The 57370-nt window shown below is 66.7% G+C and carries 51 protein-coding genes and 3 pseudogenes (1 of these 54 cut by a window edge); 25 read left to right on the top strand and 29 right to left on the bottom strand.

What is annotated here, in order from left to right; translation table 11 throughout:
- The 4 genes from R3F42_06100 to R3F42_06085 form a co-directional block, all read right to left on the bottom strand.
- Positions 1-943, bottom strand: the 5' portion of a protein-coding gene (locus R3F42_06100) for a peptidylprolyl isomerase (GenBank protein MEZ5541598.1). Its footprint begins 560 nt before the window's first position; only the first 943 of its 1503 coding nucleotides appear in the window; its start codon is at positions 941-943; the stop codon falls past the left edge of the window.
- Positions 944-1130: 187 nt separating this feature from the next.
- Positions 1131-2393, bottom strand: coding sequence for a hypothetical protein (locus R3F42_06095; GenBank protein MEZ5541597.1), 1263 nt, complete (start codon positions 2391-2393; stop codon positions 1131-1133).
- Positions 2374-5031 carry an Ig-like domain-containing protein gene (locus R3F42_06090; protein MEZ5541596.1) on the bottom strand — a complete coding sequence of 886 codons (2658 nt, stop codon included), beginning with the start codon at positions 5029-5031 and terminating at the stop codon, positions 2374-2376. The genes R3F42_06095 and R3F42_06090 overlap by 20 nt, the downstream gene beginning before the upstream one ends.
- Before the next feature lie 532 nt (positions 5032-5563).
- The gene (locus R3F42_06085) at positions 5564-5872 is read right to left on the bottom strand and encodes a c-type cytochrome (protein MEZ5541595.1); all 309 of its coding nucleotides are present in this window, start codon (positions 5870-5872) and stop codon (positions 5564-5566) included.
- Between the two features lie 373 nt (positions 5873-6245).
- Here R3F42_06085 and R3F42_06080 point away from each other — a divergent pair, with 373 nt between their 5' ends.
- Positions 6246-6698, top strand: a complete 453-nt coding sequence (locus R3F42_06080) for a DUF2059 domain-containing protein (GenBank protein ID MEZ5541594.1) — start codon at positions 6246-6248, stop codon at positions 6696-6698.
- Between the two features lie 39 nt (positions 6699-6737).
- Here R3F42_06080 and R3F42_06075 read toward each other — a convergent pair whose 3' ends face one another.
- Positions 6738-8117, bottom strand: a complete 1380-nt coding sequence (locus R3F42_06075) for a sigma 54-interacting transcriptional regulator (GenBank protein MEZ5541593.1) — start codon at positions 8115-8117, stop codon at positions 6738-6740.
- Positions 8118-8616: 499 nt separating this feature from the next.
- Here R3F42_06075 and ccmA point away from each other — a divergent pair, with 499 nt between their 5' ends.
- The 3 genes and pseudogenes from ccmA to R3F42_06060 all read left to right on the top strand — a co-directional run bounded on the left by ccmA (position 8617) and on the right by R3F42_06060 (position 10683).
- Entirely contained in the window at positions 8617-9246 is a 630-nt protein-coding gene (gene ccmA, locus R3F42_06070; protein MEZ5541592.1) for a cytochrome c biogenesis heme-transporting ATPase CcmA, read from the top strand.
- On the top strand, positions 9243-9926 hold the full coding sequence (ccmB, locus tag R3F42_06065) for a heme exporter protein CcmB (GenBank protein MEZ5541591.1): 684 nt from the start codon (positions 9243-9245) through the stop codon (positions 9924-9926). The genes ccmA and ccmB overlap by 4 nt, the downstream gene beginning before the upstream one ends.
- 1 nt (position 9927) lies before the next feature.
- Positions 9928-10683 (top strand): annotated as a pseudogene (locus R3F42_06060) (heme ABC transporter permease).
- Between the two features lie 142 nt (positions 10684-10825).
- Here R3F42_06060 and R3F42_06055 read toward each other — a convergent pair.
- Complete coding sequence (locus tag R3F42_06055) at positions 10826-11098, bottom strand: hypothetical protein (protein ID MEZ5541590.1); 273 nt, start codon at positions 11096-11098, stop codon at positions 10826-10828.
- Between R3F42_06055 and R3F42_06050 the strand changes: the two are divergent.
- The 5 genes and pseudogenes from R3F42_06050 to ccmI all read left to right on the top strand — a co-directional run bounded on the left by R3F42_06050 (position 11064) and on the right by ccmI (position 15580).
- Positions 11064-11153: pseudogene (locus tag R3F42_06050) on the top strand (cytochrome c maturation protein CcmE). The gene R3F42_06055 and the pseudogene R3F42_06050 sit on opposite strands and share 35 nt — an antisense overlap.
- A 154-nt stretch (positions 11154-11307) precedes the next feature.
- Positions 11308-13282, top strand: a pseudogene (locus R3F42_06045) (heme lyase CcmF/NrfE family subunit).
- On the top strand, positions 13282-13821 hold the full coding sequence (locus R3F42_06040; protein MEZ5541589.1) for a DsbE family thiol:disulfide interchange protein: 540 nt from the start codon (positions 13282-13284) through the stop codon (positions 13819-13821). The pseudogene R3F42_06045 and the gene R3F42_06040 overlap by 1 nt, the downstream one beginning before the upstream one ends.
- The gene (locus tag R3F42_06035; GenBank protein ID MEZ5541588.1) at positions 13821-14309 is read left to right on the top strand and encodes a cytochrome c-type biogenesis protein; all 489 of its coding nucleotides are present in this window, start codon (positions 13821-13823) and stop codon (positions 14307-14309) included. Before R3F42_06040 ends, R3F42_06035 begins: the two co-directional genes overlap by 1 nt.
- Positions 14306-15580, top strand: coding sequence for a c-type cytochrome biogenesis protein CcmI (gene ccmI / locus R3F42_06030; protein MEZ5541587.1), 1275 nt, complete (start codon positions 14306-14308; stop codon positions 15578-15580). The genes R3F42_06035 and ccmI overlap by 4 nt, the downstream gene beginning before the upstream one ends.
- 101 nt (positions 15581-15681) lie before the next feature.
- On the opposite strand, the gene R3F42_06025 is transcribed toward ccmI, so the two are convergent.
- The 9 genes from R3F42_06025 to R3F42_05985 form a co-directional block, all read right to left on the bottom strand.
- Positions 15682-15870, bottom strand: coding sequence for a DUF2892 domain-containing protein (locus R3F42_06025; protein ID MEZ5541586.1), 189 nt, complete (start codon positions 15868-15870; stop codon positions 15682-15684).
- Between the two features lie 427 nt (positions 15871-16297).
- Positions 16298-17677, bottom strand: a complete 1380-nt coding sequence (locus tag R3F42_06020) for an efflux transporter outer membrane subunit (protein MEZ5541585.1) — start codon at positions 17675-17677, stop codon at positions 16298-16300.
- Entirely contained in the window at positions 17674-20910 is a 3237-nt protein-coding gene (locus R3F42_06015; GenBank protein ID MEZ5541584.1) for an efflux RND transporter permease subunit, read from the bottom strand. The genes R3F42_06020 and R3F42_06015 overlap by 4 nt, the downstream gene beginning before the upstream one ends.
- On the bottom strand, positions 20903-21952 hold the full coding sequence (locus R3F42_06010; GenBank protein MEZ5541583.1) for an efflux RND transporter periplasmic adaptor subunit: 1050 nt from the start codon (positions 21950-21952) through the stop codon (positions 20903-20905). The genes R3F42_06015 and R3F42_06010 overlap by 8 nt, the downstream gene beginning before the upstream one ends.
- 45 nt (positions 21953-21997) lie before the next feature.
- Positions 21998-22156: a hypothetical protein gene (locus R3F42_06005; GenBank protein ID MEZ5541582.1), complete on the bottom strand. Its 159-nt coding sequence runs from the start codon at positions 22154-22156 to the stop codon at positions 21998-22000.
- A gap of 184 nt (positions 22157-22340) precedes the next feature.
- Entirely contained in the window at positions 22341-22826 is a 486-nt protein-coding gene (locus tag R3F42_06000; GenBank protein MEZ5541581.1) for an EF-hand domain-containing protein, read from the bottom strand.
- Between the two features lie 282 nt (positions 22827-23108).
- Positions 23109-24437 carry a sensor histidine kinase gene (locus R3F42_05995; GenBank protein MEZ5541580.1) on the bottom strand — a complete coding sequence of 443 codons (1329 nt, stop codon included), beginning with the start codon at positions 24435-24437 and terminating at the stop codon, positions 23109-23111.
- Positions 24434-25102 carry a response regulator transcription factor gene (locus R3F42_05990; GenBank protein MEZ5541579.1) on the bottom strand — a complete coding sequence of 223 codons (669 nt, stop codon included), beginning with the start codon at positions 25100-25102 and terminating at the stop codon, positions 24434-24436. Before R3F42_05990 ends, R3F42_05995 begins: the two co-directional genes overlap by 4 nt.
- 150 nt (positions 25103-25252) lie before the next feature.
- Positions 25253-25513, bottom strand: a complete 261-nt coding sequence (locus R3F42_05985; GenBank protein ID MEZ5541578.1) for a DUF5062 family protein — start codon at positions 25511-25513, stop codon at positions 25253-25255.
- A 117-nt stretch (positions 25514-25630) separates the two neighbouring features.
- On the opposite strand from R3F42_05985, the gene R3F42_05980 reads away from it, so the two are divergent.
- Together R3F42_05980 and R3F42_05975 are read left to right on the top strand one after the other, a co-directional pair.
- The gene (locus tag R3F42_05980) at positions 25631-26998 is read left to right on the top strand and encodes a nodulation protein NfeD (protein MEZ5541577.1); all 1368 of its coding nucleotides are present in this window, start codon (positions 25631-25633) and stop codon (positions 26996-26998) included.
- 3 nt (positions 26999-27001) lie between these two features.
- Positions 27002-27760, top strand: a complete 759-nt coding sequence (locus R3F42_05975) for a slipin family protein (protein MEZ5541576.1) — start codon at positions 27002-27004, stop codon at positions 27758-27760.
- Positions 27761-27765: 5 nt separating this feature from the next.
- On the opposite strand, the gene R3F42_05970 is transcribed toward R3F42_05975, so the two are convergent.
- Positions 27766-28422, bottom strand: coding sequence for a TetR/AcrR family transcriptional regulator (locus tag R3F42_05970; GenBank protein MEZ5541575.1), 657 nt, complete (start codon positions 28420-28422; stop codon positions 27766-27768).
- Positions 28423-28427: 5 nt separating this feature from the next.
- Positions 28428-28922: a hypothetical protein gene (locus R3F42_05965; GenBank protein MEZ5541574.1), complete on the bottom strand. Its 495-nt coding sequence runs from the start codon at positions 28920-28922 to the stop codon at positions 28428-28430.
- Positions 28923-29239: 317 nt separating this feature from the next.
- Here R3F42_05965 and R3F42_05960 point away from each other — a divergent pair, with 317 nt between their 5' ends.
- On the top strand, positions 29240-33289 hold the full coding sequence (locus R3F42_05960) for a hypothetical protein (GenBank protein MEZ5541573.1): 4050 nt from the start codon (positions 29240-29242) through the stop codon (positions 33287-33289).
- 318 nt (positions 33290-33607) lie between these two features.
- On the opposite strand, the gene R3F42_05955 is transcribed toward R3F42_05960, so the two are convergent.
- Positions 33608-34735, bottom strand: a complete 1128-nt coding sequence (locus R3F42_05955; protein ID MEZ5541572.1) for a hypothetical protein — start codon at positions 34733-34735, stop codon at positions 33608-33610.
- A gap of 137 nt (positions 34736-34872) precedes the next feature.
- Positions 34873-35310, bottom strand: coding sequence for a hypothetical protein (locus R3F42_05950; protein ID MEZ5541571.1), 438 nt, complete (start codon positions 35308-35310; stop codon positions 34873-34875).
- Positions 35311-35567: 257 nt separating this feature from the next.
- On the opposite strand from R3F42_05950, the gene R3F42_05945 reads away from it, so the two are divergent.
- The 3 genes from R3F42_05945 (at position 35568) to R3F42_05935 (ending at position 37586) form a co-directional block, all read left to right on the top strand.
- Positions 35568-36722 (top strand): hypothetical protein, encoded by a 1155-nt coding sequence (locus R3F42_05945; GenBank protein ID MEZ5541570.1) that lies wholly within the window; start codon positions 35568-35570, stop codon positions 36720-36722.
- A gap of 117 nt (positions 36723-36839) precedes the next feature.
- Complete coding sequence (locus R3F42_05940; protein MEZ5541569.1) at positions 36840-36977, top strand: hypothetical protein; 138 nt, start codon at positions 36840-36842, stop codon at positions 36975-36977.
- Positions 36978-36986: 9 nt separating this feature from the next.
- Entirely contained in the window at positions 36987-37586 is a 600-nt protein-coding gene (locus tag R3F42_05935; protein ID MEZ5541568.1) for a hypothetical protein, read from the top strand.
- 125 nt (positions 37587-37711) lie between these two features.
- Here R3F42_05935 and R3F42_05930 read toward each other — a convergent pair whose 3' ends face one another.
- The 4 genes from R3F42_05930 to R3F42_05915 form a co-directional block, all read right to left on the bottom strand.
- Positions 37712-39388: an AarF/UbiB family protein gene (locus R3F42_05930; GenBank protein ID MEZ5541567.1), complete on the bottom strand. Its 1677-nt coding sequence runs from the start codon at positions 39386-39388 to the stop codon at positions 37712-37714.
- A complete protein-coding gene (locus tag R3F42_05925; GenBank protein ID MEZ5541566.1) occupies positions 39388-40074 on the bottom strand; it encodes a DUF6781 family protein in 687 nt (228 codons plus the stop codon). Before R3F42_05925 ends, R3F42_05930 begins: the two co-directional genes overlap by 1 nt.
- Positions 40075-40240: 166 nt before the next feature.
- A complete protein-coding gene (locus R3F42_05920) occupies positions 40241-41998 on the bottom strand; it encodes a CRTAC1 family protein (GenBank protein ID MEZ5541565.1) in 1758 nt (585 codons plus the stop codon).
- A complete protein-coding gene (locus R3F42_05915) occupies positions 41995-43422 on the bottom strand; it encodes a tetratricopeptide repeat protein (GenBank protein ID MEZ5541564.1) in 1428 nt (475 codons plus the stop codon). The genes R3F42_05920 and R3F42_05915 overlap by 4 nt, the downstream gene beginning before the upstream one ends.
- Before the next feature lie 209 nt (positions 43423-43631).
- On the opposite strand from R3F42_05915, the gene R3F42_05910 reads away from it, so the two are divergent.
- Positions 43632-44564 (top strand): cytochrome c, encoded by a 933-nt coding sequence (locus R3F42_05910; protein MEZ5541563.1) that lies wholly within the window; start codon positions 43632-43634, stop codon positions 44562-44564.
- A 118-nt stretch (positions 44565-44682) separates the two neighbouring features.
- Here R3F42_05910 and R3F42_05905 read toward each other — a convergent pair whose 3' ends face one another.
- Positions 44683-44955: a hypothetical protein gene (locus tag R3F42_05905; protein ID MEZ5541562.1), complete on the bottom strand. Its 273-nt coding sequence runs from the start codon at positions 44953-44955 to the stop codon at positions 44683-44685.
- A gap of 181 nt (positions 44956-45136) precedes the next feature.
- Here R3F42_05905 and R3F42_05900 point away from each other — a divergent pair, with 181 nt between their 5' ends.
- From R3F42_05900 to R3F42_05890, 3 genes are read left to right on the top strand one after another with little or no spacing between them, the layout of a single operon-like run.
- Positions 45137-45385 carry a hypothetical protein gene (locus R3F42_05900; protein MEZ5541561.1) on the top strand — a complete coding sequence of 83 codons (249 nt, stop codon included), beginning with the start codon at positions 45137-45139 and terminating at the stop codon, positions 45383-45385.
- A 39-nt stretch (positions 45386-45424) separates the two neighbouring features.
- Complete coding sequence (locus R3F42_05895; protein MEZ5541560.1) at positions 45425-45679, top strand: DUF504 domain-containing protein; 255 nt, start codon at positions 45425-45427, stop codon at positions 45677-45679.
- A 40-nt stretch (positions 45680-45719) separates the two neighbouring features.
- The gene (locus R3F42_05890) at positions 45720-46289 is read left to right on the top strand and encodes an HPF/RaiA family ribosome-associated protein (protein ID MEZ5541559.1); all 570 of its coding nucleotides are present in this window, start codon (positions 45720-45722) and stop codon (positions 46287-46289) included.
- Positions 46290-46314: 25 nt separating this feature from the next.
- Here R3F42_05890 and R3F42_05885 read toward each other — a convergent pair whose 3' ends face one another.
- Complete coding sequence (locus R3F42_05885; GenBank protein MEZ5541558.1) at positions 46315-46848, bottom strand: hypothetical protein; 534 nt, start codon at positions 46846-46848, stop codon at positions 46315-46317.
- 229 nt (positions 46849-47077) lie between these two features.
- On the opposite strand from R3F42_05885, the gene R3F42_05880 reads away from it, so the two are divergent.
- The 3 genes from R3F42_05880 (at position 47078) to R3F42_05870 (ending at position 48851) form a co-directional block, all read left to right on the top strand.
- On the top strand, positions 47078-47485 hold the full coding sequence (locus tag R3F42_05880) for a hypothetical protein (GenBank protein ID MEZ5541557.1): 408 nt from the start codon (positions 47078-47080) through the stop codon (positions 47483-47485).
- A 252-nt stretch (positions 47486-47737) separates the two neighbouring features.
- Positions 47738-48040, top strand: coding sequence for a hypothetical protein (locus R3F42_05875; protein MEZ5541556.1), 303 nt, complete (start codon positions 47738-47740; stop codon positions 48038-48040).
- A 298-nt stretch (positions 48041-48338) separates the two neighbouring features.
- On the top strand, positions 48339-48851 hold the full coding sequence (locus R3F42_05870) for a hypothetical protein (GenBank protein MEZ5541555.1): 513 nt from the start codon (positions 48339-48341) through the stop codon (positions 48849-48851).
- Here R3F42_05870 and R3F42_05865 read toward each other — a convergent pair.
- The 3 genes from R3F42_05865 to R3F42_05855 all read right to left on the bottom strand — a co-directional run bounded on the left by R3F42_05865 (position 48841) and on the right by R3F42_05855 (position 53657).
- Positions 48841-50268, bottom strand: coding sequence for a heme peroxidase family protein (locus tag R3F42_05865; GenBank protein ID MEZ5541554.1), 1428 nt, complete (start codon positions 50266-50268; stop codon positions 48841-48843). The two genes, R3F42_05870 and R3F42_05865, sit on opposite strands and share 11 nt — an antisense overlap.
- A 231-nt stretch (positions 50269-50499) precedes the next feature.
- A complete protein-coding gene (locus tag R3F42_05860; GenBank protein MEZ5541553.1) occupies positions 50500-51777 on the bottom strand; it encodes a GTP-binding protein in 1278 nt (425 codons plus the stop codon).
- A 380-nt stretch (positions 51778-52157) separates the two neighbouring features.
- Positions 52158-53657, bottom strand: a complete 1500-nt coding sequence (locus tag R3F42_05855; protein ID MEZ5541552.1) for a GTPase — start codon at positions 53655-53657, stop codon at positions 52158-52160.
- A gap of 134 nt (positions 53658-53791) precedes the next feature.
- On the opposite strand from R3F42_05855, the gene R3F42_05850 reads away from it, so the two are divergent.
- Together R3F42_05850 and R3F42_05845 are read left to right on the top strand one after the other, a co-directional pair.
- Positions 53792-54388: a hypothetical protein gene (locus R3F42_05850; protein MEZ5541551.1), complete on the top strand. Its 597-nt coding sequence runs from the start codon at positions 53792-53794 to the stop codon at positions 54386-54388.
- A gap of 171 nt (positions 54389-54559) precedes the next feature.
- Complete coding sequence (locus R3F42_05845; GenBank protein ID MEZ5541550.1) at positions 54560-55717, top strand: GGDEF domain-containing protein; 1158 nt, start codon at positions 54560-54562, stop codon at positions 55715-55717.
- 172 nt (positions 55718-55889) lie between these two features.
- Here R3F42_05845 and R3F42_05840 read toward each other — a convergent pair whose 3' ends face one another.
- Positions 55890-56480 carry a hypothetical protein gene (locus tag R3F42_05840; protein MEZ5541549.1) on the bottom strand — a complete coding sequence of 197 codons (591 nt, stop codon included), beginning with the start codon at positions 56478-56480 and terminating at the stop codon, positions 55890-55892.
- Positions 56481-56916: 436 nt separating this feature from the next.
- Here R3F42_05840 and R3F42_05835 point away from each other — a divergent pair.
- The coding region (locus R3F42_05835; GenBank protein MEZ5541548.1) for a hypothetical protein at positions 56917-57370 on the top strand (454 nt) is incomplete at its 3' end.

Here is a 57370-nt window from a genome sequence, read left to right as displayed (position 1 = left end):
CGCGATTGGCCTCGTAATAGGCCTTGAGTTCCACCTCCGTGGGCTCCATCTGCTGTGCCAGCCGTTCACGGTACTGGTTGATCAGCAGTGTCTTGCGGTATTCGCCAAGCCGCTGCTGGTAGAGCGGATCGGCCTCGAGGCCGGCCGCCTTGGCCTTCTGCGCCAGGATGCGCAGATCGATTTCGCGCTCCAGGGCATCCCGGCGCGCCGGGTCCTCGAAGGCAAGCGGATCCGCAATGACCGCACCCTTGCCGGCGGCGATGATCTTGTCATCGACCTCGCCCCAGGTGATCGTCTCCGCACCGACTTCGGCCAACGGGGCATCGGCGGCACGCTGCCCATCCCCCTTGCTGTCGAGATTCTCCTCGTGCACCACGATCTTGATCCCGTCACGCAAGGACTTGTCCGCGCTCGCCATCTGTGCGTGCAGTTTCTGCCGCCGCAACGCCGCCTCGATCTGGGTCCTGGCATTATCGTCCAGTGTCGTACCCGGCATCACGTTGTCCTTGAAGTAGGCCTGGATCTCATCCTCGGTGACCTGGATGTCCCCCGCCATGTAGTGCTGGCGATAGAGACCGGCCAGGACGGCATTGGAGAAACGGCCGACAGCCTTGGCGTATTGCGCTTCCTTGTCAATCCCGTGCTTGAGCGCATCCAGATACAGCAGATTGATACTGACGAACTTGTCCAGCAGCGTGATCCGCACGGTGTCACGTTCCGGCGTACCCAGGGCGGGTATGGAAATGCCGACTACTGCCGAACTGTTCAGCGCGGTATTGACCTCGCTGAAGGTGATGGTCTGATCGCCGACCTTGGCGATCACGTCATTGGCCGGAGCGGCCTGGTCCTGCGCGTCGGCGGCACGGGCCACGGTTGCGGTCGCAGTGACCGGAAGCATGAGTAATGCACTCACCACAACGAACAACAGCTTCACTAGCTTCATTATTATTACCCTCTTCGCTCGAAATTCCTGTTCCCGGAGCAGATCCGGCGCCGGTGCATGGCACCCGAGTCAGCAGCCGGAAATCATCGTTGCCCTAGCGTGAAGAATGGAGGGGAACGGAATTCCCCTCCATTCGGTTTGACGCACTCCCGCTGCCCGCACCGGCGCAGCGGGAGAGTCCTGGTGGTTACCAGCCGCAGCGTGAACCCGCCACCGTCAGGGAGACATGCTCCCAGACAGACTCGGAGACTCGACCCTGGGTCAGATGCTGCCTCCACCCATTGGTGCAGTTCAGGGTGGTGCCGCCGCCGGTGAAGTCGACATGACAGCCCAGACAGACGCCATCGGAGCCGTTGGTCGAGCCAGTGACATCACCATTCACCAGGGTTTCGGCCTTGTCCAGCATCTGCCGCGACGTGAATCCGTTCATCGCGTGCTGCAGGAACGGCGTGGTGTGGTTCGCCACGTTGACCCAGTCAGCCGGATTGCTGGCGGAGTTCAACGGACCACCGAACCCATTCACACCGTGGCAGTTCTGGCAGGTCGAGTTGAGCACATTGGCCTCATCCGTATAGGTATGCGCCCAGGTCACTGCCGCGTCGAATGTCGGCACCTGCGAGGCAAGCGAGCCCCCGCCACCGAAGCTTCCGATCCAGGTCGGGATACCGTTCGCATCCACCGCATGGCAGGTGCCGCACTTCAGCGGACCGTGTGAACCATCGTGGTTGAGTGCCGCCGCCTGCGCGTAGCTCGTGTTGTCGATCGCCGGGGTCACCGGATAGAGACCATGGATCGACTCGTGGCAACCCTGACAGCTGATGTCCTGGTGACCACGCGAGTAACGCATCAGGCTCGCCTTGCGCGGATAGTTGAACGGTGCAAAGGCGTTGATGTTGCCGCTCTGCTCCACGTACGGGGCCGCATGGCAGTCCGCGCAGTGGGGTTCACCCGCTGCCAGCCAGTGGTCGCGACCGTCGGTGGCTGCAGAGAACGGTACCGGCACCGCTGCCGAGTTGGCCAGCGTACCCTGGGCGGCTGCAACGCAGTCGTCGGTGGTGCAGAAATCCAGCGCATGCACGCTGAAGTCACCGTCGGCGTCGAAGGTACCGCAGATGTTGAACACCGGACCGCCCACACCGGAGCAGTCGACCGGGCCGACCTGATCGGGCGTCGAGCAGGTATGGCCCGCGGCCGGGATCGCGACCTCGATGGTCGCCACCTTGCCGTCGTGCGCCGGGTTGGCCGGATTGACCAGGTACTGGCAGATGCCGGGATCGGCATCCCAGATGGCATGGGTAAAGTCACCCAGGCCGGTACCGTGCAGGTCGGCGCTGTTCGGATCCAGCCAGGCGATGGCCTGCGCTTCGCTCACACCCACGGCCGCAGCCATGTCGGCCAGGGTCGCGGCACCGCGCGGGTTGTCGATGCAGTCACCGTTGACCAGATCCACACAGTTCTCGGTCTTCCACAGCTCCTGCCCCAGTTGGCTGTGGCAGTTGGTGCACCAGATACCGCGGGTGTCGGCATCGCTGCCGGCGAGGCCTCGCCTGGTTGTGGAACACGTTGTCCGCCAGCCACTGGCCGGCCGCGTTCAGGTGGGCCGGTGTCTCGGCACCGTCCGCGTCCTTGAGCGGGTTGGAATGCACGTCGCGGCCGACGAAGCAACCACCTGCGGCCAGGCGGTTATCCGAATTGGCCTGGGCGTTGTCGCCATCCAGGGTGATCGGGTAGCCGTCCATCGTGCCGTCGGAACGGTGCGCCGGATGGCAGCCCTGGCAGCCGCCGGAGCGACCCAGCGCGTCGTCGAAGGCAATCACGCCACCTTCGCTGGTCTCACGGTGGGTGCGGTGGATAGCCTCCGAGATCGGCGGTACCAGGAAGTTACCGGCGCCGGCCGACTTGACCACCGCGATGACGTTGTCGGCATGGCACTTCTGGCAGATCACGGACTCGTGACCCAGACGGGTGTTCTGGGGCAGGGCCGCCATCGCCGGCGGCAGACCCAGCGGGTTGCCCGCAGACGGGTAGTTGGCCGTGAAGCTGGTGCCGACATCGAAGTCATGCATCACCATCATGTTGATGGCCGCACCCTTGAGGCGTGCATACCAGTCGGTATCGCCCGTCGCGGGATCGAGCCCGTAGAGGGCCTTCCAGTAGTTGATTTCCAGGTTGGTAATCGCCTCGAGCGACTCGCCGGCAGGACCGAAGAACGGATCGGGTCCGCCCTGGCGACGGATGTAGCTCGGGCTGTTGACATTCGGCGTGACGCCATCGGCCTTGTAGGCCGGGGCCGAATGGCAGCGTTCGCAGTTCGGGATGTCGATCGGCGCAGTACCGAAGCCGATGACGGGCTGGCCGTTGCTGCCGATCACCGCCGCACCCTTGGTGCATGCGCCGGTGGCTTCGTTGCAGGTCGCCTCATGCAGGCGCGCCTTCATCGCGACGTAGGGACGCAGCGAGTCTTCGTCAACGAGGCCGGGATCGGCGAAGAAGTTGATCGAGTCCTCGAACGGCGTCAGCGGCATGCCCAGGGCCTCCCAGATACGCGGCGAGGTCAGCGTGATGGGCAGATTCTCCAGCACCTTCATTTGGGTATACACGACAGTGCCGGTATCCCCCGAGAAGGTCAGCACGTTGCTGAAGGGGGTGCCGTTGCCGGTCGGACCCATCGGCTGCAGTGCAGCACCGGAGTCGGCCGGGTATTCGACCATGCCTGAGACACCCAGACGGATCTTGTCGGCCTCCAGGGTGGAACCGGCGGGATTGCTGCCTTCCAGGTCGGCGTAGATGTAGAGGTGGTTCAGCCAGCCGTTGGCGAAGTTGTCGGTCGCATCCGTGTAATCGCCGTCACCCTGCACCACGTTCGGTACGCCGTTGTAGGTACCGGTGACGATCTTGCCGGGCACACCCGTGATCGCGCCGGTCGTGTCCACCAGTGCCGAGTCGTAGGGGGTGTTCGCATACAGCAGCGAGTTGCCCTCGACCGCGCTGATCAGGGTCGAGGTCTGGTCGTTGAAGGTACCGGGCATATTGCCTTCGCGACGCGGCTGCGCGTCGTGGTAGTACTCGAGATAGTACTTGTGGATGTTGCCGGCACCGTCATAGTCGCGCAGCACCGTCTCGCGACCCAGGCCGTCGAGTCCGTTGTTGGGGTCGCCTTCAAGCAGGCGCGGGAAATCCGCGTTGCTTGCCGGGGTCGCCGCGCCCTGCGGTTTGACCACCTGCGCCAGTATCGAGTTGTAGGGCGGCAGTACGCAGCAGTATGAGAACTCGAAGCCGGTGCAGTGCATGCCCAGCTCGTAGTTCATCATGATCTTGAAGTCCGTCTGGTTGGACGTCGTGAGGATATTGACCGTCGTCACCGCGGAGGCGTTGCTGTCACCATCTACCGAGTGATAGGTGAAGCTATCGTTGTCGTTGTCACCCTGGGTGCCGTCGGGAACGTAGGTAAACGAGCCATCGGCGTTCAGGGTCAGGGTGCCGTGGAGCGGGTCGCTGTCCTTGACCGCCGTCAGCCCCGCGTTACCAAGCAGTTCACCCGTGGCGGAATCGGTATCGTGGTCGTTGTACAGCACGCCGGACACGCGCGAAGCCGTCACCGTGAGGGTCCTGCCGACCGGTGTCGCGTAGGTGTCGCCGCGTGCAACCACTGCCTGACAGGCATTCGGCAGGGTGATACAGGAGGGTCCAACGTCCTTACGGTAGAGCGAGCGGAACAGCGCCAGATCGACGGCATCCACCAGGCCACTGCCGTTGAGGTCAGCATCGGGATCGGTGGTGCGGTACTTGGACCTGAACAGCGCGAGGTCAACAGCGTCGACAAAACCCGATTGGTCTAGGTCGGCGTCACAGGCATTGCCGTATCCATCCCCGTTACTGTCGAGCTGGTTGATGGACGGAGTCGCGGCACCGTTGGGTGTATTTATGCAGTTATCTTGTGCGTCAGGAACGCCGTCGTTATCGGCATCCCCCGGTACGGCCTGCGCCAGTGGACATGACAACATGAGCACCAGCGCGGTGACTGCCAGCGGATTCTTCGGCGCATCCGACCGGCAACTGCTGTGGTGAGAAAATAGGCTTGGTATCATTATAACCCCCTCCAGAAAACGCCTGCCTGCGGCGTTCCACGCTGTTTGTTTTGATGTATGCACTTTTTACTTTTTCCATTGCCGACACGCGCCCTGACGCGCCGGAATGGATCAAGCTGTTTTATAACGGTGCAATACCCATGCCATAAAAGCCGGAATTTTTACGGCCTGACAATGCCCGCCAAATCAGACAATTGAGCGACGTGACTTTGACTAGCCTCCGTCGCAAGCGAGATAACTGCCACGCCATGACTGCCACAAATGGCAGTATGTCATGACAAAGGCGTCAGTTAGGGGTGATATCGGGATATCCAGTCGGCAAGCTGCGGCGGGAATCACGCATTTGGCGTAACACGGTGCCGGTAGGCCTCTATAGCGCCCGCATCCCGGGCCGGTTGCGTGCGCCGCGTTGACATTGTTGCTGCGGCGACGTGCTGCTTGCGCCGGGCAGGCGGCAAGCGACTGTACAGCGTTGACGGTAGCCGGGTGATCCGCCGCCCTGCGGGACGGACCACCCGACCGCCTGCAGTGCTTACTTGCTCTGGGAGGTCATGTACTCGATGACGCCCTTGAGGTCGTCCGCGGTGCAATCCATGCAGGTGCCCTTCGGCGGCATGGCATTCTTGCCATTGGTGGCGCTGGCCAGCAGGGCGTCCATTCCGGTGGCGATACGCGGCGCCCAGGCCTCCTTGTCACCGACCTTCGGCGCACCCGCGGCACCCGTGGCATGGCAGGCCATGCACTTGGTGTTGTAAATGGTTTCCGCATCGGCCGCCTGCACGGCAGTGTTCGCTACGAGCAGGGTTGTGCCGAGGACGGCAAGCTTGATCATGTTCTTCATCACCTGTCACTCCGTATTCCAAACAAGTTGTTGTGAATAGACACCGGGACGGGCAGCCATAAGCAGACCCTCAGCCGAACCTACCGGCGACCCAGCATCATTATATAAGCAAATCATCATGTACGCGGTGATTTTGTCACAAAGGCGTTCCGGGCGCATCCCGATCTCCCATAATCATTAGAAACATAATTAAATTTATATTTTAAAATTTTGTTTATTAATATTTTAATGGCCCGTCTCGCGCGCCACACCACATTCATTACCCTCGCGCAGCGCCGATAGCAGGCGTCGTGATGCGCGCCGCGCCAGCAACGACAGACCATCGTGCTAGGATGTCCGCTGCGGAGAAAAACCACACCCTGGAGACTGCGCGATGACGACACGCCTCACCCTGCTGCTGGCAGCCACCCTGATCTGGCCTGGGACAACACCGGCAAGCCCGGAGAGCCACCGCCAGGCGGTCGAGACGCTGTTTCGCCTGACACAGATGGAACAGAAGATCAACGAAGGCGTGCAGTCGGTCGCGCAGCTGCAGCTGCGGCAGGATCCCGCGCTGGCAGGCAAGCAGGATGTGCTGACCGCCTTTCTGGAAAAGTACATCGGCTGGAACGCCATCAGGGACGAACTCACGGACATGTACATGCAGACCTTCAGCGAGGACGAACTGCAGGCAATGAACGATTTCTACGCGACGCCGACCGGGCAGAAAGTCATCACCATCGTCCCGCAGCTGGTGGCACAGCGCAATCAGCTGGCGATGCAGCGCCTGCAGACGAACATAGGCGAACTGCGCGCCGCCATCGGACAGGACCAGAGCGGGAAGTGACCGGGCGCTGCTGCACGCCGCCGGCAGTCGCGGCGCTGCTCAGTTCAGGGCGTAGCGCTTGAGCTTGCGGTAGAGCGTGCGCTCGCTGACGCCGAGGGCCGCGGCAACCTGCTTGCGGTTCTGCTGATGCTTCTGTAACAGCTCCGCGATGTGACGCGCTTCGACATCCTTCAGGGTCGGCGTCCCGTCCTGCACAACGGCAGTATCTTCGGCAACCCGCGCCTGCTGCCCGCTGTCGGCGGATTTGTGCATCCGGGTCTTGGCATGTTCGTCGAAGGCACCACCGGGACCGAGATCGGCATCGATCACGACGCCCTGGCAGCGGGATGCCGCAACGAACAGGACGTTGCGCAGTTCGCGCACGTTGCCCGGATACTCGTACTGTCTGAGGCAACGGATTGCATCGGCTCCGAGCATGAACTGCTGTTTCATGATCTGATTGATCCGTTCCAGCAGGTTCTCCGCCAGCACATCGATATCCTCGAGGCGCTCGCGCAAGGGCGGCATGCGAATCGCCAGGCAGGCGATACGGTAATACAGGTCTTCACGGAAATGGCCGGCCTTCACGCCGTCCCATAAATGCCGGTTGGTCGCGCAGATGATGCGCACATCGCTATGCCGCATGCGCCGGCCACCGACCCGGCGGAACTGGCCCGTCTCCAGCGCACGCAGCAGCTTGGCCTGTTGCGACAGCGGCAACTCGCCCACTTCGTCGAGGAACAGCGTACCGCCGTTGGCCTGCTCGAACAGGCCGATGCGCTCACCCACGCTGCCGGTAAACGCGCCGCGCGCATGGCCAAACACCTCGGCCTCGAACAGGGTGTCGGTCAGCACGGTGCAATCGACGGTCAGGAACGGCTGCTCCCTGCGCGCCGAATGCAGATGGATGTGCCGTGCCGCCAGCTCCTTGCCGGTTCCGGTCTCGCCCTGAACCAGCACCGGGGCGTCGGTCGCCGCGGCGACCTTGAGCTGATCGAGACAACCGAGGAACGGACGGCTCTTGCCGACCATGCGCCGGCCGTTCTTGCGCCGTTCAGCGGGCGCGCCGATCTCCTCGATCATCTCGCCCATGTAGAGCTTGCCGTCACTGCCGCTGATCGGATAGGCAGAAACCCTGACCTGGTACATGCGACCCTGCTGATCGTAGTGATCATGCACGCACCGGCTCGGCTTGTTGCTGGCGTACAGGCTCTTGTGCGGACAGTCCTCGCCGGCTTCGCCGCATGGCATCTGGCTCTTGTGACTGACCTCGAAACAGCGCTTCCCCACCGTTTCCACCGCGGTCACCCCGAAGGTCTGTTCGTAGGCACTGTTCACGGCGACAATCCGGTAGTCGCTGTCGATGACGACGAACGGTTTGTCGTGCGTTTCAAGCAGCGAATTGAGTTCGATAGGCAGTGAAGCGACAGGCTCGTCCATTATTTTTCTCCGCCTTGATCAGATTGCCCCCGCAATAACTGATACCAAGCGCCATTATTGACATGCTGATTGTTGCAGATAGTCTAGCACCTGACACAAATGGCGCAACTTGATCTGGATCATGCCGCGCGTGGGCACCGCCGCCCGGCGGCAGCGTCAGGCCACTTTTTATTTAATTTACAATAGCCTGTGATATTCTGCCGCGGCGGCAGCGGTGCCGGCACCGGATCGCGGCACCGTCAGCATCGCACCTACCCGGTGCCGCCGCGGACTCGAGCCGGGCGGAGGGCTGCCGCTATCCAACAGCGGATACCGGTTCACGCCCCATCCCGGAGCGGGCGACAAGGGATGCCGGGTGTGACGGCGCAGCAGGACCGGCCAGCCACAGGCACGATAAAGTATGGTGCAATGTTCACTGACGATAGTATGATTTCGCCCCAACAACCTGAAAAATACCGACAAGACATTCATCGTGACTGAAGCCGGCAGCAACCCTACAGTGCTCGCAGCCCGGGAACTGGAGTGCATACGGGATGACCGCACCCTGTTTCGCGACCTGGATTTCCGACTCGAAGCCGGCGAAGCGCTGCTGCTGGAGGGGCGCAACGGCAGCGGCAAGACCTCGCTGCTGCGCATCCTCTGCGGCATCCGCCTGCCGGACGCCGGCATGATCACCTGGTGCGGCACGGACATCGCGCGGCTCGGCGCGGACTACCACCAGCACACGGCCTACGTGGGTCACCGCGATGGCATCAAGCTCGACCTGACCCCGCTCGAGAACCTCGCCATGGCCCGTGCGCTCGGTCGGCCCAGCGACATGACCCTCTCTGCCGCCCTCGCCCGCGTCGACCTCTACGGCTTCGAGGACGTGCCGACCCGCAATCTCTCGGCCGGGCAGCAGCGCCGCCTCGCCCTGGCGCGCCTGTTGGTCACCGACGCCACGCTCTGGATCCTGGATGAGCCCTTCACCTCGCTGGACGTACACGGTATCCAGGTGATCGAGGAGCTGCTGGATGCACACACCCAGGCTGGCGGCATGATCGCCGTCACCTCGCATCATGCCGTCAACCTGCAACGGGCCAGGGTGCACCGCATCAACCTGTCCGACCGCGCCCGGCAGGCCGCATGAAACGCCACTCCCTGCCCCGCGCCATCGCCCTGCTGGTACGGCGCGACCTGATCCTGGCCATGCGCCACCGCGCGGAGATGTTCAATCCGCTGCTGTTCTTCATTCTCGTGACCAGCCTGTTCCCGCTCGGCATCGGGGCGAACCCGAACCTGCTGCAGGCCGTGGGCCCTGGTGTCATCTGGGTGGCAGCCCTGCTCGCAGCGCTGCTGTCGCTGGACGGCATCTTCCGCTCCGATTTCGAGGACGGGACACTGGAGCAGTACCTGCTCAGTTCCCATCCGGTCTCGCTGCTGGTGCTGGCGAAGGTGCTTGCGCACTGGCTGATCACCGGCCTGCCGTTGCTGCTCATATCCCCACTGCTGGCAATGTTTCTGGGGCTGCCGGCGGCAGGAACACGGATCCTGTTCCTCACCCTGCTGCTGGGTACGCCGGTGCTGAGCCTGATCGGCGCGGTCGGGGTGGCGCTGACCGTCGGCCTGCGCAGGGGTGGGATGATCCTGTCCCTACTCGTGCTACCCTTGTACATACCGCTGCTGATCTTCGCGTCCAGCGCCGTGGATACCGCGGCGGCCGGCCTCTCGGTCACAGCCCACCTGTCGCTGATCGCGGCACTACTGGTACTGGCGCTGAGCCTGTCGCCGTTCGCCACGGCGGCGGCCCTGCGCGTCAGCCTGAGTTGATATGTTTAACAACTTCTTTCACAAACTGGCCTCGCCCAAGCATTTCTACCGCATCGCCGGCGCCTGGATACCCTGGCGCGGCGGCGGCTGCGCTCTGCACTGGCGTTGGCAGGGCTGTATTACGGCCTGATCAAGGCCCCGCCCGATACCAGCAGGGCGAGAGCTACCACATCATGTTCGTGCGCGTCCCAGCCGCGGATGTCGATGTTCATCTACGTCGTCATGGCCGTCACCGGCGCCATCGGCCTCGTGTGGCGCATGAAGCTGGCCGAGGTGATCGCCATCAGCAGCGCGCCGGTACTGGGCGCCCTCGTTCACCTTCCAGCCTGCTGGTCACCGGCTCGTTCTGGGGCAAGCCGATGTGGGGCACCTGGGCGATGGGTATGGGACGCCCGCCTGACCTCGGAGCTGATCCTGCTGTTCCTGTACCTCGGCGTGATCGCGCTGTATTCCGCCATCGAGGACCGGCGCACCGCAGCGCGTGCGGTGGCCATCCTGGCGCTGGTCGGTGTGATCAACATCCCGATCATTCACTACTCGGTGGAGTGGTGGAACACCTGCTGGGCGCGCCACCGTGACCAGTTCGACCGACCGTCACGTCCCCATCGGCATGCTCATCCCGCTGCTGCTGATGGCACTGTCCTTCAAGCTCTATTACGCCTGCGTGGTCCTGATGCGTGCCCGCTGCGAGGTGCTGGAGCGGAGCGCCATGCCGGCTGGGTCAGGGAACTTGTGGAGACGAAATGAATCTGACTGAATTCCTGCACATGGGCGGTTACGCCTTCCGTGTGGTCATCCTACGGCATCGCGCTGCTGATCCTGCTGGTCAACATCGCCCTGCCCTGCGCCAGCGCGAGCTGCTGGCCGACATTGCACCGCGCCTGCGGCGCACGCGGAGGTCATGACATAGCGCAAACAACGCCTCCATGCTCGTCGGCCTGATGGTGGTCGGTGTCGGCGTCGCCGCCGGCTTCGCTGAGGCCTTCAACAGAACCTGATGTTCTTCTACACCCCGACCAAGGTGGTCGCGGGTAGAAGCTGACCAGGCCATCATCTGGGTGGGTCGGCGGCCTGGTCACCACAGGCAGCGTGAGCGCCAGTCCGACGGGCTGACCGTCAATTTCGATATCACCGACAATGCCGAAGTTGATCACGGTCCAGTACACCGGCATCCTGCCCGACCTGTTCCGCGAGGGCCAGGGCATCGTAGCGCATGGCCCGCCCCGGCGGCGCAGGCTGTTCGTCGCGGACGAGGTGCTGGCCAACACGACGAACTACATGCCGCCGGAGGTAGCCGATGCGAAGACCGCACGAGGAAGGCAGCGGCAAGATGGCCGCGGAGACGGCGACGCCATGATCCCGGGCTCGATCGACTGCGCTCATCCTGGCGCTGTGCCTGTCCGTGGTGCTCGCCATCACCATGGCCGGCAGCCTCACCAACACCCCGCGCTGGGTAGCCATGACGCAGAAACCCATTGGCATGGGGCCAGTTCACCTTTACGGCCGTCGCCTTCGCCTGCCCTGGTCAACGCCTTCCTGAACGGCGATTTCTCCGTCCTCTACGTCGCCCAGAACGGCAACACCCTGCTGCCCGCGTCATGCAAGATTCCGCCGTGTGGGGGCGCACACGAGGGCTTCCTTTGCTACTGTGGGCGCTACCTATTCGTGCAGCCTGGACTGGTGGCGTGGCGACCTTCACCCGCAATCTGCCGGCCGAGGTGCTGGCGCACAGGTGCATCGGTCATGGGCATGGTCGCCGCTATCGGCTTCCTGGCCTTCCTGCTGTTCACCATCGAATCCGTTCGCGCGCGTGTTCCCGGTCCCCTGGAAGGCGGCGACCTCGGCCGTTGCTGCAGGATCGAGCTGGCCGTGCATCCGCCATGCTCTACATGGGTTACGTCGGCATGTCGGTCGCCTTCAGTTTCGCGATCGCTGCCGCTGATCGGCAGCAAGCCTCGACGCCGTAGGCGCGCTGATCGCGACCCTGGACCCTGGTCGCCTGGACGTTCCTGACCATAGGCATCACGCTCGGCAGCTGGTGGGCCTACGGACTGGGCTGGGGTGGCTGGTGGTTCTGGGACCCGGTCGAGAATGCCTCGTTCATGCCGTGGCTGGCTGCCACCGCGTTGATCCATTCGCTGGCGGTGACGGAAAAACGCGGCGCCTTCAAGCGCTGGACCGTATTGCTGTCGCTGCTCGCCTTCTCGCTCAGCCTGCTCGGCACCTTCCTGGTCCGTTCCGGCGTGCTCACCTCGGTGCACTCCTTCGCGGCCGATCCTGCCCGCGGCCTGTTCATCCTCGTGTTCCTGTGCCTCGTCATCGGCGGCTCGCTCACCCTGTACGCATGGCGGGCGCCGGATATCACCAGCGGCGGCCGGTTCTCCTCGCTGTCCCGGGAAACCCTGCTGCTCGGCAACAACCTGCTGCTGGTGGTCATCACCGCCTTCATCCTGCTGGGTACACTGGCGCCGCTGATCTACGATGCGATGGGCTGGGGCAAGATTTCGGTCGGTTTTCCCTGGTTCACCACCATGTTCGTGATCTTCACGCCGTTCATGGTGGTGCTGATGGGTTTCGGACCGATGACCCGCTGGAAGCACCACAACCCGGCCGACCTGCTGCGTACCTACCGCAACGCACTGCTTGCGAGCCTCGCCGCCGGCATCCTGGTGGCGCTGCCCATCCTGCACGATTTCTCGCCCTGGGCCGGACTGGCCGTCGCGCTCGCGGTGTGGCTGCTGTCCTCGCTGGTACTGAGCCTGCGCCAGCGCTACCGCAACACGGCCAGCCTGCGCACATTGCTGCGCAACCCTGCAGCCCGCGGCAACGGCAGTTACTTCGGCATGATCCTCGCACACCTGGGTGTGGCCGTCTTCATTATCGGCATCACCTTCGTCACGCAGTTCGAGGCTGAAGAGGACGTGCGCATGTCACCCGGCCAGACCTACGAGATGGCGGGATACAGCTTCCGCTTCGACGGCGTGCAGAGCGTGCAGGGTCCGAACTACCATGCCGATCGCGGCAGCATCGTGGTCAGCCGCGACGGCACCGAAGTCGCGCAGCTCAACCCCGAGAAGCGTACCTACACGGTTCAGCGCAAACCAATGACCGAGGCCGGCATCAATGCCGGACTGATGCGTGACATCTACGTCTCGCTGGGCGAGGGTCTGGGCGGCGGCGACTGGAGCCTGCGACTCTACTACAAACCCTACGTACGCTGGATCTGGCTCGGCGGCCTGCTCATCGCATGCGGCGGCCTACTCGCCGCGCTCGACCGGCGTTATCGCCTGCCGGTCGCGCGCACGGCCGTAGCGCCAGCAGTCCGCAGCGACCGGACCCGGGAAGCACACGGCTGATGACACGCTACCTGCGCTACCTCGTACCGCTGCTGGTATTCGTACTGCTCGCCGGCCTGCTTTATGTCGGCCTCGGGCTCGACCCGAAGATCGTGCCGTCGCCGCTGATCGGCAAGCCGATGCCGACCTTCGCGCTGCCGCGGCTCGACGATCCCGCGGTCACCATCACCGACGCCGACCTCAAGGGCAAACCCAGCATCCTCAATGTCTGGGCGACCTGGTGCACCTCCTGCCGTGCCGAACACGAGACGCTGGTGGCATTCGCGCGCACCGGCAAGGTCGCCATCTACGGACTGAACTACAAGGACAATCGCGCGGACGCGCAGCGCTGGCTGCGGCAGCTGGGCAATCCCTACGTGGCCAATGCCTTCGACGAGCACGGGCGCACGGGCATCGACTGGGGCGTCTACGGTGCGCCGGAAACCTTCATCATGGACAAGGATGGCATCATCCGCCACAAGCACATCGGTCCGCTCACAGACGCGGTACTCGCCAACGAGATCCTGCCGCTGCTCGACAAACTGGAAGCCACGCAATAATGAACAGGATAATCGCCGCGGCGGCACTCGGCCTGCTGCTGTGCTGCGGCACGGCACCAGCCACCACCACGCTGGAATCGTTCAAATTCTCGACTCCCGAACAGGAGCATCATTTCAAGGCGCTGATCGAGGAACTGCGCTGCCTGGTGTGCCAGAACCAGTCGCTCGCCGATTCCGACGCCGAGCTCGCCCACGACCTGCGCGCCGAGGTCTACGGCATGATGCAGGATGGCAAGACCGACGCGCAGATCGTCGAGTTCCTGGTCGCGCGCTACGGTGACTTCGTGCTCTACAAGCCGCCGCTGAAACCCTCGACCTGGCTGATCTGGTTCGGTCCCTTCGTGCTGCTGATGATCGCGGGCGTGCTGCTGCTGCGCTCGCTGCGGCGTCAGCAGCAGGTACCGCAGCAGGAACTGAGCACGGACGAGCGCCGGCGCCTCGAAGCGGCATTGCGGCGCGAGGGCTCCGGGGAGGAGCGTCCGTCATGACCGCGTTCTGGAGTATGGCAGCGGTCATGGCGCTGCTGGCCCTGCTGTTCGTGGTCACGCCGCTGCTGCGTTACCGTGCCGGCCACGCGGTCGACCGGGATGCGCTCAACACCGAGGTCGCCCGCGCCCGGCTCGCCGAACTCGATACCGACCTGGAGGCGGGACGCATCGAACAGGCACAGTACGAGGCCGCCCGCGCGGACCTGGAGCGCGAGCTGCTCTACGACCTCGACGGCGGCGGCGCGGCCAAGCCGGTGCGCAACGGCAGCTGGCTGGCCCTGCTGGTCGCCATCGCGGTGCCGGTCGGCGCCACCCTGCTCTACCGCACCATCGGGACCGAGCGGATCATCACCCTGCTGCAGACAAACCCGCCTGCAGCGCAGCAGGCAGCGCGCCAGCAAGGCGCGCCGCAAATGTCGGTCGAGGAGATGGTCAACAAGCTGGCCACACGCCTGCAAAACGAGCCGGACGATCTCAAGGGCTGGCTGATGCTGGCGAAGAGCTACAGCGTGCTGAACCGCTTTGATCAGGCGGTACCGGCCTATCGCAATATCATGCGCCTGGGCGGCGGCGAGAACGCGGGTGTGCTGGCGGACTTCGCCGATGCGCTGGCGGCGACCAACGACGGCCGCTTCACCGACGAAGCCGGTGTCATGCTCGCACGTGCGCTGGCCCTGGAACCGACCAATCTGAAGGCACTCTGGCTGGCCGGTCACTGGAAGAACCAGTCCGGCGATCCCGCTGCGGCGATCGGCTACTGGGAACAGGCGGCCGCCCAGATGCAGCCGCAGGGCGAGGACTGGAACATCATTACCGCCCAGATCGCACAGGTCCGGCAGCAGGCCGGGCTGCCGGCCGCCAGTCTGCCGGCGGCACCGGCCACGGCGTCGTCCGGCGGCACCAAGCCCGCAACCGCAACCGGCAACACGGTACTCACCGTCACGGTATCACTGGACCCGGCACTCCAGCAGCGCACACGGCCCGACGACACCGTCTTCATCTTCGCCCGCGCGGTGAACGGACCGCGCATGCCGCTGGCTATCGTGCGCAAGCAGGCGAAGGACCTGCCGGTCACCGTGACGCTGGATGATTCCATGGCCATGTCGCCGGCCATGGTGCTGTCCGGGTTCGATCCGGTCACGGTCGGCGCACGCATATCGCATTCGGGCAACGCCATGCCCCAGAGCGGCGATCTGCAGGGCGAGCGGACCCCGGTCAGCACCGCCGCTTCCGCCAGCGTGGACGTCCTGATCGACAGCGCCGTGCCTTGAACCGACGGCGCCACGCCCGCGACCGGGCGTGGGATCCGGGCAGATCGAACGACAAGGGGCCGGACCCCGGCTGGGATCCGGCCCCTGGTGACATCAAGGAACTACTGCTTGGTCGGGCAGGTGCTGATACCGAACAGCTTGTAGGCCGGACAGAACTTGAACACGCCGGTCAACAGCGGCACAACGCCGATCCATCCCCACACCACCTTCGGACCCACGAACACCAGGCTGATCAGCGCCAGGCCGACGATGATACGCAGGATCCGGTCGATTCCACCAACATTGCACATGGTTGCTACCTCTTCGTTTGGTACTACAGATGGATTATAGGTTAGGCACGGACCGAGCGACTGTCTGTGACATTATCACGCTGGCCGGAAAATCGGCTCGCGCACGGCGACGGGGATACGGGAGGTCGCGCAATCCAGTGAGCAGCGCCCGCGAGACAGGCACAGCGCAGGGCAAACCGGATTCACGCTACGGCAGCAATGGACCCGATTCAGGAGGGGAGCACACGGCCTGCTGTAGTCACGTCCTGCGCGAGCCGGATCTCGAGTCTCGGTGTGACTGCCAGCAGGATCCTGCATTAGCGTCTGGCCACGTCCGCATCCCGCTTGCCCGGGAATGACATGATTCAACGCGGTACCCGCAGTGACCCGTACGGCATCTATCATGTCATTGGCGGCTTTGCATCTTGGCGCGGGACATTATTTTCCGCTATTCCTGCACCGCGAAATCCCCGCCCAGCGCCAGGTGCAGATTGATGCGCTCGCTCAGTTGTTGCAGCTCGACGCGGGCCAGGGACTGCTCGATCTCCAGCACGCGCTGGTGCAGCTGCAGCACATCGAGCAGATCCGATTCCCCGGCCTGGTAACGCAGCTGTGCCAGGCGGTGCGCAGCGGCCGCCTGCGCGGCGGCTGCGCGCAGGTTTGCGGCTCGCTGCTGCAGGCTGGCCCCGGCATCCAGACTGTGCTCGACCTCGCCGAAGGCCTGCAACACCCTGCCGGCGTATGCTGCGACCGCGGCGCGCTGGCGGGCATCGGCGATCTCGACATCGGCCTGCATCCGGCCGCCGTCGATCAGTGGCTGGAACAGGTTGACCCCCAGATACCAGAACGAATCCCCCGGCATGAGCAGCGCCAGCAACGCATTGCTCGCCGACCCGCCCGCCCCGGTCAGGCTGATACGCGGCAGGCGCGCGGCGCGTGCCTCGCGTGCCAGGGCATAGGCCTCGATCACGCGTGCCTCGGCGGCACGCAGGTCGGGGCGCCGCTCCAGCAACTGCGCCGGCAGGCCGGCCGGCACCGGCGCCGGCAGCGCCGGCAGCGCAGCGCGCACCGCCAGCTCCGCCGCGGGATAACGCCCGAGCAGGAGTTCCAGGCTGCGCACCGCGTCCCGGCGCGCGGCCGCGGTTTCCTGTTCCCGGGCGCCGGCTACTTCCAGGTCGGTTTGCAGCAGGTGGGTATCGAGCCCCGAGGCCAACCCTTCGCGCTGCCGCGCGCTGACGATGCGCTGCATCTCGGCGAGGTTGTCCAGCGCCTGCCGAGCCAGCGCCTGTTGCTGCTGCGCCTCGATGGCCTGCAGCCAGGCCTTCGCGGTCTGCGCGGCCAGCGACACGCGCGCCCAGTCATAGTCCTGCGTCGCGGCATCCGCCCGCGCCGCGCCGGCAGTCGCACCGGCGCGGACCCGTCCCCACACGTCCAGCTCCCAGGCAATCGTGAGCGCGGCGCCGGTCTTGGACTCGGCGGTCGATTCCATGTCGCCGGCGCGCAGGGTGGTCCCCTCCAGCCCGACCTGCGGAACCAGCGCCGCGGCAGCCTGCCCTGCGGCGGCCTGCGCCTCGTCGAGGCGCGCGGCCGCCGCACGCAGGTCGTGATTGTGCGCGACGGCCTCGTCCACCAGGCGCAGCAACTCGGCATCGCCGAACGCGGCAAGCCAGCCGGCCTGCACCGGCCCGGTCGCGGCCGTGGCCGACCACTGCGCCGGCGCCGCGGGTGCGAGGGCGGCGCGCTCCGGCACCGGCGTGCCCGCGCAGCCGGCAAGCAGCAGCCCCGCGCCCAGCAGCGCGGCGGCGGCGCCAGTCAGCGGCGCGCTCATTGCGCACCGCCCGGCGCCGCAACGGGCGCGACCTTGCCGATACGGCGGTACATGAAGGCGTAATACATCACCGGGATCACCACCAGCGTGAGCAAGGTCGACACCAGCAGGCCGAAGATGAGCGCGATCGCCAGCCCGTTGAAGATCGGATCGTCGAGGATGAAAAACCCGCCGAGGATGGCGGCCAGCGCGGTGAGCACGATGGGCTTGGTGCGCGCCACGCCGGCACGGATCACCGCCTTATCGAACGCCGTGCCGGCGCGCAGTTCCTCGTTGATGAAATCCACCAGCAGGATCGAATTGCGCACGATGATGCCGGCCAGCGCGATCATGCCGATCATCGAGGTCGCGGTGAACTGCGCCCCCAGCAGCGCATGACCCGGCATGACGCCGATCACCGTCAGCGGGATCGGGATCATGATGATCAGCGGCACCAGGTAGGAACGGAACTGCGCCACCACCAACAGGTAGATCAGCACCAGGCCGACCGTGTAGGCGATGCCCATGTCGCGGAAGGTCTCGTAGGTGGTCTGCCACTCGCCGTCCCACTTGAGGGCGTAGCGGTAGGGATTGTCGGGTGGATTCACCAGGAACTGGCCGAGCGCGGCAGCGGAGGCGACGCCCTCCGCCGCGAGCGTCGTCGCAATGCGCTGCATCCCGTACAGCGGACTGTCCAGCGGCCCGGCCATATCGCCGGTGACATAGGCCACCGGCAGCAGGTCCTTGTGATGGATGGCCTGTTCGCGGGTGGACTGTTCCACCGTGACCAGTTCGGACAGCGGCACCAGCGTGCCGTCGGTCGCGCGCATCCGCAGCGCCAGGGCCGGACCCGGTCCGGCACGCTCACTCGCCGGCAGCTGCAGCCGCAGGGGGATCGCGTACTTGGCATCCTCCCGATGCAGGTATCCGGCATCGCTGCCGCCCAGTGCGGTGGCCACGGCCGTCGTGATCGCCCGCTGGCTGATGCCGTGCAGCGCGGACCGCGCGCGATCGACCCGCACGATCCACTGCGGTGCCGGCGCCTCGACGCTGTCGTCCACGTCCACGATGTCGGGTGTCGCCTCGAACACCGCGCGCACCTCGCGCGCGACCTCCAGCTGTCCGGCGTGGTCCGGACCGTAGATCTCCGCCACCAGCGGCGACAGTACCGGCGGTCCCGGCGGCACCTCGACGACCTTGACGCTCGCGCCGAAGGGTTCGGCCAACGCCTGCAGCGGCGGGCGCAGGGCGCGCGCGATATCGTGGCTTTTGCGTGAACGGTCGTGCTTGTCGACGAGGTTGACCTGGATGTCGCCGACATTCGCGGCGCGGCGCAGGTCATACTGGCGCACGAGGCCGTTGAAGCTGATCGGCCCGGCGGTGCCGGCATAGACCTGGTAATCGGTCACCTCGGGCACGGTCGCGATAGTTTCGCCCAACTGCGCCAGCAGGCGCGTGGTCTGCTCCAGGGCAACTCCTTCCGGCATGTCGACCACCACCTGCAGCTCCGACTTGTTGTCGAAGGGCAGCATCTTCAGCACGACCAGCTTGGCCGCGGCCAGGCCCAGCGAGGCGACGATCAGGAATACCAGTCCAGCGGCCAGCAGCCACCGCGCCGGCCGGCCGGCCCGTGCCCGCAGGAACGGGGTCATGACCGCCTCCAGCACACGCTGCAGGCGTCCGCCCTCCGCCGCTGCAGGGTGCGTGCTGTGGCGCAGCAGCTTCGCGGCCAGCCAGGGCGTGATCACCAGGGCGACCAGCAGCGAGATGAGCATGCCGAGGCTCGCGTTGATCGGTATCGGGCTCATGTACGGCCCCATCAGCCCGGTGACGAAGGCCATCGGCAGCAGTGCCGCGATCACGGTCAGCGTGGCGAGTATGGTCGGGCCGCCCACCTCGTCGACGGCCAGCGGGATCGACTCGATGAATCCGCGACCGCCCAGCTGCATATGGCGGTGGATGTTCTCCACCACCACGATGGCATCGTCGACCAGGATGCCGATGGAGAAGATCAACGCAAACAGCGACACGCGATTGAGGGTGAAACCCCAGGCCCAGGAAGCGAACAGCGTGATCGCGAGCGTGACCACGACGGCGGTGCCGACCACGATCGCCTCGCGCCAGCCCAGCGCGAACAGCACCAGTGCGACCACCGAGGCCGTGGCGAAGATGAGCTTCTTGATCAGCGTCTTGGCCTTCGCGTCGGCGGTGGCGCCGTAATTCCGCGTGACCGTTGCCTGCACACCCTCCGGCACGAAGGTCCCTTCCAGCTCCGCAAACCGTTCGATGACCTGTTCCGCGATGCGCACCGCATTGGTGCCGGGCTTTTTCGCGACCGCGAGCGTGACGGCGGGAAACACGCCCTGGGTCGCGTAGGCCTGCGGCCCGGCCGCCCCGGTGCCGAGCCAGACGTACTGATCGGGGGTGTCGGCACCATAACTCACCTGCGCGACATCGCGCAGATAGACCGGCCGGCCGGCGCTGACGCCGACCACGAGCTCGCCCACCTCCGCCGGCTCGATCAGGAAGGTGCCGGCCTGCACCGGGATCTCGCTGTTGTCGCGCACCAGTGCGCCCGCGTCGGCGGAGCTGTTGGCGCTGCCGAGCGCGGCCTGCAGGCTGTCCAGCGCGATACCGTAGGCGGCCAGCCGGGCCGGGTCGAGCTGCACCCGCACGACGCGCGGCACGCCACCGATGGTATAGACGTCGCGGGTACCGGCCACGCGCTTGAGTTCCGCCTCCAGCGCATGCGCCACCTGGGTGAGTTCGTAGCCGCCGCGTCCGGGATCGTCGGTCCATAGCGTCAGCGTCACGATCGGGACGTCGTCGATACCCTTGGGCTTGACGATCGGCTGGCCGATGCCGGCGTCGGGCGGCAGCCAGTCCTGGTTGGAATAGATGGCGTTGTAGAGCCTTACGATGGCATCGGTACGTGGTTCGCCGACCTGGAATTCCACCGTCAGCGCCGCCATGCCACGCCGCGACACGGAATAGATGTGCTTGACGCCCTGGATCTCGGACAGCACCTGCTCCGCCGAGCTGGTCACCAGGTGCTCGACCTCGCGCGCGCTGGCGCCGGGAAACGGAATGAACACGTTCGCGAACGTGACGTTGATCTGCGGCTCCTCCTCGCGCGGCGTCACCGCGAGCGCGAAGGCGCCCAGCAGCAGCCCGACCAGCGCCAGCAGCGGCGTGATCTCGCTCTGCAGAAAGCGGCGCGCTAGCGCGCCGGAAAAGCCGAGGCGTTCAGTCATGGCCGCGGCCGGTGCGTGCGTTCTTCAGTTCGACCGCTGCGCGCACCGGATCGAGCGCGACGCGCTCGCCGGCCGCCAGTCCGGCCAGGATCTCGCGGCTGCCCACGCCGTAGCGGCGACCCGGCCGCACCTGGCGGAAGTGGATGCCCCGATCATCGACCACGTAGACGCCGCTCACCTCGCTGCGGGTGACGAGCGCGGATTCAGGCGCAAGCAGGCGTTCCGCTTCGCCGGTGGTCAGCGCCACCTTGACCGACATGCCGGGATAGAGCGGCTGCTCCAGTGCCGGCAGTTGCAGACGCACCTCGAAGCTGTGCGTGGCGGTGTCGGCCCGCGGCGAGATGGTGATGGCCGTCGCCGCCACGCGCCCGTCGACCGCCTCCGGCAGGATCACGCTGGCCTGCTCGAACCGGCGCAGCATTCCGATCAGGCTCTCCGGCACCTGCGTGGTCACGCGCAGGGCATCCAGCGACAGGCCGGTCATCAGCAGCGTGCCGGGCTGTACCAGCTCACCCGGCTCGATATGACGCTCGACCACGATGCCGCTGTAGGGCGCGCGGATCAGGGTGTGCTCGAGCTGCTCGCTGGCCTCGGTGACCTGTGCGCGTGCCGCTTCCAGCGACGCCTGCGCCGCCTTGAACTCGGCAACCGCGTCGTCGAGCGCAGACTTGCTGACGGCCTGTTGCTGATACAGGGTCTGCTTGCGCTGCCGGTCGTCCGCGGCCTTGTCGAGCCGGGCCTGTGCCTCCTGCAGCCCGCTCTGCGCCTTGGTTAGGCGCGCCTTCTGCTCGGTATCGTGCAGGCGCACGATGACCTCTCCCTTGGGGACGTAGTCGTCGATGTCGAAACTGATCGCGGTGACGCGCCCGGAGGTCTGTGCCGCCACCGTGGCCTGGTTGACTGCCTCGACCACGCCGTCGAGACGGATCTCGTCCGGCACGGTCACAGACTCCACCGTCGCCGTCTCGAGCACCCCCTCCGCCGCGGCTGCCAGCGACTGCAGCAGCAGCACGGCCAGACCCAGCGTCCGTCGTATGCTCATGCCCATATCAGACTCCTTGTGATTGCAGCGTACTGGCGGTGCGAATCAGGACCGCAGGCGCCGGGCAAGTTCCCGTGCGTCTGCATCCGTGTTCCGGGAACGGTCGTTGCAGGTAATGCCGGTGCGGTTGCAGAGGTACAGCAGGAGTACCAGCAACAGCACCAGCAGAAACATACCAGCCAGCGTGAGTGCGTCAAATGACATGATCGTCTCCCGGCGAGTTAATCAGTATATAAACAATTTCTAATGTATGTCCTGGCACGGCCGGTTTCAACCACCGCCCGGAAGATAGTCCTGCCAGGAAAGCCGCGGCTGGCCGGCCGGCGCACACCCCGCGCCAAAAAAAAGCCGGGACGAATCCCGGCTTTTTCCTGCCCAGGGCGACGGATCAGCGTTTGCCGCCACCCATGCCGCCACCCGGGTACATCCCGCCAGCCGGCTGTTCGAGGCGATGCTGCTGCATTTCCTCGACGCGTTCCTGGTGCCGTTCCATCATCTCCTGCCGGTGTTCCTCGCGCTGCTGCTGGCGTTCGGTGCGTTCCTGCGACCGCTCCTGCATGCGATTCTGCTGGTGCGCCTGGAATTCCTCGCGGCTTACCCGGCCATCATGGTCGGTATCGAGATCCGCATAGTGGGGTGCCTCGTCCATATTGCGGTACTGGTACTGGTGCTGCTCTTCCTGGCGTTGCTGCAGCCGCTCGCTGTGCGCATGCCGGTACTCCTCCTGGCTCACGTAACCGTCATGGTCCGTGTCCATCCCGTCGAAGGGCAGCGGCCCCTGCGACGGCATCTCCGGATCGGCAGCCATGCCGGGGACAGCAGCAGCGGCCAGCATCAATGCGGCCGCCGTCTTGATAAACACTCTGGATTTCATACACATGCTCCTGATTAATTTGACTTAATTACCACTTCTGTGGCGTCATCGAACGCAGCGGATCGTTTACTTGACGCTGACCACAGCCAGCACGACCAGCATCACCAGGCTCGAAACCATACCTGCCAGTGTCGCCATATCGAATATCATGGTTAACCTCCATGCGTCATTGATCATGGCATCACTGTAGGACTGGGACCTGAAACAAAGCTGAAAATCCGCGCCGGGGTGCGCGGCTATTTGTCGCAGCGAGACCGCGGGAGCGGCGCTACGCGCGCGGCCTCATGCCGTAGCGGGCAGGAATATCCTGACCTCGAGCCCGCCGAGACGGTCGGAGCGCCCGAGCTCCAGCGTGCCGCCATACTGGTCCACGATCTCGCGGACGATGGCGAGGCCGAGACCGTGGCCACTGGTCGATTCGTCGAGGCGCACGCCGCGTTCAAGCAGGCGCTGCCGCTGCTGCGCATCGATCCCGGGCCCGTCATCCGCCACCGCTAGCGTCAGCCCCGCATCCCAGGCCGCCGTCACCTCGATCCGGTGCCCTGCCCATTTGGCGGCGTTGTCCAGCAGGTTGCCCAGCAGTTCCAGCATGTCCTCGCGGTCGCCGTAGCGCAGCTCCCGCCCGCCCAGTTCCAGCACGAACTCCAGCCGCCTGTCGGCATGGACCTTCTGCAGCAGGCCCACGATATCCGGCAGCTCCCGGTTCAGGTGGCACAGGCGGCCGCCGGAGGCCGGGCCGGCCAGCCGTGCGCGCTTGAGCTCGCGGTCGATGATGGACTGGATCAGGGCGAGTGCTGCACGCGTCTCCTGCAGGCATTCGGCATCCAGCCGCTGGCTGTTCTGTTCGAGATACTGGCGCAGCACTGCCAGCGGCGTCTTCAGCGCATGGGCGAGGTTGCCCAGCGCATGGCGGGAACGGACCAGGCGCTGCTGCATCAGCACCACCAGGCGGTTGATCTCGCTCACCAGCGGCCGGACCTCGGCCGGCACCCGTTCCGAGAGGCGCTCGATGGCGCCCTCCTCCAGCAGGCGGGTCTCGTGCCGCACCGTCTCCAGCGGCGCCAGGCTCAGGCGCACGATGGTGCGCTGCACCAGCACCAGTATCGCTACCAGCAGCAGCGCCACCAGTCCGAAGCGGAGCCGGAAGCGGTTGATATGCTTGTTCAGCTCGGTCAGTTCCTCGCCGATGGCGAGACTGAACGGATGGCCGGCGCGTTCGTAGTGCGCGACCCATACCAGCAGCGGCTGGTCCTCCGGCCCGCGGATGCGGAGCAGGGTCTTCTGCGGCTGCGCCTCGAGTGCGAAGCCGAAGTTGCCGCTGCCGAGCGATCCGGACTTGAGACTGTAGCCATTTGAGTTGATCTGGAAATAGTGACCGGAACCGGCGCGCAGGTAGATCGGGGCGACGTAGTCCGGATCCAGTTCGGGGATGCCCGCGGAGTCGAAACGCAATCCCGACACCAGCGCCTCGGCATCGTGCGCGAGCCGCGTCGCGATGTAGTCCTCGGTGAATCCGGCGGCGAACCGGCTGGTCACCAGCCAGTGCAGGCCGAACAGCAGGACCACGCTGGCCAGCAGCCACAGCAGCAGCCGGCGCTGGATGGACGTCACGGGCAGGGATCCCCGAACACGTAACCCTGGCCGCGCCGGGTCGTGATCAGTTCCTTGCCGATCTTACCGCGCAGGCGCGTGACATAGACCTCGATGACATTGCTGTCGCGCTCGTCATCGAACTCGTAGATGTGTTCTGCCAGGCGCGACTTGGACAGCACCTTGCCCGGATGCAGCATGAAGTAGCGCAGCAGACGGAACTCCGTGGCGGTCAGCTCGATCATGCTGCCATCGGCACGGCTGCAGGACTTGCGCTCCTCGTCCAGCGTGAGCCCGCAGGCCGTCAGCGTCCCCGTCGACTGCGTGACACTGCGGCGCACGACAGCACCGAGACGCGCCAGCAGTTCCTCGACGTGAAACGGCTTGGCGAGGTAATCGTCGGCCCCCGCCTTGAAGCCGTCGACCTTTTCATGCCAGGCATCGCGGGCGGTGAGGATGATCACCGGCGTGGCGATGGCATCCGCACGCCAGTGCGCGAGCACCTCGAGCCCAGGACGTCCCGGCAACCCGAGATCGAGAATGACCGCGTCGTAGGCCTCCTCGCGTCCGAGGTGTTCGGCGTCGACACCGTTGTCCGCCACGTCCACGGCGAATCCCTCCTGGCGCAGCCTGGCCTGCAGGGTGCGTGCCAACGCCGCATCGTCTTCAACCAGGAGGATTCGCACCGTCTCGCACTCCGTTCCATTCACCTGCCCGGCACATGGACCGGGATCGCCGCGGGAAGTTTCCCGCGGCAGCGCCGCGAAAGCCAGCGCGGGCGGCGCCGGGTGGCGACCCCGTCGTTGCGCGCCCGTCGCAACCGCACCGGGCGGAGGTCATTTCAGGAGCGGATGGTCCTGCGGCAGCTGGCGCGCCATCCACATGGCGAGGCGGTGACGCATCGACTGCTGCGACACCTGCTCCTCCGGCATGGGCGCGATGACCTTGTCATGCACCAGCAGGCGGTAGATGTACTCGATGCGTTCATTGAGCGAATCGGTCGGTTCGAATTTCACCACCCCGCGCTGTTCGCCGTATTGCATCCCGGCCTGCACGGCCGCCTTGACCAGTTCCGCCTCGTGCTTGAGTTTTTTCATGTATCGGCTCCCGGTAGCAACGGGGCCGGACACTGTTTCCAAGCCGTTGCTGCCGGAACGGATCCGACATCCCGGGAAATTGTATCCGACCTCTTTTCATACTAATGTCAGGTTACCATGAGATACGGTCAGCATAGCCGCCTGTGGCCCGCCCTGTTGCTTGCCTTGATGCTGGCGCTTGCGTGGTATCCGGCCGCGAACGAGCGCAACGCCATTGTGCTCGATATCGACGGCGCCATCGGCCCGGCTACCGCGGACTATTTCGCTCGCGGCCTGCAGACCGCACGCGAACACGCCGCCGCCATGGTGATCCTGCGCCTGGACACCCCGGGCGGACTCGACAGCGCCATGCGCGACATCGTCCAGGACATCCTGGTCTCCGCGCTGCCCGTGGTCGGTTACGTCACACCCGGCGGCGCCCGTGCCGCCAGCGCGGGGACCTATATCCTCTACGCCTGTCACGTCGCGGCAATGACGCCCGGCACCAATCTGGGTGCGGCCACGCCGGTCGAACTCGGGGCGCTACCGGATGCCGGGGATACGCCGCGCAAACAGGCGGCGGATGCGGAGCAGGCAGCGGAGGAACCGGCGGATGCCCTGCACCGCAAGCAGGTGAACGATGCGGTCGCCTACCTCCGCAGCCTGGCCCAGCTGCGCGGCCGCAACGCCGAGTGGGCCGAGCGCGCGGTGCGCGCTGCGGCCAGCCTCCCGGCGGCAGAGGCCCACGCACAGCAGGTCATCGATATCATTGCCACGGACCTGCCCGACCTGCTGCGGCAACTGCAGGGCCGCAGCGTGAACGTCTCGGGCAGCGCGCGCACCCTGGACACCCGGGGCCTAGTCACCGTGGTCATCGCACCGGACTGGCGCAGCCGCCTGCTCGGCGTCGTCACCGACCCGAACGTCGCCTACATCCTGATGTTGGTCGGTATCTACGGTCTGTTCTTCGAATTCGCCAACCCGGGCTATATCCTGCCCGGCGTCGCCGGCGCGATCAGCCTGCTGCTGGCCCTGTATGCCTTCCAGATCCTGCCGGTCAATTACGCGGGACTCGCGCTGCTCGGCCTCGGTCTGGTCTTCATGCTGGCCGAGGCGTTCGTGCCGAGCTTCGGCGCGCTCGGCATCGGCGGGATGATCGCTTTCGTCGCCGGTTCGGTGATCCTGTTCGACCGGGACAGTGCCGGCTATGCCATCTCCCTGCCGCTGATCCTGAGTCTGGCTATCGCCAGCGCGGGTTTCTTCCTGTTCGTCGTCGGCGCCGCCATCAAGTCACGCCGGCGTCCCGTGGTCAGCGGCCGCGAGGAAATGCTGCAGGCCACGGCCGAGGCGCTGGAAGATTTTCATGCCGGCCAGGGCCGCGTCCTGGTCCACGGCGAGCACTGGCGTGCGCGCTGCGCCGGGCCGGTGGCACGCGGCGAGCGCCTGCGCGTCGTCGCGATCGACGGACTGGAACTCGAGGTCCGCCCTGTCAACGAGGAGGTCTGAACCATGGGAATCCCCGGAATCTTCGCCGCACTGATCATCATCATTGCGGTGCTGCTGTACACCTTTCGAATCCTGCGCGAGTACGAGCGCGGCGTGATCTTCACGCTGGGCCGGTTCTGGAAGGTCAAGGGGCCCGGTCTGATCATCGTCATCCCGGTCGTCCAGCAGATGGTGAAGGTCGACCTGCGCACGGTGGTGATGGATGTGCCGAGCCAGGACGTGATCTCGCGCGACAACGTCTCCGTCAAGGTCAACGCGGTCATCTACTTCCGCGTGATCGATCCGCAGAAGTCCATCATCCAGGTCGAGGACTTCCTGGCCGCCACCAGCCAGCTGGCGCAGACTACGCTGCGTTCGGTCCTGGGACAGCACGATCTGGATGACGTGCTGGCCGAACGCGACAAGCTCAATGTCGATATCCAGACCATCCTCGACCGCCAGACCGATGCCTGGGGCATCAAGGTCGCGAACGTGGAAATCAAGCATGTCGATATCGACGAGAGCATGGTGCGCGCCATCGCGCGCCAGGCGGAGGCCGAACGCGAACGGCGCGCCAAGGTCATCCATGCCGAGGGCGAGCTGCAGGCGGCGGAGAAGCTGGTCGAAGCCGCGCGGCTGCTGAACCAGCAGCCGCAGTCACTGCAGCTGCGCTACCTGCAGACGCTGACCGAAATCGCCGGCGAGAAGAGTTCCACCATCGTGTTTCCCCTCCCGCTCGACAGCATCGGCCAGCTGTTCGGCACCCGGTCCGGCACGGACTGAGCCGATCAGCCGCCGTCCTCCGCTGCCGCCTCCGCGACGGGCGCTTGCTGCCGGCCCGCGTCCATCCGCCCTGCGCCCACACACAGGCAGCCGGCATGCCGCTGCAGGGACTGCGCGAGCCAGCCGCGCGTAGCGCGCCCGCCCGGTGTCTCGTCGTAGAGCCAGCGCGCGAAGGCACTCAGGTACAGCAGAGTCAGGCCGCTCTCGCCGGCAATGCGCCGCAGCCCGCGGCCATCCAGGCCGGCGACCTCGCGGAACCACTGCACGGTGCGGCTGATGCGCGCCAGGCCGGGCAATTGCAGGTGCAGATGGCCGGGTTCGAGTTTGTAGGCCAGCATGCCGCGGGTCAGGCGCCGGTGCGGCGCGAGGGCATCCAGCCACGCCATCATGACCCGCTCCAGCCGCCCGGTCGCGGGCAGCGCGGCGAATCCCGGCGTGTCGCGTTCCAGCAGTGCGGCACGATCGGCGCAATCGAACCACGCCTCCGCCAGATCGTCCTTCTGTGCGTAGCAGGCCAGGACATCGGCGAGGGGAATACCCATGGCATCGGCCACCTGATGCAGGCGCAGCGCCTCCCACGAATCCTGCGCCTCGGCCAGTGCCAGCGCCTGGTCGAGGATGCGACCGGCGAGTTGCGAACTTGCCGCTGCCTGCCGCGGCATGACGCTCACTCCGGCTCGACCGGTGGCGGCATACGGGCGGCGACGAGCCGGCATGCCTCGTCGTGCATGGCAGCAACATAGGCGTCGAATCCCGCCGCCTGGTCGACATCCGCCGCGCTCAGCCCGCAATGGTCCAGCGCCATATTGAAATCCTTCTGGTATTCCAGACGATCCCAGTCGACGTCGACCGCCTCGACCGGTTTGTGAAAGCGGTCGACGAACACCGTCGCGGCCGAGCGCGCCAGCCGGCACAACACCTCCGGGAAGGCGCTGCCAGCAACCAGCAGCGGCGCCTCACGCTCTTCCGGCCGCGCGCCGGTTACCCAGGCACCGAGCCGGACCGGGAGCTGTCCGAGCGCCGTCACTTCCGCCCCCAGGGCCCGGTCAGAGAGAGCAGCGCCCCTGCCATTGTCCGACAGCCGGACCGGAACCCCGTGCCGGAATTCCACGTCATAACCACTCGGCAGTCGGTGCCAGCCATTGCGGATCCGTACGGTCATCCGTCACCTCCTCTCCCTGACATCCGACACTGCGCGCAGGGGAACGCATCTGGTCGCATCCACCACATAGAGTGTAGAACACGCCCGGCATCACCGCGCACGGCACGCCGGGTCAGCTCAACCGCGCGGCAACATGTTGACTCACTGCGCGTCATGCGTCTGACGGCCACACCCAACTGCACACCGCGGACACACAGGCAACCGTTCAAGTTCGCGAGGCCCGCACCGAGTAACGCAAGCCGGCCGCGGCGGCGGCCGTGCTGTTGCAGCCGCCGGCGTTCGTGTAGATTGCGGCCAGGACCTGCCAGGGAGAGACCATGCCGAACCGACGCAACCGCTTGCTCGTCCCAACCATCGTTGTCCTGCTTCTCCTGCTGCCCACGGCCACGCTCTGTCCGGCCGCCGCAGCCGAGACGCCCAACGACCTGGAGGCCTGGTCGGACTGGGTGCTGCGGGACGTGCAGGACTATGGCTGCCCCGCGCTCTATAACGCACCCGGGCGCCGCTGCAGCTTCCCCGGGCGCCTCGCGCTGGAGCTCGATGGCAGTGGCGGCACGTTCAGCCAGTCCTGGCAGCTCGCACGGGAGTCGCGGGTCACGCTGCCCGGTGACCGCGACCACTGGCCGCTCGAGATCACGGTCGACGACGCCCCCGTCGCCGTCGTCGAGCACCAGGGCCGCCCCGCGCTCACCTTGGGCCGCGGCCAGCACAGCGTGCAGGGCCGGTTCCGCTGGCAGCAGCTGCCGGCGGCGCTCGCCATCCCGGCCGATTCCGGTCTGGTGACACTACGCCTGGAGGGCAAACCGGTCGCCAGTCCCGATCTCCGCAACGGCCAACTCTGGCTCAGCGCTACCAGCGGCGGGACCGACGCGGTAGCGCGCGTGGACATCAAGGTCTTCCGCAAGCTCAGCGACACGGTACCGCTCGCGTTGACCACGCGCATCGAACTCGAGGTCTCCGGTGAGCAGCGGGAAATCACGCTCAGCGGCGCACTGCTTGGCGGCTTCGAACCCGTGGCGGTCCACAGCCAGTTGCCGGCACGGCTGGATGATGGCGGAATGCTGCGTCTGAAGCTGCGTGCCGGTCGCTGGGTGGTCAGCGTCGAAAGCCGGCTCAACCGCGCCATCCTGGCGCTCCAGACGGATGCCTACCCGGCGCCCTGGCCAGCCGAGGAACTCTGGGTATTCGAGGCACAGCCGCAACTGCGCATGCTCAGGATCATCAGCCCCGACAGCATCGATGCCAGCCAGAGCGCGTTGCCGCAGGAATGGAAGCCGCTGCCCGCCTACCGCATGCAGGCCGGCACCCCGCTGCGCTTCGAACAGACCCGCCGCGGCGACCCGGAAGCCGAACCGAACCAGCTGGTGCTGGCGCGCACCCTGTGGCTGGATTTCGCCGGTGAGGGTTATGCCGTCAGCGATCACATCAGTGGCACGCTCGCGCGCGGCTGGCGCATCAATGCCGCGCCTGGCCTGATCCCGGGCCAGGTCACGCTCGACGGACAACCGCAGCTGATCACCCGCGCCGCCGATGGCAGCATCGGCATCGAGGTGCGCCAGGGCAATCTCGCCCTGGCCGCGGACAGCCGCATCGAGGACTCGGTGCGTCATCTCTCCGCAGTCGGCTGGGATCACGATTTCAGCAAGGTCACCGCCAGCATCAACGTACCGCCCGGCTACCGCGTGCTCGCGATCAGCGGTGCGGATCAAGCGCCCACGACCTGGCTGAGCCGCTGGACACTGCTCGATTTCTTCATCGTCCTGATCAGCAGCATCGCACTGTCGAAGCTGTACGGGCGGCGCTGGGGCGCGCTCGGACTGGTCGGCCTGGCCGCGCTGTGGCATGAACCGGGCGCGCCGGCCTACATCTGGCTCAACCTCATCGTCACCCTGGCGCTGCTGCGCGCGGTGCATGGAACCCGTGTCCATGCCCTGGTGCGCAATTATCTGGTGCTGTCGGCCGTGGCGCTGCTGCTGCTGGCCCTGCCGTTCATGGTGGCGCAGGTGCGGGACGGCATCTACCCGCAGCTGGAACGCGCCTGGCAGGCCCTGGGCGACACCCCGGCGCAGCGGCAGCCGGGTGCGCCGCCGGCATCCCTGCAGCAAGCCATCACCGGCGCCCGCACCGAGACTGCGCAGGACCGCGTGAGCGGGCTCGCGTCCTCCGGCAAGCGCCTGGGCTCGGAGCCGGATGCCGGCTTCGACCGGCTGGTGCAGGACCCGGGTGCCAAGCTGCAGACCGGCGCCGGACTGCCGGAATGGACCTGGCGCGTGTATCCGGTCAGCTGGAACGGCCCGGTCACCAGGGACCAGTCGCTGTCCATTTACCTGATCGGTCCGGCAGCGAACCTGTTGTTCAACCTGTTACGGGTCGGCATGGTCCTGCTGCTGGGCTGGAAACTGCTGCGCACGCCGCTGCAGGGGCTGCTGGCCGGTACCCGCCACGGCACCGGCGCGGCCGCGCTCGCGCTGCTCGCCATTGGGCTCGCGACCAAGCCGGATGCCGGTCTCGCCGCCTACCCCCCGGAGGCACTGCTCACGGCGCTCAGGGAACGGCTGCTGGAGCCTGCCGACTGCCTGCCGCAGTGTGCCGAGCTCGAACGGCTGGCCATCCGCCTCGATGCCGGACAGGCCGAGTTCAGCCTGCGCGTGCATGCCGCCGCGAACGTCGCGCTGCCCTTGCCGGTACCGCTGAACGAATGGATGCCGTCGGCCGTGACCATCGACGGCACGCCCGCCACCGCCCTGTTCCGCGCGGGCAACGACGCGCTCTGGCTGTACGTCGAGGCCGGCGTACACACGGTGGTCATCCAGGGCCGCGTGTCCCACCTGAACGCCCTGCGGCTGGATTTCCCGCTGCCGCCGCATGCGCTGACGGTCGCGCTCCAGGGCTGGAGCAGCGAGGGAACGGGCGCGCCGCGTCCACGCTCCCTGTCGTTCACGCGTAACCGGACGCACGGCGACGCGGACGAATTCGACACCCGCTCCGAGATCCCCGTGTTCGCACGTGTAAGCCGCCACCTGCGCCTGGGACTGGACTGGCAGCTGGCCACCAGCGTGCAGCTGGAATCCGGCACCGCGTTGCCGGCCGTGCTGCGCATCCCGCTGCTCGAGGGCGAGGCGGTCATCACCGACGGCATCGAGGTCGAGGCTGGGCACGCCGTCATCACCCTGAGCGAATCCGCGCGAGCGGTCGGCTGGCACTCCACGCTCGCCCAGCGCGAGCACATGACGCTGACCGCCGCGCAGGATCGCGCCTGGTCGGAGGCATGGCGCCTGGAGGTGACGCCGATCTGGAACGTACGCCCGAGCGGCATCCCCGCCATCTATCACCAGCAGGCCGATGGCGAATGGCAGCCGCAGTGGCAACCCTGGCCGGGCGAGCAGGTGGAGTTGGCGATCACCCGACCGCAGGGTATCGAGGGCCAGACCCTGACCATCGATCGCAGCCGGCTGCTGCTCACGCCCGGCAGGCGCGTGACGGCGGCGGAGCTGGCTGTCTCCATTCGCAGCTCGCAGGGTCAGCAGCACACGCTCACCCTGCCAACCGGCGCGCGACTGGAATCGGTCACGATCAATGGCAGCGCCATGCCGGTCCGCCAGGACGGCCGCAGCGTGACCCTGCCGCTGCGGCCGGGCAATCAGGATATCGTCCTGCAGTGGCAGGAACCGCGCGGCAGCGCCTGGTGGTTCGCGAGCCCGGCGGTCGACCTCGGCAGCGCCAGCGTCAACAGCCGGACCACCGTCCGACCGGGCCACGACCGTTGGGTGCTGCTGACCGGCGGCATCCGCCAGGGGCCGGCCGTGCTGTTCTGGGGCGTGCTCATCGTGGTCGTGGTGCTCGCGCTACTGCTGGGACGCATCAAGGGCACGCCGCTGCACACAAGCTCCTGGATCCTGCTCGGGATCGGGCTGACGACCGTGACCCCGTTCATCGCCCTGCTGATCGCGGCCTGGATCTTCGCGCTGTATGCGCGCGGCCGCAGCCTCGGCCCGGACCATGCCGTGCGTTTCGATGCCATGCAGGTCGGCCTGGTGCTACTCACCCTGATCGCCCTGGCGGCACTGTTCGGCGCCGTGTCCAATGGCCTGCTCGGCAACCCGGAGATGCAGATCGCCGGCAACGGCTCCTCGCGCGGCACCCTGAACTGGTACCAGGACCGCATCGACAGCGTCCTGCCGCAAGCGTGGTTCGTGTCGCTGCCGGTACTCGCCTACCGGTTCCTGATGCTGGCCTGGTCGATGTGGCTGGCGTTCGCGCTGATCCGCTGGCTTAAGTGGGGCTGGAACTGTTTCGCACACGGCCGGCTGTGGCTGCCGCTGCGCCGCAGTGTCCGCCACCCGGACGGCGGCAGTCCCCCCGCATAGCGCCGCCGATCGGGTACACTCGGCACCGTCCGCGCAACGCAAGCCGCCGCACGCACGCGCATCTGACTCGGAGGGGAGCCCAACCGCCATGTGTCACCCCGCCCCCGGGGACGCCGGGACATGCTAGCCGCATACGGCCGCCGGGCACGGCGCTGGCTGCTGCCCATCTGCCTGCTGCCGGGGCTGTGCGGCTGCGAGCACGGCGCTCCGGGGACCGCCGCCACGCAGCCCGACGCGCAGGCCATCGCCCTGAACAACCGCGGCGTGGGCCTGATGGGCCGCTTCGACTACCCGGCCGCGCTGCAGGTCTTCGAACAGCTAGCACGGCGGTTTCCGCGCGTGGGCCTGTTCCGCTTCAACCAGGCCGTGGCGCTGATGAACCGGCAGCTCGAAGGGGACGAAACGACGGCCCGCGCGGCTTTCGACGCCCTGCTCGTGCAACAGCCGGACGACCTGCGGGCACGCTACTGTGCGGGCCTGCTGGAGTTCCGGCGCGGCGCACTGGAAGTCGCCGCCGGTCACCTGCAGGCCGTGCTCGCGGCCGACCCGCACGATGCCTACGCGGCCTATTTCCTGGCGCAGTCCCTGCAGCAGCGCGGCGACGCGGACGCGGCGCTGACCTGGTACCGGCGCGTGGTGGAGTCCGACCCCTACCTGCGCAGCGCCTATTACGCCCTGGCACAGATCTACCGCCAGCGCGGCGCTGCGGACGCTGCGGGACAGGCGCTCGCCCGCTACACGCAGCTCGCCGACAACCCGCGGGCCCGGCTCATCGAGTTCAAGTACACCCGCATGGGCCCCCTGTGCGAGGCCGCCCCGTGGGAGACGGGCACGGCAACGCGCGCCACGGCGCCCGCGGGCGCGTTGTTCGCCGCGCCGGTCCCCGCACTGCCGCTGCGGGCCGGGAGTGCCGCGCCGAACCTGACCGTTGCCGATATCGATGCCGACGGCCAGGCCGACCTGTTCATCGCCGGTGCCGCGGCCACGGCAGACACCTACAACACGGTGCTGCACGGCCGTGCCGACGGCAGTTTCACGGTCATGACGGACCACCCGCTCGCGTCGGTCAGGGATGTCAATGCCGCACTGTGGGGCGATATCGACAACGACGGACATACCGATGTCTACTTCTGCCGGCGCGGACCGAACGCGCTCTGGCAACAGCGCGCCGACGGCGGCTGGCACGACGCCACCGCCGCGACCGGCACCGCCGCTGGCGGCCAGGATACCGTGGACGGCGCGATGTTCGACGCCGACCACGACGGCGACCTCGACCTGTTCCTGGTCAACGCCGACGGCCCCGACGAACTGCTCAACAACAACCTCGACGGCAGTTTCCGGCCGCTGGCCGCGGCACACGGGCTGGCCGGCGCGCGGCCCGACAGCCGTGCAGTGCTCCTGCTGGATCTCGACAACGACCGCGACACCGACCTGATCGTCCTGCACGCCACGCCGCCGCACGCCGTCTATGTCAACGCGCTGGGCTGGGATTACCACCCCGCCGACCCGGCGGGCGCCTTCATCGCTACCCCCATCGCAGCCGCGGTCGCCGGCGACAACGATGCCGACGGCCTGCCGGAACTCTACACGCTCGCTGACGATGGCAGCGTGACGCGCTGGACAATCCCGGCAACCGGCGACTGGCGGCCACAACCGCTCGGCACGGTGCCGACCTCGGCGCGGCCGCGGCTGGAACTGCGCGACGTCGACGGCGACGGACAAGGCGAGCTGCTGGTCGCGCAGGCTGCCGGCTGGGCCGTGTACGCGCTGCGCGGCGACACGCTCGTGCAACTGTTCAGCGCAACCGGGCCGCAGGTGGCCTGGGCGAGCGTGGTGAGCGACATCGCGCGCGGACCCGCCGTGGCCGCGCTGGGCACCGATACGGCGCTGCGGGTGTGGCCGCCGGGCGCGGGACGCTTCACCTTCATCGGCCTGGCGCCGACCGGCCGCGACGATGCCGGCGCAACCATGCGCTCCAATGCCTCGGGCATCGGCACGCGGCTGGCGCTGCGCAGCGGCACGCGCTGGATCCTCACCGACACCTGGCGCCGGCATTCGGGGCCCGGCCAGGACCTGCAGCCGGTGGTGACTGGACTGGGTGGCGCGCCGGGGCTCGATTTCGTCGCGCTCACCTGGTCGGACGGCGTGCTGCAGACCGAGCTGGCGCTTGCGGCCGGCCAGCTGCATCCGCTCATCGAGACCGAGCGACAGCTCTCCAGCTGCCCGGTGTTGTTCGCCTGGGACGGCACGCAGTACGCCTTCGTCAGCGATCTGCTGGGTGGGCGGACTGGGTTACCTCGTCGCTCCCGGCGTGTACGCGCCACCGCGCCCGCACGAGAATTTCCTGCTGCCGGCCGGGCTGCCGGTCGCGCGCGCGGGGCGTTACGAACTCAGGATCGGCGAACCCATGGAGGAGGCGGCCTACCTCGATGCCGTGCGCCTGATCGCCTGGGACCTGCCACCGGGCTGGGACCTGGTGCTGGACGAGCGGATGGCCAGCGCCGACCCGGTCCCGAGCGGCGCCGCCGTGTTCTACCGCCACGAACAGCTGCCGGTGCGCGCCACGACCGGCGACGGCAGCGATGTCACGCCGCAGGTCGCCGCCGCCGATCGGGTGGCCGCCCCGGTCGGCACGCTCGATTCCCGCTTCATCGGCCGGCTGGCGCACGAGCAGGTGCTGACCCTGGAATTCGCGCAACCGCTGGCCGCTGCCGACCCGGTCCTGGTGCTCGACGGCTGGGTCGAGTATCCCTACTCCCAGACCATGTTCGCCGCCTGGCAGGCCGGCGCCGACTACCGCGCCCCGACGCTCGCGGCGCGCGGCGCCGACGGTCGCTGGCACACGGTACTGGCGGAGTTCGGCTATCCCGCCGGCATGCCGCGGCGCATGTCCGTGCCGTTGGCCGGTCTGCCGGAGGGCACCACCGCGCTGCGCCTGACCACGAACCAGGAGATCTACTGGGACCGGGCCGCGGTCGTGCAGGCCGAAGCCCTGCCCGCTGCGCGCCGCACGGCACTGCCGCTGTTGGAGGCGCGGCTGGCCGAGTCCGGGTTCGCGCGGCGCACGACCGGACCGCAGCGCCAGCCGCACTACGATTACGCCCAGCGCAGCCCGCTGTGGGACACCCGCCATATGGCCGGCCATTACACCGCGTTCGGCCCCGCCACCGAACTGCTGGCCGCACGCGACGACGCCACCGCCATCATCGGCCCCGGCGAGGAAGTGCAGCTCGCGTTCGGCGGCGACCTGCCAGCGCTGGCGGCAGGCTGGACGCGCCGTTTCGTGGTCGAGGCCGAGGGCTGGGCCAAGGACATGGACCTCTACACGGCGCACGGCACGACCCTGGAGCCGCTACCCGCTTCCGGCCGTGATCTCACGGTGCGCGACGCGCTGCACGCGCGCTACAACACGCGCTACCGTGCGGGGCCGTAACACAAGCCGACGCTGTCGGCTGCTAGCGGACGGCAGCTTGCCCGGCCCGCACACCGGATCCGCACGCGCTCGGCGCATGGCGTGACGGCGGTATTCACCCCGGCTGAACCGGACGCCATGCAGATCGGAAAATGGAAATCACCGGCGCTGCTGTTGCTCGCACTGTTCGCGCTGTTCATGGTCAACGATTACGGGCTCGCCAGGCGGCTGGTACACAATCACTACATCAAGCCGCAAAACAGTCTCTACACGTAACCGGTGTCCGTGGTCGACAAGATCAAATGGGCGTACCTGCAGGATGGTGAAGTCATTGTCTGCATCTACGGGAACATCAAGGCAAAGCCGGCGCCGCAAGCCGGCTTCACGACCATCTCCACTTACAGGCAGGCAGGGCGGGCGGTGCCGGAACTGGCAGATTCCTCTGCCACGTTTCTCGCGAGTTTCAAGCAGGAACTGGCCAGCCGGGAGCAATGGAACAATTGGGCCGATACGATCATCATACCGGCTGCGACGATCATGCCGGAGTGCGGCAATAACGCAGCAGCGGCGCGAATACCGGTCTTCGATATTGCCGGCGACCTGCGCGCATGGCTTGCGCAAAACCGGCAGGATCAGGATTTCCTCTACAACGGTTTCACTGTTCCCCGTGCCGGTCTGTCCCGCCGGGTAGGCAGCCATTATGGGCTCGTTCGCGACCAGGTGGGTGCGCGGCTGGAATATCCGTTTGCACTGAAGATACAAACCAGCATCGAGCGCAACGACGCTGATCTGCTGTTAGGCATCCTGCTGTACCCGGTTGCCATTGTCGTCGATCTCGTGACAGCGCCCTTGCAATTCGTGGTATTGCATCTTCCCTGGGGATAGTTCCAGGTTCGAACATCCAAGCGGCGTACACCTGGCGGAGCTTCCTGCAGCCGCGACCGGTTGCCTGCAGTCAAATCTGCGGGCACAGCCTGGACCGGCGCCTGTGTGGAGGCCGTCGGCCGGCTTCAGTGCCGTCCGCGCCAGATCGAGAACAGCACCCAGACGCCGCCCAGCACCGCCAGGGTGAAACCCAGGGCGGCGAGCAGGGACATGCCCAGATACTCGGTATCGCCCGTCACGGACAGTATGATGGACGTGCCGATGATGAAGGCCGCGGTGATCATGCCTACGGTCAGGCGGCTGACGGCCGTATCCAGGCGCTCGCCGAAGCGCTCCAGTTCCTCGACATTGATGTGCACCCGCAACGCCCCCTTGCGCGCCGCGCGCACCAGACGGCGCATGTCCCGGGGCAGACCGGTCAGGACATCGATCAGGCCGGAGACGCCGTGCCAGCCGCGCTTGGCGATTTCCTGCGGTGTATAGCGCGTGATCAGCGCATTGCGCACGAACGGCCGTGCCTCGGCGATCAGGTCGAAGTCGGGTTGGACCTGGCGGCAGAAGCCGTCCAGCGTCAGAAACACCTTGAACATCATGGACAGGTCCGCCGGCAGCATCAGCTTGTGGTCGCGCAGCATCGCCATCATGTCCCGCACCATGTCGGGAAAGCGCACCTGGCCCAGCGACAGTCCGTGGTACTGGTCGAGAAAGGCGCAGATGTCCGCGACCAGGCGTTCCGACGGCAGGCTCAGGCTGTCGGACCATTCCAGCAGCACCTCGCAGATGGTGCTGCTGTCACGCTCGACCATGCCGTGCAGCAGATCGACGACCTGGAAGCGCCGCTCCTCGCTGAGATGGCCGATCATGCCGAAGTCGATCAGCGCAATGCGGTTCTCCGGGAGAAAGAACACATTGCCGGGATGGGGATCGGCGTGAAAGAAACCGTCTACCAGCACCATCCTGAGCACGGCCCTGGCGCCGCGGCGGGCGATCAGCGCGCGGTCCAGACCCGCCGCCTCGAATCCTGCCACGTCGCGCCCCGAGATACCGTCGATGTATTCCTGGACGTTGACGCGCTCCCCCGTCCACTGCCAGTAGACCTTCGGGATCACGACGTGATCGTCCGCGCCGAGATTCTCCATTACCCGCACGGCATTGCGGCATTCATGCGCCAGGTCGAGTTCGCGCCGCAGTGAAATGCTGAAATGGTGCACCACCTCCGCCGGGCAGAAACGCTGGGTCTCGGGATTTTCCTTGCCGGCGATCTGCGCCAACCGGTCCATCAGGTGCAGATCGGCCTCCACCACCCGCTTGATGTCCGGCCGGCGGATCTTCACGACCACCTGCGTACCGTCGTGCAGTCGCGCCAGGTGCACCTGCGCAATGGAGGCCGCCGCGAGCGGTTCGGTGTCGAATTCCGCGAAGATCTCCTCCGGCGGCCCGCCGAGATCCTCGGTCAGCTGCGCGCGCAATGCCTCGAACGGCACCGGCGGCGCCGAGTCCTGCAGCATCTCGAATTCCGCGATCCACTCCGGCGGGAACAGATCCACGCGCGTCGCCAGCACCTGCCCCAGCTTGACGAAGGTGGGTCCGAGTTTCTGCAGGGCATGCCGCGCACGCTGGTGTGGCTGCAGCGACGCGGTTTCTTCCGCGTATTTCCAGTGCAGCGCCTTGCCGGCCTGCTCCAGCGCATGCCCCAGGCCGAGCCGGCGTACCATGTCGCCGAAACCGCAGCGCACCAGGATCGAGGCGATCTCGTGCACCCGGCCGATGTCCTTTCCGGCGCTGATCGCTTCCAGGAACATCAGGACTTGCCTGCCGGGTGTTCGCGCTCCCCGTCCGGCGCCGCCGCGCCGTCCGCCAGCCCCTGGCCGATGCCCGTCAGCAGGGAGGCAGCGAGTTTGCCCAGCTGCTCCGCCGTTTTCACGGCCGCGTCGGCGCCGGCCTGCAGGCCTTCCTGCCCCCGCTGCGCCAGCAGCTCGCGCAGGGTGCCGACATGCGTCGTCAACTGCGCGCCGAAGGCGCTGCCACTGGCCTCCAGGTGCCGCTGCATGTCCGCAAAGCCGGCCTGCGCCGCCTGCGAACCGGCCTTGCCCGCGGCGGCGAGGGTCTGGATGAAGCGCTGTTCGAGCGTGGCCAGCTCGTCGATGGCCCGTTTCAGGTCGTCACGGGCGAACTCGCCGGCGTGACCGGCCGCTTCCCGGATCGCCAGGCTGGATGCTTCCGCGGCTTGCAGGAGCGCAGCCTCGATACCGGCCACGGCCTGGCGCGCGGCAGCGCCCGAATCCTGCGGCGAGATCCCGGCCTCGACACCCTCGAGCGCCGCGCGGATCTGCTCCTGCATCCGGGACGGGTCCACGCCCATGCTGCGCATGGAGGTGAGCATCAGTTGCTCTACCCGCGCCTGCAGATCCCGGCCGGACGCAACCGCATCCCGGACCGCGGCTTTCAATTGCTCCAGGTCGGCACCGGTGCCGGACTCGACAGCCATATCGCCCCTCCTCCACCGCTGGCGTGACCAGGCACCAGAGCCGTCCACGCCGCGACTTGTCGTTGTTGTCTGTGCTGCTGTGTCGGGGCCGCCCCCGCGCCCCCGCTTCAGCATACGCCTTAACCCGGTTGCTGTGAACGGCGCACGCCGTGCACCGGCTGGGCACTCAGGGCGTGACCACCCACGCCGACCCGCTGCCCTCGCGCAGCGTGACGAAACCATCCACCCCGATCTCGTCCCAGCGCTCGCGCGTCCCGTCCGGCCATACCACGCCGACGGCCAGCGTCGTGCCGTCCGCACCCAGCCCGAAGTGCACGCGCGGGTCGTTCGCACTGAGATAACTGCCGTCGGTGTGCGCGCGGCGCCAGAGCGCCGGCTTGCCCGCGCGCAACACGGCAACCCGCGCACCGAGGCCGGCGCGGTTGGCGCGCGTACCTTCGAGCTGCACGCTCAGCCAGTGATTGCCTGCAGCCGCCGTGTTTCGCAGCAACCGGGTCGGACCGTTGTTATTGGCCACCACGATGTCGATATCACCGTCGTTGTCGATATCGCCGAAGGCGGCGCCGCGGCTGACCTCGACCAATGCCAACGCCGGACCGGCCGCAGCGGTGACGTCGTCGAACCCGCCCTTGCCGTCGTTGCGGATGAGCTGGTTGCGTTCCGCGTAGGGGAACGGCTGACCGCGCTGCGCTTCCTCGAGCTTGACCGCGCCGTTGGCGACGAACAGGTCGAGGTCGCCGTCGTTGTCGTAGTCGAACCACTCGGAACCGAAGCCGGTATAGGGCAGACTGATGCGGCCCAGACGGTGGGCATCGGTGACATCGAGAAAGTTGCCCGTGCCGTCGTTCACGTACAGCGTGTTGGTCTCGCGGTCGAGGTGGGTCATGAACAGGTCCTCGTCGCCGTCGCCGTCGAAATCGCCCGCGGTCACGCCCATGCTCGCCTCCGGCTTGCCGTAGGCGTTGATCGCCACCCCTGCCATCAGCGCGGTATTCTCGAAGCTGCCGTCGTGGCGGTTGATCCACAGCTGGTTCTCGTCGCCGTCGTTGGCGACGTAGATATCGGTCCAGCCATCGCCGTCGAAGTCCGCACAGGTCACGCCGAGCCCGGGTCCGAACGCCGCGCCCAGCCCGGCCGCGTCGCTGACATCGGTGAAGCGGCCGTCGCCGTCGTTGCGGAACAGCCGGTCGCGCGCCTTGGCGTAGGACTGCGGCCCGCAGTAATCGAGCTTGCCATCCGCGCCGGCACAGGCCTTGTTGCCTGCCACGGTGAAAGCCACGTAGTTGGCGACGAACAGGTCGAGGTCACCATCGCGGTCGTAGTCGAGAAACGCCGCACTCGTGCTCCAGCGCGGATCATCGACGCCGGCCGCGGCGGTGACGTCGCTGAAGCGGCCGTCGCCGTCGTTGTGATAGAGCACGTTGGCGCCGAAACCGGTGACGTAGAGATCGCTGTAGCCGTCGTTGTCGTAATCGCCACTCGCCACGCCCTGCGCGTAGCCGGCATGGGCGATGCCGGCGTCCGCCGTCACGTCAGCGAAACGCAGCTCGCCCTCCGGTATCAGGGCGTTGCGGAACAGGCGGTCGCCGGGCGGCTGGCCCGGCGGCAGCGGGAACAGCGCCGCCGCGGCCGACTGTCCCGGGTCGGGCATGGCGGCCTGCGGCAGGTAGACATCGAGATCGCCGTCGTTGTCGTAATCGAACACGGCCACGCCCGGACCGAACACCTCGGGTTGGTAATAGGCGCCACTCGCGCCGTTGAAGTGGCGGAACACCAGGCCGGTCGCGGCCGCCACCTCCTCGAACGCTGCGCCGGCCGCCGCCGGCAGCGCCGGCGACTGCGATGCCGGGGGCTCGCCGTCACAGCCGGCCAGCGCCACCGCGGCCAGCAGCGCACCACTACAGCTAGCAACGACAAGCCTCATTCCGTCTCCCCCCAGCGTGCCAGTGTCTGCTCGATCTCGCCGCGCAGGCGGTGCAGGCCCTGCTGCCCGGCCAGCTCCCGCGCCTGCTCGAGCACTGTCCTGGCACGGTCGCGCCGTCCCGCCTCGTCCCAGATCTGCGCAATGCGCTGCAGGTAGTAGGGACGTTCGCGTGGCGCGACCGCAGCGGCCTGCGCAAACAGTTCAGCCGCCGCGTCCTGCTGTCCAGCGAGCAACAGTAGCCGGCCGAGCAACACCGCCGCACGCTGATTGCCGGGATCGCTCGCCAGCGCCTGGCGGTAGTGCTGTTCGGCCTGTTCCGGCTGGTGCAGTTCGTCCTGCGCCTGTCCCAGCAGCGTATGTGCCTGACTGTGTTCCGGATCGGCCTGCAGCACGCGCTCGAAGGCGGCGGCCGCCGCCGCGAACCGGCCCTGCTCGGCGAGCAGCGAGCCGTACTCCAGGTTTGCCATGATCGCGTTCGGCACCCGTGCGGTCGCCGCGCGGTAATGCTGTTCCGCGCGTTCCGTGTCGTTGAGTCGACGGTACAGCCAGACCAGGTAGCTGTGCGCCTCTTCCGAATCGGGCTCGGCGGCTACCGCCTGCTGCAGCTCCGCCTCCGCTTCCGGCATCCGCCCTGCGCGCTCCAGCTGTTTGGCGCGGCGCACGTGCGCCTGCGCGCTGGTGTCGAGATCCTCCAGCGCCTGCAGCAGGGGGTCGACGTGCGGCGGCGTCTGTTCCGGGTGCTCGCGGTAACGCGCCATGTGTTCCTGCGCCTGCGCGGTGTCGCCGCGATCGCGCAGTGCCAGCGCCAGGGCATAGTGCGCCGGGCCGAAGTCGGGATACAGCTCGACCGCGCGGCGGTTGTGCTCGATTGCACCGGCGGGATCGGCGAGCGCGGCCAGCACCTGCGCCAGCCGGTGATGGCCCCAGGCCGATGCCGGCTCCTGCACCAGCAGGGCCTCGAGCAGGGACCGTGCCGCCGCGAGCTCGCCGGTCTTGTACAGCAGCTCGCCCAGGCGCAGCTTGGCCTGGGCATAGTCCGGTTTCAGTGCCAGCGCGGCACGCAGGTTGCCGATGGCCCCGGCATCATCACCGGCCTGTGCCTGGGCGATGCCAAGCAGGTAGGCCGCGTCGAAAGCGTCCGGCTGCAGCACCCGGACCCGGCGATAACAGCGCATGGCCGGTGGCAGCAGCTGGTAGGCATGCAGGATCTTGCCCAGCGCCAGGTTGCGCCCGACGTCCTGCGGCGCCGCGAGCAGCTGCGCGCGGGCGGCCAGGATCTGGTCCCGCACCGGGCGCGAGAAGTCATCGACCATCACTTCGGGTATGGCGGGGAGATCGGGCTGGCGCGATTGCAGGTAGCCCGCCAGCGCCAGGGCGACGATGACCAGGATACCCAACAGGACCGGAACCGGATTGCCTTTCATGAGTTGCATCGCGATCGTGCGGGTGGTGCGAGCCGGCATCAGGGACAACAGCAGCTGCAGCGCTCAGGCAGGTCTGCCGCGTGCCGTTGCATTATAGCCAGCGGTCCGGCACTTGCACACCGCCCCGACGGGCGGCAATGTCTCCCGGCCTGACCCGGGGACACGGGCATGGCACAATCGGCAGCGGGAACGGAACCAGGGGACGGGACATGCCGGTACGCGCCAACAGGCTTGCAGGGTCGGGTATCGCGAGCCTGATGCTCTTGCTGCTGGCGTCGCTGTCGCCCGCCCCGGCGGTCCACGCCAAGGAATCAGATCTGCTCGCGCGCGGCCGCTACCTGTTCGGCGTGGCCGGCTGCGCCTCCTGCCATACCCGGGACGTGCCGCTGGCCGGCGGCCGACCGCTGGAGACCCCGTTCGGCACCTTCTACCCGCCCAATATCACGCCGGACCGCGACCACGGCATCGGCGCATGGTCCGAGGATGATTTCCGCCGTGCCCTCGGCATGGGGATCAGCCCGGCCGGTGCGGACTACTTCCCGGCCTTCCCCTACACGTCATATACCCGCATCCGACCGGACGACGTGCAGGCGCTGTACACCTGGCTGATGCAACAGCCGCCCAGCGCGCGCGCCAACCGGCCGCACGCGCTGCCGTGGTACCTGTTCTCGCGCCGTCTGGTGCGTGACTGGAAGCGCGGCCGCTTCGACCCGGGGCCCTGGGAGGACGATCCGGCGCGCTCGGCCGCCTGGAACCGGGGCGCCTACCTCGCCAACGCGCTGGGGCATTGCGCCGAGTGCCATACGCCCCGTGGCCTGCTGGGCGGCCTGCAGCGCGATCGCCACCTGTCCGGTACCGCCACCGGCCCCGAGCAAAGACCCGTCCCCAACATCACCATGGATCCGGTCACCGGCATCGGCGCATGGACGCCGCGTGAGCATGACAGCTTCCTCGCCACCGGCCAACGCCCCGACGGCAGCTATACCGGGGCGCTGATGTCGGAGGTGCTGGCTGCCAGCAGCATGGGGCTCACCCCGGCGGACCGCCAGGCCCTGGCGACCTACCTGCGCACCTTGCCGCCACTGCATCATGACATCCATTATCGCTTCGACCCGTTCGCGGACCGCGAATTTCACCAGTAGTCCGCCGGCGCAGACACTGGCCTGAGCAGCGGGGTGCCGCGTTCCGGCGTCCGGGGCCGCACCTTGCCAGGTGAATAAATCGCCGTTGCCGCGGCCGCGGGTAATGCTGCGAGCGGCGCTACAGCCCGAACGTCTCGCCGTCCCGCGCACTGTCGTGGTCCGCGCCGCTGCGCGCCGCTTCGATGGCGTTGGCGAGCACGGCATGTTCGTGCTCCTCCTGCCCGAAGCGCAGGTAGTTCTTGGCGGCCTCGAATACGGCCTCCAACAGCCGGACGCGGTGTTCCAGGTACAGCAGGGAATGGGCAAGATGATGCGGGTCGCCGCCCTGCGCGCGCATGCGTTCGGCCTCGGCCAGGGCTGCCTGTATCTCGGCATCACTAGGTTTCAGCATCGTCTCTCCTTGCGGGATGCATGACCACGCGCTTGATTCGGTTGCGATTTGAAATAACAATGCGGTTCGGGGCCGCGGATGCTTCCAGTGGCCGGTAATTGACTGACCTCAATGTCAGGCATATCAGTCAAGTGTTTGAATAGTACCTATAAACGATCACCCTTGCAGCGCAGGACGAGCCATGACCGATGCCACCAAACACGCTCCGAAAGTCGGCGCACCGGACCCGGAACTGAAGAACTCACCCATCTTCGACGAAACGGACGCGGACGAACCGTCATTTGACCTCGAACTGGAGGCGGGCGTCTGCTACTTCAATTCCCGCTCCTATGCCATCGGCGACTATGTCTGCAGCGGCGACGACCTGCTGCGCTGCGAGGGGCGCGGCGTCTGGATCCGGGAAGGCAGCTGCCACCAGGACAAACTATGACGGCAGTGCGGCGGCTGGCACGAGCGGACGGGCGGCGGCATGATCCCGATCCACGAACTGCTCAACCGCATACGCTGGGACCCGGCATGCGGTGCCGCCGAATTCGAGATCGGCTGTTACGACCGCGTCGAGGATCGCATCATCCGCGTCGCCATGCGCGAAATCTGCTTCGAACCCGGCGTTCACTTCGCCTTCGACCGCTACGACCCGGATGGCGGATTGCACAGCATCCCGCTGCACCGGGTCAGGCAGGTTTTCCGCAACGGCGAACTGATCTGGGAGCGCGCACACTGAATGGCGGGCGCTGAGTACCCGCAACTGCAGGAGGAACTCTATGCAAATCCCGTTACAGATCACCTTCCGCAACATGGAACCGTCCGAGGCAGTGGAGGCGCGGATACGCGAGAAGGCCGTCAAGCTCGAACAGTTCTATGACCGGATCATGAGCTGTCGCGTGATGGTGGAAGCACCGCACGCCCATCATCATCAGGGCCGGTTGTTCCAGATCCGCATCGACCTGACCGTGCCCGACGGCGAGCTGGTGGTGAACCAGCCCCACCATCACAAGGATCATTCGCACGAGGACGTCTATGTCGCGATCCGCGATGCCTTCAACGCCATGCAGCGCCAGCTGCAGAGTCACGTCGACATGCGGCGCGGACACGTCAAACAGCACGAACCGGTGCCGGGCGGTCACGTGATCAGCCTGCACCCGGACGAGGATTACGGCAAGATCGGCACGCCGGACGGCCGGGTGATCTACTTCCACCGCAACAGCGTGCTGAACGGCGGCTTCGATGCGCTGGAAATCGGCAACGAAGTCCGCTTTGCCGAAGAGACCGGTGAGCTAGGCCCCCAGGCGAGCAGCGTGACGCCGGTAGGCAAGCATCACGTGGTCATTTGAAGCAACCACGGCGCCGGGCCTGTACTCAGCCGAGCCGCTGCTGCGCGCTCGCCGACGCCCGCTTGCGCGGCGCGGCCGGCTTGCGTTTGCCACGCTGCTTTGCGGTCGGCGCCTTTTCCGCGGCTGCGGGCTTGCGCGCTGTGCGGGTGCCGGTGGTGTTACAGCTGCGCTTGCCGCGTGGCTTGGCGCGCACGCGCACGGGATAGGCGAGGTGATATTCGTTGAGCATGCGCTCGACGCAGTCCCGCTCGACGAGACCGCTGTCGACCAGCACCTCACCCAGGCGTGGCGGGTAGCTCTCCTGCAGATCCAGCAGGGCATCGACCTGCTTCTGGGTCAGGTAGCCGAGCCGCACCGCAACCTCGCCGAAATAAAGATGGGTGCCGGCCTGCTCGTGCAGGATCTCCATCGCCTCCCCCACCGTCACCAGGCGCTCGCTGATCGCAAGCTGTCCGATCAAGGGCTTGCGGGCACGCTGCTCGCCCAGCGCCTTGAGCAGCTGGTGATCGGTGATGACCCCCTTGTTGACCAGAAACTGACCGAAACGGTGATAGGACATGAAGACCTCCGTGTCTTGGACTATGACTGTATGCAAGGTGTCGGCAACCTGGCATGATTACAAATAGTACAGATGTACTAGCACTTACGTGCGGTTAACAAGGAGAGCATGTGCCTGTTTTACCAGCGCACCACTGGGAACGCGCGCGGCTTTCTGCTCTACTTGGGGGGCGAGTCGACCGGCTCCATGGCCGGCATACAACACAATAACGCTGAATGAGAATTATTCCATGATCGAAACATTGTCGAACCGGCTGCTGGCCGGTACCTGCCCGAGCGAGGCCTGTCGCCTGTGGCCATGCCTGCTCGCCGGTCTGCTGCTGCTGTCTCCGGCACTGGTACGGGCGGAACATTTCACTCCCCCGAGCCTGGAGGGATACACCGAGCACACCCAGCGCGATGCCGACGGCGACGGCGACGGGGTGAACGAGACGCACATCGTGACCTATATGAACCCGGCCATGGACAGCCTGTTCAGCATGACCACGAAAGGGATCACCTGGGCGTGGAGTCTGGATACGCATGACTCCGACAGCGGCTCCAGCAATTACGTCATCCGCGACAGCGATTGCGACGGGGTCTTCGACGAGGTGTACGGGCTGGACGAGGAATTCCACGTCCCCGATTGCCTGCGCTAGCCGTACCCCCGTCGCGGGAGCGGGGCACACCCGTTCCACGGCCGCCCGCGTACCGGGGACGGCGATTGACCACCCTGCGGATGGCGGCAGCCGGGGACGTGTTCCCTCCTGCGCCCGCTGTCGCATCTGACCGCTCGTGTCATAATCATGACTGCCATGCGCGCCAGCGGACCCGCCCTTGCCACTGCGACGGGCGCCCGGCCGCCATGGCGTCTGGATCGGCACGGCGCCGATCGGCAGCGAGGGACGGCAATGGGCGACGACACCGAATGGCATAGCGACAGCGATACCGAGGCACAGCCTAGCGGAATCCGGGTCGACTGCCATGCAGGATACCGCGCGGAGGAAGCGCCGCAGCGCTTCTACATCGGCAGGCGCACGGTCGAGGTGACCGAGATCATCGACCGCTGGCTGGATCCGCACCACAGCCACTTCAAGGTTCGTGGCGGTGACGGCGGTATCTATATCCTGCGTTTCGATCACGACGCCGGGACCTGGGACCTGGTGCTGTACAACAGCGGGACCCTGCCGGAAATTCGGCTGTCCTCGACCTGAGTGTGCCGGTGAGCCACCGGCAGCCGCGTCTGCCAGCAGCGCGGCAGCAGTGCCGTGCAGGTCATCCGAACAGCAGGTCGAACCGGACTCAGCCTTCCGCGCGGCCGCGGAACGCACCCGCAACGGGCAGCAATCCCGGCGCCCGCACCAACGCAGGGCGCAACGGCCGTCTGCAGCGCGGATCCACGTGAAAATCCCCGCGATTGACAAGCACCTACGGAAGCGCGTGGCTGGCACGCATCCTGCTTGGTGTGTTTCGTGACGGTTTGTTATCGCCACGACACCACGGAGACAGGCCATGGCCACCGTATTGCGGAACAGGCAGACCGTAGACTACGACAGGCTTGGCGCGCAGCTCGACGCGCCGCTGCGCCTGATCGCACGGCGCTCGGTCCGGGTCTGGTTCAATCAGGACCGGCTCGACCAGGTGCTGCGCGATAATGTCGGCATCTGCCCGCACTGCGAACTGATCTATGCCATCGACAGCGATGGCCGCCAGGTGAGTTCCAATATCCGCGCCAGCCATATCGACGCGGCGGCCTTCGGCCAGGATTTGTCCCGCCGCCCCTATGCCGTCAGCCTCGCGGTCCTGAGCAACGCGGCGTACCAGGGCGCGTTCGCCTGCGACACCTACCTCAGCCAGGTGACGCACAGGCCGTGCGTCACCGTGCTCTACGGTGTCACTTCGGGTCAGACCGTGCTCGGCTTCATCGCTGCGGATTTCGATCCGGCGCGCCTCGGCCTGCCGCCGCCAGCCGCACTGACTGCCGGCTCTACCCTGCCGCCATCCAGGGCAACGTCTAGAATGTGAGCAGCGCGCCCAGGGTAGCGACGCCGACCCCCTGGGCGGGATCCCAGTTGCGGTTCCCGGCGAGAAACGAGCGGGGATCGAGCTCGAGCAGGCCAATCAGGGTTTCCGCGACGATCCGCGCCCCGACCGGCCCCAGCCCCTCACCCTTGTCGAAATGGCCCGGGGTCGTCTCGCGACCGATCTTCTCGGCCTCGACCAGCAGGTAGAACCACAGCGGCGTTCCGGCCGAGAGGTCGGCTGCCGTCCCGGCGATGCCCGCCGCGGCCTGACTGACCTTGTCGATCTCGGCCTGCGCGCGGCCCAGCGCCAGGGCGACGTTTTCGCCGGACGGCAGCAGGAAGGTCTGGCCGCGCAGCAGGTTCCGCGCCGCCAGCGACTGCACGTCGCCGGCAGGGATGAAAGGCAGCGCCAGCAGGTCGGTCGCGAGCTTGCTGTCGAGCTTTTCCGCCTTCTGTACATTGTGACCGGGCGCGGCCGTGACGAGTTCGTTCCAGTCCACGACGGCGCGGGCATCCGACAGGGGCGCGAAACCCTCGCCGAGCACCGGCCCGAACACCTCGAGTGCGGGCTTGCCTTTCTGGATCTGGATCTTCTGCGGGATCATGGAATGACCGAAGCGGTAGGCCGCCGCGGCAAACTCGATCGGGATGAAGGGGTCGCCCTGCGCGGCGCAGTAATAGCGGCGCCCATTGCCGAGAATATCGGAGACCACCGCCGCGCCGCACATCGCAACCAGGAAATCCTGCAGCACGACCCACTGGTAGTGCCAGGTTACCGTACGGCGCACGGCCTCGAACAGGTCCCCGCCTGCCAGCGTGTTGCCGGGCAAGGCATGCAGCGTATCGGCGACCTTGTTGTGAAACCGGATCATGGCAAGCTGCAGCTGCGAGACGATGCGGTTCTCGTCGTTGCGCGGGTCGCCGATGATGGCCGTGCCGTGCGCCGAACGCGCGAGGTCATCCTGCGCCAGGGCCGGGTCCTGGGCAACGGCCGTTCCGTCCGCCCCGGTGAGCAGCTTGACGCCGGCGAAGGCACCACTGGCGTGATAGAGAAAGGGATGCGCCTCGGGACCGGCACCGTAGATGCAATCCAGGTCGAGCGTGGGGGTGCGGGCATTGGGAATGGTCGTCGCGTCGGCCACCGCGGACAGGCTGGAAGTCGTGTCGAGGGTGATGTCGTGATCGATGAACTGGCCGAAGAACACGTGGCCGACCGTCACGCTCTGGGTACGCTGCGCCGTCGTACCGCCGTCCATGGGACCACCCTGCGCACCGAGCGCCTGCAGCGCCGCCACCGGCAGATACAACGGCGGCAGATCGAACATCCGGCCAAAGCGATCGCCCGGCTGGGCGCGGTGGCCGAAGTGGCAGAAGGAATGCATACCGCCGAGATGACTCATGCCGTGGTGATGTGACATTGCGCTGACTCCTGAGTGATTGAGGTTGCGGTACCGGCGGTGGCGCCGTGCGCGCGATCTTACGCCGACGCGCACCGACGATCCCTACGACGTTCGTACTAGCACTTGGAAAGGCGCGATCGATTCCAGTGACGTGCCCGAGTGTCGTCACTTTGAACCGAAAGGCGTTACGGGACAGGAATCAGTTCACGCTTTGCAAATCCGGCGTCACCCGGCAACCGGAGACGGCAGTCACGAACCGATGCGTGCCAGGATGTCCTCGCGCGCCCGCGCCAGCAGCGAGTCGCGATCGAGGCTGTCGACGATGGCACGGATCACCCGTTTCGGACCGCCCTCGCCCCAGGAACAGCCGGCTGCCAGGTAGGCCTCCGCCGCGCGCCCGACCACGTAGGTCGAGTAATACGCCACGGCACCCTGCGTGCCGGCGGTGAGCAGGGTCGAGAGGCCGCCACTGCCGGCCTTGAGCAGCGACGAGACCAGGTGGATGAACCAGGTCGCCCCCAGCAGCAGCAAGAGCTGCCGGCTGATGGTCTTGATCAACCGGCCGGACTGCGTCCGCGTCATGGGCATGCCGTAGACGTCGGCGAGGTGCACCACCATGGACAGATCCACGGTCAGCGCCGCCGCCAGGTCCGCGACCGGCACCGGGTTGATGGCCACCGCAACACCCTTCAGCAGGCTGTAGTTGCGGATCACCCGCTCGCCCAGGCGCCGCCGCAACGCCAGGACGCGGGCACCGACCCGGTCGCTGAGATCGCCGGCAAACAGACTCGCATTGAGCGCGGCCAGGGTCTTGCCCTCCGCCTCGAGGATCTCCCAGATCCGGTCCTTCAGCGCACTGATATCCGGCGGCGCAACCCGTTCGCTCTCGGTCTCGCTGCCGTCGGCAGCGGTGGTGATGTAGATGCGCGGGGCCGGATCGGCGCTGACCTCGATGTAGTTCTCTGGCGGAACGATGTGCGCCAGCCGCGCCAGCAGGCTCGCGCGCAGCTGCGCGCGCTGTGCGGCCGTATAGCGGTCACATTTGTTCAGTACCAGCAGCAGCGGCCGGTGTTCGCGCACCAGGCCCTGCAGGGCACGGTACTCGCTCTCGGTCATGTCGCCGTCGATGACGAACAGCACCAGATCGGAACGGCTCGAAACCTCGTGCGCCATGCGTTCGCGCGCTTCGCCGTCGACTTCGTTGATGCCCGGCGTGTCGATCAGATACACCGATCCGCTGGCCTGTTCGTCCCAGGCGGACATGGCATGCTGCTTGGTTTCCCCGTGCAGGGCGCTGGTGGAAAAGCGCCGCTCCCCGAGCAGGGCATTCAGCAGCGAGGACTTGCCGACGCTGACGCGGCCGAACACCGCGATGTGGATGTGGCCGTGCGCCAGCTTGTCCAGCATGGCCTCGACCTGACGGAAGTCATTGGCCAGCTCCACCCGTGCAGCCGGCGGCAGACGCTGGTCCTGGAGCAGCTGCTCCAGGCTGTCTCGTGCCTGTTCGAGGTGTTCGTCGGAGCTCATACCGTCGCTACCCTGCCTGGGTAAAGCATAGTCTCGCGCAAGACCGCAAAAACGCCAGGAATGCCCGTAAATAACTGCCACGGCAGCTGCGGGGCACAGCGACAGTGGCAATGCTGTTTCCCGTCATCATCCATAGCTGGACCGCATCACGCCCGGGCTCTCCTGCAGGTAAGGAAGCAATCCACTTCAGAAAAGTTTCTGTCCGATCCTTTACCACTGTATCAGGCGATACGGTCACACCATAGCGAAACCTTGCAGCAATGCTTGTGGCAACTCCCAGATAGACGCGCTGAATCTCCGTGTGCGGCGCGCCCTCTGTGGCAATGGTGTTGCTTGCTTGGCGCCGGCGCGGCCTTGCGCGAGTCATTTTCCTGTCCCGGTTACTGCTTGTCCCGATCTGACGCATCCTGCTCCTTGCGCACGTCGAGCGCGAGCCGCAGCAGCTTGCGCGCGCGCGTCTCCACGTCGGTGACCAGGTTGTCGCGGAAGGTCAGGCTGGTCGGTGCGGGACGCAGTTCGCCGCGCGTCTCCAGGGTCCGGATCACGGCATGGCCGAGCGCGTCGAAGATCAGCCCGTAGGCAACGGCATGCATCAGGCCGCCGGCCAGCGTGCCCACGCCCGGGAAGGCCTTCGCGGCATTGCCGGCCACGGCCAGCAGCAGCGGCAATGCCGTGCGCACCTGTTGCTGCGACAGGTTCAGCAGCCGGTTCAGCTCGATCTCGCGCGCCGGCACCTCGTAGAGCTCGCACAGCGCCTTGACCATCCGCGTGCCGAGGTAACCCTGGATGAGGATGTCGGTGCCGGGGCTGATCGCCGCCAGCCCGCCCGCCACGGCCCGCCGCGTATATATCCTGACCAGGGCCGCGGATTCCCGCACCCGGTGCTCTGCCTTCGCCTGGTCCAGCTTGCGCGCGGCCAGCTCGAACACCGCGGTATCGCGCAGCCGTTCCAGCAGTGCCATGTTGCGGTCGAGCACGGACTGCACGGCGGCACGCAGTTCGTCGATCTGCGGCGGCAGCACCTGCACCTCTTCCCGCTCGCTGCCGTCCGCGCCGACCCGGATGACCTTGCGCGTGGGATGCGTGGCGATGCCGACGATCATGACATCCGGATGGCCGGCAAAGCGCTCGCTCAGGCGCTGACGGATCAGCTTGCGGTCGGCGCTCGAATACCGGTCCAGCTTGTTGAAGGCGACGATCAGCGGTTTGTGCAGCGCCAGCAGCGGCTGCAGCGCCTGGTGCTCACCGCGGGTCAGGTCGCCGTCGCAGACGAAGATCACGGCATGCGCGCGCTGCGCCTCGTCCATCACCAGCGGGTCGTAGTCGCCGTCCATCTGGTTCAGACCCGGCACATCGATCAACAACACCGCGTCGCCGGACTCGCGCTGCCAGCGGTAGTGCTGCACGGCCTTCGTGGTGCCGCCGATCACGTCGGTGTCCACCTGCGCACCCGGCAGCAGGGCGTTGATCAGCGAGCTCTTGCCGCTGCTGATCTCGCCCTGTTCGGCGAGATGCACGGTTTCCAGCTCACGGCGGCGCGCCAGTTCCTCCAGCTCGCGCCGCGCGGTTTCCACATCGATGCCGGCGGCCCGGGCCGCCTCCAGATGGGCCTGCAGCTCGGCCTCGGTATAGGCCCGGGCCGGCTTCCCGGTCCGCACGCGGACCGGCCGCAGGATGCGCCAGGCGAGCCAGAGCCCGACCCCCAGCAGTACCAGCGCCAGACCGGCCACCAGTACCATCGCCCAGGCCGGTGCCGCCTGCAGCTCGCGCCACAGCGCCAGGATAAACTGTGCCGCGCCGAGCACGATCGCCAGCAGCACCAGCATGCCGATAAAGACCGCAGCCGCGAGCAGGATTCTGACAGTGGTTTTCCGGGACATGGTGACGGGCCTGGCTGGTTCAGGACCTGAATATACATGAGTCGGACGTCACGGACCGCGTCCGGGACAGGCAATTCGAATCCGCGCCCGCGCATTGTGGCAGAATAGGGTCACGGGCAGACACGAGCGCATCGATGACACCCTTCAGCATTGCGGCATTCCTCAAGTTCCTGATCGGCATCTTCCTGCTGCAGGGCGCGACCGCGCTGCTGCTGATGACCGCCCGCGACGCCGATCTTGCCAGGAATGGCTGGCTGCTGGGCGCCCTTGGCCTGGTGATCGGCGTGATCGCGGCATTCTGGTTCACCTCGATCGCCGGCCATGCCAGCCAGCACTCTGTCCTCAAGGCCAGCGAGAAATACCAGCGCCAGCGCGACCGTCTCATCCGCCGCGCCGAAAAGGAGAAGACCCAGGAGATCCGCAACAGCCATCAGCAGCTGCTGCGCGAAACCCGGCGCCTGCAGAACCGCTCGACGCTCAAGCTGGGCGCGGCGCTGACAGGTGTCGCCGGCCTCGGCGTGCTGTTGTTGTTCACCCAGTTCATGACACTCGGCCTGCTGGCCGTCTCGGCCACCGGCGGCGCCCTGCTCGGCTACGGCATCCGGGCCCGCCAGTATCCGGCCCTCGGCAAGACCGCCGACCAGGCCAGACTGCCGGAGAAACCGGTCGGCAAGGGCCAGGTGCTGCCCGGCGACAAGATCGCCAGGGACAGTGGCGACGGCTGGGTGTAGCGCTCATCCCGCCGTTCCACGCGGCGGCAACCGACCCGACCTTCCAGTAAACCGGCCGGCGTGCCGTTATATCCGGGAATAACGCGATCTGCCCCGCCACTGCAATGCGGCAACCGGCCCGCCGCGGGCCCGCGCAGGATGCGCCAGGGACACAAGGAACAGGGGTGAGTGATGGGATTGTTCTCCAGGAATAGGCACGCTGCCGCCGACCCGCCGCCGGTACCGGATACGGCACCGGCTGCCACGACAGCGGCTGCGACCGACCAGGCGCTGGACACGCTCGCCGCCGTCGTGCGCGCCTACGGCAATCACGGCTTCGATATCGAGGCCATGGCAGCCGCCGAGCTGGCGCGCCGCTGCGAGGCCTGGACCCGGCACATCCTGACCGGCACGCCCGCCCCGCTCAACGACGACGCCCAGGAAGCCGACGCGGAACAGGCCGCTCCCCTGGAGCAGCGGCGCTGGGCCGACCTGCAACAGTTTCTGCGCCGCCACCGCCGCGACGAACAGGCTGCCGTTCAAAGCAGCGCGGAGGGCATGCGCGGGCTGATCGGCGAATTGACCAACGGCCTGCGCAGCGCGATCACCGATGACAGCTCGAAGGACGAGCTGGTCGCCCGCGAACTGGCGGCACTGGGCTCGGCCGTGGAAGGCAATTCACTGGCCCAGATACGCACGCAGCTCGCGCAAACCGTCGATATCGTATCCCGCGTGATTCGCGAGCGCCACGCCCGCTACGAAGCGCAGCTGCAGACCATGAGCGAGCGCGTCCACAGTCTGCGGAACGACCTGCTGAGCATACGCGAAAAGGCCAGCCTCGATGCGCTGACCCGCGTGCACAACCGCGGCGCCTTCGACGAGGTACTGGCCCGGCAGATCGACTACTCGTTCCTGGCCGGTCAGACCACGGTACTGCTGATGCTCGACCTGGATCACTTCAAGCAGATCAACGACAGCTACGGGCATCCTGCCGGCGACGAAGTGCTGCGGGCCACGGCCAATGCAATCGTGCGCGCATTCCCCCGGCGCTCGGATTTCATCGCCCGCTATGGCGGCGAGGAATTCGCATTGATCCTGGTGGACGTGGAACCCGGCGACACCGCGGCGCTGGGGGAACGCCTGTTGCACGCCGTACGTGAAATGGTGGTACACCACCAGGATGTCGAGATCACGCTGACCTGCTCGATCGGGATTGCGGTCTGCACCCGCCAGGACACGGCGGAGAGCCTGCTGTGCCGGGCCGATCGGGCACTCTACCGCGCGAAACAGAACGGCCGCGACCGGGTGGAGCTCGGCACGGCAGAGCCCGACTGCCAGCTCCCGTCCTGAACACGCACGCATGGCACGGCGGAACCCGCCGACCGCCGCGTACGCAGCAATCGGCGGGATGCTTTCCGTGATTCAGGGATAGTCCGTCCGCTGACAGAATCGTAGCGTGCCCGCTGCAGGCGGCATGCCCGCAGCGGCCGGCGCGCCGTGCCTGCGCGGGCGGGCAGGTGGACTAGTCCTCCTGTTCGCGCTTCATGAGGCTCTCCAGCATCGCCTCGATCTTGGCCATGCGGGCCTCGATCATGTCCAGGCGCTGGACGACTTCCGCGTGCCGCTGCGACATGAACTTGCCGCGCTTGTCACAACCCGGTTTATCACCACCCATCATGCCCATGCCGCCGGGGCCCATGCCCTTGCCCATCCCGTGCATCGGGCACGGCGGTTTGCCCGGCATGGCGGCCGCGGCTGCAGCGGTCTCCGGTGCATCCGCGACAGCCTCTGGCACAGCGGCAGCGGCGGCAGGCGCTGCGGCAGCCTCGCCGCCGGCCGCCGTCGCCTCGGTGGGCAGTTCCACCATCGGTGCGGCCGTCTCCGCGGCAGCGGGCGTGGACTCCGCCGCGGCGGCAGGTGCAAGCTGTTCCTGCACCGCTGCGGCTGCCGCCGCGGCGGCAGCAGGCATAGCCTCACCTGTGGCCGTCTCTGCCGCAGCGGGAACGGCCTCGAGAACCAGCGGTTTTACCTGTTCCAGGGGAACTTCGGCCAGGACCGCCGTCGGACCGGCCAGGGACAGGAGAATCGAAAATGCGAGTGCTGTACGCTTCATAAGGTCACCTTCGTGTTGTCGTTGACGGCGCCGGCCAAAACCGGGACCGCGATTTTAATGTAGTACAGAAAGCATAACGCCTGTGATTTGACGGTAGCAACCGGCTCCATGACAGTACTGTCAGCGCACTGTGTCCAGGAGCGCGGCTTGCGGATCGCGCCGTGCAAGCTTCGGCAATCAGATCGCACGATTGTGACACCACAAAAAATGAGAAATTCCACGACACTGCCAGAGCATGCTGAGACAGCCTCTCGAAAGATAGTACCAATGCACTACTGACAAGACCCCATCGAGCGCCTATAGAAAACCGGGTGTCGTGGGCGTATGCAACGACAGCCCGCGACACCTCCCGCTGCAATAACGCTGTCATAACAACAATAAATAATTCCGCGGATCTCCGGATCCACACCGAAAACGCACACAGGGGAACCCACCGATGAACGACCGACTTCGGTATCTGGCAGTATCGATTTTCGTTAGCGCCGCCTGGCTGTCGCAACCGCGGGCTTACGCGGCCGATTGCGTCTGGCTCGGCGGCATCGGCAACTGGACAGACAGCAACTGGGGCACCTGCCTCGGCGGCTTTCCCGCCAGCGGCGACACCGCTGCCATCGGCGCGGGCGTGGTCACGCTGGACCAGGCCGTGCTCATCCAGCAACTGAGCTTCTCCGCCGGCACCATCACCGGCAACAACGATCTTGGCATCTCCGGCCTGACCGCCATCACGGGCGGCAACAGCGTCATGAGCGGCACCGGCATCACCCGCGCCGACGGCGGGCTCACCATCGACGGCAACTTCCTCGACATCCAGAGCACCCGCAACCTGGTCAACGGCGCCGGCCAGAGCGCCGACTGGTCGGCCGGCGGCCTGCGACTGCTCAACCCCGGCT

This window comes from Pseudomonadota bacterium, from assembly GCA_041395565.1.
Taxonomy (GTDB): Bacteria; Pseudomonadota; Gammaproteobacteria; order UBA9214; family UBA9214; genus UBA9214.
Note: the sequence above shows the minus strand (reverse complement) of the source record. Positions and strands in the feature narration are given on the sequence as shown.

Excerpts from the sequence above, each read along its gene's own strand:
- R3F42_06090 (MEZ5541596.1), bottom strand. The coding sequence starts at position 5,031 with ATGATACCAAGCCTATTTTCTCACCACAGCAGTTGCCGGTCGGATGCG.
- R3F42_06085 (MEZ5541595.1), bottom strand. The coding sequence starts at position 5,872 with ATGAAGAACATGATCAAGCTTGCCGTCCTCGGCACAACCCTGCTCGTA.
- R3F42_06080 (MEZ5541594.1), top strand. The coding sequence starts at position 6,246 with ATGACGACACGCCTCACCCTGCTGCTGGCAGCCACCCTGATCTGGCCT.
- R3F42_06075 (MEZ5541593.1), bottom strand. The coding sequence starts at position 8,117 with ATGGACGAGCCTGTCGCTTCACTGCCTATCGAACTCAATTCGCTGCTT.
- ccmB (MEZ5541591.1), top strand. The coding sequence starts at position 9,243 with ATGAAACGCCACTCCCTGCCCCGCGCCATCGCCCTGCTGGTACGGCGC.
- R3F42_06055 (MEZ5541590.1), bottom strand. The coding sequence starts at position 11,098 with ATGCCGGTGTACTGGACCGTGATCAACTTCGGCATTGTCGGTGATATC.
- R3F42_06040 (MEZ5541589.1), top strand. The coding sequence starts at position 13,282 with ATGACACGCTACCTGCGCTACCTCGTACCGCTGCTGGTATTCGTACTG.
- R3F42_06035 (MEZ5541588.1), top strand. The coding sequence starts at position 13,821 with ATGAACAGGATAATCGCCGCGGCGGCACTCGGCCTGCTGCTGTGCTGC.
- ccmI (MEZ5541587.1), top strand. The coding sequence starts at position 14,306 with ATGACCGCGTTCTGGAGTATGGCAGCGGTCATGGCGCTGCTGGCCCTG.
- R3F42_06025 (MEZ5541586.1), bottom strand. The coding sequence starts at position 15,870 with ATGTGCAATGTTGGTGGAATCGACCGGATCCTGCGTATCATCGTCGGC.
- R3F42_06020 (MEZ5541585.1), bottom strand. The coding sequence starts at position 17,677 with ATGAGCGCGCCGCTGACTGGCGCCGCCGCCGCGCTGCTGGGCGCGGGG.
- R3F42_06015 (MEZ5541584.1), bottom strand. The coding sequence starts at position 20,910 with ATGACTGAACGCCTCGGCTTTTCCGGCGCGCTAGCGCGCCGCTTTCTG.
- R3F42_06010 (MEZ5541583.1), bottom strand. The coding sequence starts at position 21,952 with ATGAGCATACGACGGACGCTGGGTCTGGCCGTGCTGCTGCTGCAGTCG.
- R3F42_06005 (MEZ5541582.1), bottom strand. The coding sequence starts at position 22,156 with ATGTCATTTGACGCACTCACGCTGGCTGGTATGTTTCTGCTGGTGCTG.
- R3F42_06000 (MEZ5541581.1), bottom strand. The coding sequence starts at position 22,826 with ATGAAATCCAGAGTGTTTATCAAGACGGCGGCCGCATTGATGCTGGCC.
- R3F42_05985 (MEZ5541578.1), bottom strand. The coding sequence starts at position 25,513 with ATGAAAAAACTCAAGCACGAGGCGGAACTGGTCAAGGCGGCCGTGCAG.
- R3F42_05980 (MEZ5541577.1), top strand. The coding sequence starts at position 25,631 with ATGAGATACGGTCAGCATAGCCGCCTGTGGCCCGCCCTGTTGCTTGCC.
- R3F42_05975 (MEZ5541576.1), top strand. The coding sequence starts at position 27,002 with ATGGGAATCCCCGGAATCTTCGCCGCACTGATCATCATCATTGCGGTG.
- R3F42_05970 (MEZ5541575.1), bottom strand. The coding sequence starts at position 28,422 with ATGCCGCGGCAGGCAGCGGCAAGTTCGCAACTCGCCGGTCGCATCCTC.
- R3F42_05965 (MEZ5541574.1), bottom strand. The coding sequence starts at position 28,922 with ATGACCGTACGGATCCGCAATGGCTGGCACCGACTGCCGAGTGGTTAT.
- R3F42_05960 (MEZ5541573.1), top strand. The coding sequence starts at position 29,240 with ATGCCGAACCGACGCAACCGCTTGCTCGTCCCAACCATCGTTGTCCTG.
- R3F42_05940 (MEZ5541569.1), top strand. The coding sequence starts at position 36,840 with ATGCAGATCGGAAAATGGAAATCACCGGCGCTGCTGTTGCTCGCACTG.
- R3F42_05930 (MEZ5541567.1), bottom strand. The coding sequence starts at position 39,388 with ATGTTCCTGGAAGCGATCAGCGCCGGAAAGGACATCGGCCGGGTGCAC.
- R3F42_05925 (MEZ5541566.1), bottom strand. The coding sequence starts at position 40,074 with ATGGCTGTCGAGTCCGGCACCGGTGCCGACCTGGAGCAATTGAAAGCC.
- R3F42_05920 (MEZ5541565.1), bottom strand. The coding sequence starts at position 41,998 with ATGAGGCTTGTCGTTGCTAGCTGTAGTGGTGCGCTGCTGGCCGCGGTG.
- R3F42_05915 (MEZ5541564.1), bottom strand. The coding sequence starts at position 43,422 with ATGAAAGGCAATCCGGTTCCGGTCCTGTTGGGTATCCTGGTCATCGTC.
- R3F42_05910 (MEZ5541563.1), top strand. The coding sequence starts at position 43,632 with ATGCCGGTACGCGCCAACAGGCTTGCAGGGTCGGGTATCGCGAGCCTG.
- R3F42_05905 (MEZ5541562.1), bottom strand. The coding sequence starts at position 44,955 with ATGCTGAAACCTAGTGATGCCGAGATACAGGCAGCCCTGGCCGAGGCC.
- R3F42_05900 (MEZ5541561.1), top strand. The coding sequence starts at position 45,137 with ATGACCGATGCCACCAAACACGCTCCGAAAGTCGGCGCACCGGACCCG.
- R3F42_05895 (MEZ5541560.1), top strand. The coding sequence starts at position 45,425 with ATGATCCCGATCCACGAACTGCTCAACCGCATACGCTGGGACCCGGCA.
- R3F42_05890 (MEZ5541559.1), top strand. The coding sequence starts at position 45,720 with ATGCAAATCCCGTTACAGATCACCTTCCGCAACATGGAACCGTCCGAG.
- R3F42_05885 (MEZ5541558.1), bottom strand. The coding sequence starts at position 46,848 with ATGTCCTATCACCGTTTCGGTCAGTTTCTGGTCAACAAGGGGGTCATC.
- R3F42_05880 (MEZ5541557.1), top strand. The coding sequence starts at position 47,078 with ATGATCGAAACATTGTCGAACCGGCTGCTGGCCGGTACCTGCCCGAGC.
- R3F42_05875 (MEZ5541556.1), top strand. The coding sequence starts at position 47,738 with ATGGGCGACGACACCGAATGGCATAGCGACAGCGATACCGAGGCACAG.
- R3F42_05870 (MEZ5541555.1), top strand. The coding sequence starts at position 48,339 with ATGGCCACCGTATTGCGGAACAGGCAGACCGTAGACTACGACAGGCTT.
- R3F42_05865 (MEZ5541554.1), bottom strand. The coding sequence starts at position 50,268 with ATGTCACATCACCACGGCATGAGTCATCTCGGCGGTATGCATTCCTTC.
- R3F42_05860 (MEZ5541553.1), bottom strand. The coding sequence starts at position 51,777 with ATGAGCTCCGACGAACACCTCGAACAGGCACGAGACAGCCTGGAGCAG.
- R3F42_05855 (MEZ5541552.1), bottom strand. The coding sequence starts at position 53,657 with ATGTCCCGGAAAACCACTGTCAGAATCCTGCTCGCGGCTGCGGTCTTT.
- R3F42_05850 (MEZ5541551.1), top strand. The coding sequence starts at position 53,792 with ATGACACCCTTCAGCATTGCGGCATTCCTCAAGTTCCTGATCGGCATC.
- R3F42_05845 (MEZ5541550.1), top strand. The coding sequence starts at position 54,560 with ATGGGATTGTTCTCCAGGAATAGGCACGCTGCCGCCGACCCGCCGCCG.
- R3F42_05840 (MEZ5541549.1), bottom strand. The coding sequence starts at position 56,480 with ATGAAGCGTACAGCACTCGCATTTTCGATTCTCCTGTCCCTGGCCGGT.